The organism is Terrabacter terrigena, assembly GCF_042676085.1.
Taxonomy (GTDB): domain Bacteria; phylum Actinomycetota; class Actinomycetes; order Actinomycetales; family Dermatophilaceae; genus Terrabacter; species Terrabacter terrigena.
Genome location: NZ_JBHTKH010000001.1, coordinates 626502 through 681018 on the forward strand (window position 1 = coordinate 626502; position 54517 = coordinate 681018).

General features: G+C 70.5%; 62 protein-coding genes (2 of these 62 only partly in view). 11 read left to right on the plus strand and 51 right to left on the minus strand.

Translation table 11 applies throughout. The annotated features are described in order from the left end of the window. From ACFQ2V_RS02880 to rplM, 6 genes are all read right to left on the minus strand, one after another. Window positions 1-699 carry the 5' portion of a low temperature requirement protein A gene (locus tag ACFQ2V_RS02880; protein ID WP_386050560.1) on the minus strand. 507 nt of this gene lie to the left of the window's left edge, so only the first 699 of its 1206 coding nucleotides appear in the window; the start codon lies at window positions 697-699; its stop codon lies beyond the left edge, outside the window. 41 nt (window positions 700-740) lie between these two features. After that, complete coding sequence (locus tag ACFQ2V_RS02885) at window positions 741-2774, minus strand: M3 family metallopeptidase (RefSeq protein WP_386050562.1); 2034 nt, start codon at window positions 2772-2774, stop codon at window positions 741-743. 147 nt (window positions 2775-2921) lie between these two features. Continuing rightward, window positions 2922-4268 carry a phosphoglucosamine mutase gene (gene glmM, locus ACFQ2V_RS02890; RefSeq protein ID WP_386050564.1) on the minus strand — a complete coding sequence of 449 codons (1347 nt, stop codon included), beginning with the start codon at window positions 4266-4268 and terminating at the stop codon, window positions 2922-2924. Between the two features lie 182 nt (window positions 4269-4450). After that, window positions 4451-6859, minus strand: a complete 2409-nt coding sequence (locus tag ACFQ2V_RS02895; RefSeq protein WP_386050565.1) for a hypothetical protein — start codon at window positions 6857-6859, stop codon at window positions 4451-4453. A gap of 233 nt (window positions 6860-7092) precedes the next feature. Further along, complete coding sequence (rpsI, locus tag ACFQ2V_RS02900) at window positions 7093-7599, minus strand: 30S ribosomal protein S9 (RefSeq protein ID WP_386050567.1); 507 nt, start codon at window positions 7597-7599, stop codon at window positions 7093-7095. Window positions 7600-7633: 34 nt separating this feature from the next. Beyond that, the gene (gene rplM / locus ACFQ2V_RS02905) at window positions 7634-8077 is read right to left on the minus strand and encodes a 50S ribosomal protein L13 (protein ID WP_386050568.1); all 444 of its coding nucleotides are present in this window, start codon (window positions 8075-8077) and stop codon (window positions 7634-7636) included. A gap of 268 nt (window positions 8078-8345) precedes the next feature. Here rplM and ACFQ2V_RS02910 point away from each other — a divergent pair, with 268 nt between their 5' ends. Beyond that, window positions 8346-8975, plus strand: coding sequence for a winged helix-turn-helix domain-containing protein (locus ACFQ2V_RS02910; RefSeq protein WP_386050570.1), 630 nt, complete (start codon window positions 8346-8348; stop codon window positions 8973-8975). Then, window positions 8972-10306 (plus strand): MFS transporter, encoded by a 1335-nt coding sequence (locus tag ACFQ2V_RS02915; RefSeq protein WP_386050572.1) that lies wholly within the window; start codon window positions 8972-8974, stop codon window positions 10304-10306. Before ACFQ2V_RS02910 ends, ACFQ2V_RS02915 begins: the two co-directional genes overlap by 4 nt. Here ACFQ2V_RS02915 and ACFQ2V_RS02920 read toward each other — a convergent pair. The 8 genes from ACFQ2V_RS02920 to ACFQ2V_RS02955 all read right to left on the minus strand — a co-directional run bounded on the left by ACFQ2V_RS02920 (window position 10287) and on the right by ACFQ2V_RS02955 (window position 23132). Further along, entirely contained in the window at window positions 10287-11228 is a 942-nt protein-coding gene (locus ACFQ2V_RS02920; RefSeq protein WP_386051041.1) for an aldo/keto reductase, read from the minus strand. The genes ACFQ2V_RS02915 and ACFQ2V_RS02920 overlap by 20 nt on opposite strands. A gap of 129 nt (window positions 11229-11357) precedes the next feature. Further along, window positions 11358-17177 carry a pullulanase-type alpha-1,6-glucosidase gene (gene pulA / locus ACFQ2V_RS02925; protein ID WP_386050573.1) on the minus strand — a complete coding sequence of 1940 codons (5820 nt, stop codon included), beginning with the start codon at window positions 17175-17177 and terminating at the stop codon, window positions 11358-11360. A 219-nt stretch (window positions 17178-17396) separates the two neighbouring features. Next, entirely contained in the window at window positions 17397-17933 is a 537-nt protein-coding gene (locus ACFQ2V_RS02930) for a YbaK/EbsC family protein (RefSeq protein ID WP_386050574.1), read from the minus strand. A gap of 97 nt (window positions 17934-18030) precedes the next feature. Beyond that, window positions 18031-19083, minus strand: coding sequence for an NAD(P)H-dependent flavin oxidoreductase (locus ACFQ2V_RS02935; RefSeq protein ID WP_386050576.1), 1053 nt, complete (start codon window positions 19081-19083; stop codon window positions 18031-18033). A 19-nt stretch (window positions 19084-19102) separates the two neighbouring features. After that, on the minus strand, window positions 19103-20785 hold the full coding sequence (locus ACFQ2V_RS02940) for an ABC-F family ATP-binding cassette domain-containing protein (RefSeq protein ID WP_386050577.1): 1683 nt from the start codon (window positions 20783-20785) through the stop codon (window positions 19103-19105). An 85-nt stretch (window positions 20786-20870) separates the two neighbouring features. After that, window positions 20871-21509, minus strand: a complete 639-nt coding sequence (locus ACFQ2V_RS02945) for a hypothetical protein (protein WP_386050579.1) — start codon at window positions 21507-21509, stop codon at window positions 20871-20873. A 4-nt stretch (window positions 21510-21513) separates the two neighbouring features. After that, entirely contained in the window at window positions 21514-22173 is a 660-nt protein-coding gene (locus tag ACFQ2V_RS02950; RefSeq protein ID WP_386050581.1) for a hypothetical protein, read from the minus strand. A gap of 83 nt (window positions 22174-22256) precedes the next feature. Continuing rightward, window positions 22257-23132, minus strand: a complete 876-nt coding sequence (locus ACFQ2V_RS02955) for a tRNA pseudouridine synthase A (RefSeq protein ID WP_386050583.1) — start codon at window positions 23130-23132, stop codon at window positions 22257-22259. Window positions 23133-23256: 124 nt separating this feature from the next. Here ACFQ2V_RS02955 and ACFQ2V_RS02960 point away from each other — a divergent pair, with 124 nt between their 5' ends. Continuing rightward, window positions 23257-23793 (plus strand): AMIN-like domain-containing (lipo)protein, encoded by a 537-nt coding sequence (locus ACFQ2V_RS02960; protein ID WP_386050584.1) that lies wholly within the window; start codon window positions 23257-23259, stop codon window positions 23791-23793. 82 nt (window positions 23794-23875) lie between these two features. On the opposite strand, the gene rplQ is transcribed toward ACFQ2V_RS02960, so the two are convergent. The 7 genes from rplQ to infA all read right to left on the minus strand — a co-directional run bounded on the left by rplQ (window position 23876) and on the right by infA (window position 27931). Beyond that, on the minus strand, window positions 23876-24607 hold the full coding sequence (rplQ, locus tag ACFQ2V_RS02965; RefSeq protein ID WP_386050586.1) for a 50S ribosomal protein L17, sunset domain variant: 732 nt from the start codon (window positions 24605-24607) through the stop codon (window positions 23876-23878). Between the two features lie 72 nt (window positions 24608-24679). Further along, complete coding sequence (locus tag ACFQ2V_RS02970; protein WP_045191880.1) at window positions 24680-25711, minus strand: DNA-directed RNA polymerase subunit alpha; 1032 nt, start codon at window positions 25709-25711, stop codon at window positions 24680-24682. A gap of 158 nt (window positions 25712-25869) precedes the next feature. Further along, the gene (rpsD, locus tag ACFQ2V_RS02975; RefSeq protein WP_026864123.1) at window positions 25870-26478 is read right to left on the minus strand and encodes a 30S ribosomal protein S4; all 609 of its coding nucleotides are present in this window, start codon (window positions 26476-26478) and stop codon (window positions 25870-25872) included. Between the two features lie 32 nt (window positions 26479-26510). Then, window positions 26511-26906, minus strand: coding sequence for a 30S ribosomal protein S11 (gene rpsK / locus ACFQ2V_RS02980; RefSeq protein ID WP_020143208.1), 396 nt, complete (start codon window positions 26904-26906; stop codon window positions 26511-26513). A 56-nt stretch (window positions 26907-26962) separates the two neighbouring features. Beyond that, complete coding sequence (gene rpsM / locus ACFQ2V_RS02985; RefSeq protein ID WP_045191882.1) at window positions 26963-27337, minus strand: 30S ribosomal protein S13; 375 nt, start codon at window positions 27335-27337, stop codon at window positions 26963-26965. Between the two features lie 223 nt (window positions 27338-27560). Continuing rightward, window positions 27561-27674: a 50S ribosomal protein L36 gene (rpmJ, locus tag ACFQ2V_RS02990; protein WP_006592630.1), complete on the minus strand. Its 114-nt coding sequence runs from the start codon at window positions 27672-27674 to the stop codon at window positions 27561-27563. A 35-nt stretch (window positions 27675-27709) separates the two neighbouring features. Continuing rightward, window positions 27710-27931: a translation initiation factor IF-1 gene (gene infA, locus ACFQ2V_RS02995; protein ID WP_013493543.1), complete on the minus strand. Its 222-nt coding sequence runs from the start codon at window positions 27929-27931 to the stop codon at window positions 27710-27712. Window positions 27932-28197: 266 nt separating this feature from the next. Between infA and ACFQ2V_RS03000 the strand changes: the two genes are divergently transcribed. The 6 genes from ACFQ2V_RS03000 (at window position 28198) to ACFQ2V_RS03025 (ending at window position 33252) form a co-directional block, all read left to right on the plus strand. Continuing rightward, window positions 28198-29076, plus strand: a complete 879-nt coding sequence (locus ACFQ2V_RS03000; RefSeq protein WP_386050589.1) for a histidine kinase dimerization/phosphoacceptor domain-containing protein — start codon at window positions 28198-28200, stop codon at window positions 29074-29076. 57 nt (window positions 29077-29133) lie between these two features. After that, window positions 29134-29526 (plus strand): ATP-binding protein, encoded by a 393-nt coding sequence (locus ACFQ2V_RS03005; protein WP_386050591.1) that lies wholly within the window; start codon window positions 29134-29136, stop codon window positions 29524-29526. Then, complete coding sequence (locus ACFQ2V_RS03010; protein ID WP_386050593.1) at window positions 29523-30176, plus strand: response regulator; 654 nt, start codon at window positions 29523-29525, stop codon at window positions 30174-30176. Before ACFQ2V_RS03005 ends, ACFQ2V_RS03010 begins: the two co-directional genes overlap by 4 nt. 105 nt (window positions 30177-30281) lie before the next feature. Beyond that, the gene (alr, locus tag ACFQ2V_RS03015) at window positions 30282-31481 is read left to right on the plus strand and encodes an alanine racemase (protein WP_386050595.1); all 1200 of its coding nucleotides are present in this window, start codon (window positions 30282-30284) and stop codon (window positions 31479-31481) included. Next, window positions 31478-32506, plus strand: a complete 1029-nt coding sequence (locus ACFQ2V_RS03020; protein WP_386050597.1) for a D-alanine--D-alanine ligase family protein — start codon at window positions 31478-31480, stop codon at window positions 32504-32506. Before alr ends, ACFQ2V_RS03020 begins: the two co-directional genes overlap by 4 nt. Beyond that, complete coding sequence (locus ACFQ2V_RS03025; RefSeq protein ID WP_386050599.1) at window positions 32503-33252, plus strand: M15 family metallopeptidase; 750 nt, start codon at window positions 32503-32505, stop codon at window positions 33250-33252. The genes ACFQ2V_RS03020 and ACFQ2V_RS03025 overlap by 4 nt, the downstream gene beginning before the upstream one ends. 10 nt (window positions 33253-33262) lie before the next feature. Here ACFQ2V_RS03025 and ACFQ2V_RS03030 read toward each other — a convergent pair whose 3' ends face one another. Further along, complete coding sequence (locus tag ACFQ2V_RS03030) at window positions 33263-33607, minus strand: iron chaperone (protein WP_386050601.1); 345 nt, start codon at window positions 33605-33607, stop codon at window positions 33263-33265. A gap of 110 nt (window positions 33608-33717) precedes the next feature. On the opposite strand from ACFQ2V_RS03030, the gene ACFQ2V_RS03035 reads away from it, so the two are divergent. Continuing rightward, a complete protein-coding gene (locus ACFQ2V_RS03035; RefSeq protein WP_386050603.1) occupies window positions 33718-34473 on the plus strand; it encodes a hypothetical protein in 756 nt (251 codons plus the stop codon). A 152-nt stretch (window positions 34474-34625) separates the two neighbouring features. Here the strand turns inward: ACFQ2V_RS03035 and ACFQ2V_RS03040 are convergent, their stop codons facing one another. From ACFQ2V_RS03040 to ACFQ2V_RS03175, 28 genes are all read right to left on the minus strand, one after another. Continuing rightward, window positions 34626-36044: a DHA2 family efflux MFS transporter permease subunit gene (locus tag ACFQ2V_RS03040; protein ID WP_386051042.1), complete on the minus strand. Its 1419-nt coding sequence runs from the start codon at window positions 36042-36044 to the stop codon at window positions 34626-34628. Between the two features lie 327 nt (window positions 36045-36371). Next, window positions 36372-37802 (minus strand): serine hydrolase domain-containing protein, encoded by a 1431-nt coding sequence (locus tag ACFQ2V_RS03045; RefSeq protein WP_386050604.1) that lies wholly within the window; start codon window positions 37800-37802, stop codon window positions 36372-36374. Window positions 37803-37879: 77 nt separating this feature from the next. Further along, on the minus strand, window positions 37880-38734 hold the full coding sequence (map, locus tag ACFQ2V_RS03050; protein WP_386050606.1) for a type I methionyl aminopeptidase: 855 nt from the start codon (window positions 38732-38734) through the stop codon (window positions 37880-37882). Then, window positions 38734-39303, minus strand: coding sequence for an adenylate kinase (locus tag ACFQ2V_RS03055; RefSeq protein WP_386050608.1), 570 nt, complete (start codon window positions 39301-39303; stop codon window positions 38734-38736). Before ACFQ2V_RS03055 ends, map begins: the two co-directional genes overlap by 1 nt. Continuing rightward, on the minus strand, window positions 39304-40626 hold the full coding sequence (secY, locus tag ACFQ2V_RS03060) for a preprotein translocase subunit SecY (protein WP_386050610.1): 1323 nt from the start codon (window positions 40624-40626) through the stop codon (window positions 39304-39306). 178 nt (window positions 40627-40804) lie between these two features. Further along, on the minus strand, window positions 40805-41281 hold the full coding sequence (rplO, locus tag ACFQ2V_RS03065; RefSeq protein WP_386050612.1) for a 50S ribosomal protein L15: 477 nt from the start codon (window positions 41279-41281) through the stop codon (window positions 40805-40807). 2 nt (window positions 41282-41283) lie between these two features. After that, window positions 41284-41466, minus strand: a complete 183-nt coding sequence (rpmD, locus tag ACFQ2V_RS03070; protein WP_045191891.1) for a 50S ribosomal protein L30 — start codon at window positions 41464-41466, stop codon at window positions 41284-41286. Then, a complete protein-coding gene (gene rpsE / locus ACFQ2V_RS03075; protein ID WP_386050614.1) occupies window positions 41466-42122 on the minus strand; it encodes a 30S ribosomal protein S5 in 657 nt (218 codons plus the stop codon). The genes rpmD and rpsE overlap by 1 nt, the downstream gene beginning before the upstream one ends. Window positions 42123-42165: 43 nt before the next feature. Next, window positions 42166-42540, minus strand: coding sequence for a 50S ribosomal protein L18 (rplR, locus tag ACFQ2V_RS03080; protein WP_386050616.1), 375 nt, complete (start codon window positions 42538-42540; stop codon window positions 42166-42168). A gap of 3 nt (window positions 42541-42543) precedes the next feature. Beyond that, a complete protein-coding gene (gene rplF, locus ACFQ2V_RS03085; RefSeq protein ID WP_386050618.1) occupies window positions 42544-43080 on the minus strand; it encodes a 50S ribosomal protein L6 in 537 nt (178 codons plus the stop codon). Window positions 43081-43092: 12 nt separating this feature from the next. Beyond that, window positions 43093-43491 (minus strand): 30S ribosomal protein S8, encoded by a 399-nt coding sequence (gene rpsH / locus ACFQ2V_RS03090; RefSeq protein ID WP_045191896.1) that lies wholly within the window; start codon window positions 43489-43491, stop codon window positions 43093-43095. 126 nt (window positions 43492-43617) lie between these two features. After that, complete coding sequence (locus tag ACFQ2V_RS03095) at window positions 43618-43803, minus strand: type Z 30S ribosomal protein S14 (protein WP_020143231.1); 186 nt, start codon at window positions 43801-43803, stop codon at window positions 43618-43620. Window position 43804: 1 nt separating this feature from the next. Further along, a complete protein-coding gene (rplE, locus tag ACFQ2V_RS03100; RefSeq protein ID WP_386050620.1) occupies window positions 43805-44365 on the minus strand; it encodes a 50S ribosomal protein L5 in 561 nt (186 codons plus the stop codon). 2 nt (window positions 44366-44367) lie between these two features. Further along, window positions 44368-44745, minus strand: a complete 378-nt coding sequence (gene rplX, locus ACFQ2V_RS03105) for a 50S ribosomal protein L24 (protein ID WP_386050622.1) — start codon at window positions 44743-44745, stop codon at window positions 44368-44370. Window positions 44746-44747: 2 nt separating this feature from the next. Next, complete coding sequence (rplN, locus tag ACFQ2V_RS03110; protein WP_045191900.1) at window positions 44748-45116, minus strand: 50S ribosomal protein L14; 369 nt, start codon at window positions 45114-45116, stop codon at window positions 44748-44750. A 100-nt stretch (window positions 45117-45216) separates the two neighbouring features. Continuing rightward, on the minus strand, window positions 45217-45507 hold the full coding sequence (gene rpsQ, locus ACFQ2V_RS03115; RefSeq protein WP_386050624.1) for a 30S ribosomal protein S17: 291 nt from the start codon (window positions 45505-45507) through the stop codon (window positions 45217-45219). Next, a complete protein-coding gene (rpmC, locus tag ACFQ2V_RS03120) occupies window positions 45504-45869 on the minus strand; it encodes a 50S ribosomal protein L29 (RefSeq protein WP_386050626.1) in 366 nt (121 codons plus the stop codon). The genes rpsQ and rpmC overlap by 4 nt, the downstream gene beginning before the upstream one ends. Further along, on the minus strand, window positions 45869-46288 hold the full coding sequence (gene rplP / locus ACFQ2V_RS03125; RefSeq protein WP_188032309.1) for a 50S ribosomal protein L16: 420 nt from the start codon (window positions 46286-46288) through the stop codon (window positions 45869-45871). Before rplP ends, rpmC begins: the two co-directional genes overlap by 1 nt. A gap of 3 nt (window positions 46289-46291) precedes the next feature. Further along, a complete protein-coding gene (gene rpsC / locus ACFQ2V_RS03130) occupies window positions 46292-47116 on the minus strand; it encodes a 30S ribosomal protein S3 (RefSeq protein ID WP_030194229.1) in 825 nt (274 codons plus the stop codon). After that, window positions 47116-47484 carry a 50S ribosomal protein L22 gene (rplV, locus tag ACFQ2V_RS03135; protein ID WP_386050627.1) on the minus strand — a complete coding sequence of 123 codons (369 nt, stop codon included), beginning with the start codon at window positions 47482-47484 and terminating at the stop codon, window positions 47116-47118. Before rplV ends, rpsC begins: the two co-directional genes overlap by 1 nt. A 26-nt stretch (window positions 47485-47510) precedes the next feature. Beyond that, on the minus strand, window positions 47511-47792 hold the full coding sequence (rpsS, locus tag ACFQ2V_RS03140) for a 30S ribosomal protein S19 (RefSeq protein WP_141823434.1): 282 nt from the start codon (window positions 47790-47792) through the stop codon (window positions 47511-47513). Between the two features lie 15 nt (window positions 47793-47807). Beyond that, the gene (rplB, locus tag ACFQ2V_RS03145) at window positions 47808-48644 is read right to left on the minus strand and encodes a 50S ribosomal protein L2 (RefSeq protein ID WP_147066110.1); all 837 of its coding nucleotides are present in this window, start codon (window positions 48642-48644) and stop codon (window positions 47808-47810) included. 26 nt (window positions 48645-48670) lie between these two features. After that, window positions 48671-48970: a 50S ribosomal protein L23 gene (gene rplW / locus ACFQ2V_RS03150; protein ID WP_020143242.1), complete on the minus strand. Its 300-nt coding sequence runs from the start codon at window positions 48968-48970 to the stop codon at window positions 48671-48673. After that, window positions 48967-49602, minus strand: a complete 636-nt coding sequence (gene rplD / locus ACFQ2V_RS03155; RefSeq protein WP_386050629.1) for a 50S ribosomal protein L4 — start codon at window positions 49600-49602, stop codon at window positions 48967-48969. The genes rplW and rplD overlap by 4 nt, the downstream gene beginning before the upstream one ends. Further along, complete coding sequence (rplC, locus tag ACFQ2V_RS03160) at window positions 49599-50252, minus strand: 50S ribosomal protein L3 (RefSeq protein WP_386050631.1); 654 nt, start codon at window positions 50250-50252, stop codon at window positions 49599-49601. The genes rplD and rplC overlap by 4 nt, the downstream gene beginning before the upstream one ends. A 13-nt stretch (window positions 50253-50265) precedes the next feature. Then, a complete protein-coding gene (gene rpsJ, locus ACFQ2V_RS03165; RefSeq protein ID WP_019146773.1) occupies window positions 50266-50574 on the minus strand; it encodes a 30S ribosomal protein S10 in 309 nt (102 codons plus the stop codon). 357 nt (window positions 50575-50931) lie between these two features. Continuing rightward, complete coding sequence (locus tag ACFQ2V_RS03170) at window positions 50932-51345, minus strand: thiol-disulfide oxidoreductase DCC family protein (RefSeq protein WP_386050634.1); 414 nt, start codon at window positions 51343-51345, stop codon at window positions 50932-50934. Window positions 51346-51422: 77 nt separating this feature from the next. Next, the gene (locus tag ACFQ2V_RS03175) at window positions 51423-52727 is read right to left on the minus strand and encodes a M18 family aminopeptidase (protein WP_386050635.1); all 1305 of its coding nucleotides are present in this window, start codon (window positions 52725-52727) and stop codon (window positions 51423-51425) included. Between the two features lie 222 nt (window positions 52728-52949). Here ACFQ2V_RS03175 and ACFQ2V_RS03180 point away from each other — a divergent pair, with 222 nt between their 5' ends. After that, entirely contained in the window at window positions 52950-53171 is a 222-nt protein-coding gene (locus ACFQ2V_RS03180) for a hypothetical protein (protein ID WP_386050637.1), read from the plus strand. Between the two features lie 184 nt (window positions 53172-53355). Here ACFQ2V_RS03180 and tuf read toward each other — a convergent pair whose 3' ends face one another. After that, a protein-coding gene (gene tuf, locus ACFQ2V_RS03185) for an elongation factor Tu (RefSeq protein ID WP_386050639.1) crosses the window boundary here: on the minus strand, window positions 53356-54517 show its 3' portion. Its footprint extends 35 nt past the window's final position; the window shows 1162 of its 1197 coding nt (coding positions 36-1197); the start codon falls outside the window, past its right edge; its stop codon occupies window positions 53356-53358.

A 54517-nucleotide genomic window follows, 5' to 3' on the forward strand; every position in this document is an offset into this window, starting at 1 on the left:
CAGCGCTCCCTGGACCGCCTGCACCGACGCGAGCACCACCTCACCGAGCACGATGAGGGTCAGCAGCGCGTACCGCTCGGCGATGTGGTGCGGGTGGAACGGCGTGAACCCGCGCCGCTCGGCGACGACGGGCACCAGCAGCTCGAGGACGACGAGCGCGAAGAAGGACACCATGAGCACGCTGCTCCCGTCGAGCAGCAGCCGCGCGATCCAGAGAACCTGAACGGCCGAGATCCCGACGGCATACGTCAGGGCGGTGCGCCGCCCCTCCGGGTGACCCCGGGCAGCACGCAGCCACATCGCGACCATGGCGAAGCGCATCAGCGCGTACCCGCCGACGACCAGGCCCGACTGCCCGTCGTCGAAGAGGTCGGGGATGCCTGCAGCCAGCATGAGCGAGCCGGCCATGATCGCGAAGGTCAGCAGGCGGTAGGGCACGTCGTCGGAGTCGTAGGACGAGGCGAACCACGTGTAGTTCATCCACGCCCACCAGATGGCGAAGAAGACCATGACGAAGCGCACGAGGTCGCCCAGGTGCCCCCCGGCGAGCCCGTGGTGCCACTCACCCGCCGCGCTCGCGATGGCGACGACGAAGACGAGGTCGAAGAAGAGCTCGAGCGGCGTCGCGACGCGATGCTCCTCGTGGGGGTCACGGGGCTGCATGCGTCGCGAGAGCGGCACGGCGTCGGCGTGGCTCACGACACCGAGTCTGCCAGCATCCGCGCGCGTCGATCGGTCCGTCAGTCGAGGCCGCGGCGCTGCAGGAGGTGCGTGATGTCGGCGTCGCCGCCACGGAACTCGCGGTACGACTCGAGCGGGTCGGCCGCGCCCCCGATGCCCACGACGTACGTGCGGTAGCGGTCGCCGTTCGCGCGGGTGAGGCCGCCGTTCTCGCGGAACCACGCGACCGTGTCCGCGTCGAGCACCTCGCTCCAGATGTACGCGTAGTACTGCGCGTCGTAGGAGTAGGAGAAGGTGTGGGCGAAGTAGGTCGAGCGGTAGCGCGGCGGCACGAGCGTGTTGGCCAGACCGACCTCCTCCAGCGCCGCGGCCTCGAACGCCTGGACGTCGCCCACGGCGGCGGCCTCCTCGACGTCGAGAGCGTGCCAGGCCTGGTCGAGCAGCGACGCCGCGAGGTACTCCCCCGTGCCGAACCCCTCGCCCCAGGCCTGCGCCGAGACGAGGCGTTGGACGAGCTCGTCCGGCAGCCGCTCCCCCGTCTCGTGGTGCACCGCGTAGCTCGAGAGCACCTCGGGCCACAGCATCCACATCTCGTTGACCTGGCTCGGGTACTCCACGAAGTCGCGGAAGACGCGGGTGCCGGCGAAGTGCGGGTAGGTGACGTGCGCGAGCAGCCCGTGGAGGGCGTGCCCGAACTCGTGGAAGAAGGTCCGGGTCTCGTCGTAGGTGAGCAGCGTGGGCTGACCGCCCCCGGGCTTCGGCACGTTGAGGTTGTTCACGACCACGGCGTGCGGCTGCTCGAGCAGCGTGTTCTGGCTGACGAGGCTGTTCATCCACGCCCCGCCCTTCTTCGTGTCGCGGGTGTGGAGGTCGAGCAGGTAGAGGCCGATCGGCGACCCGTCGGCGTCGTGCACCTCGAAGACGCGGACGTCCGGGTGGTAGCCGACGAGGTCGTCGCGCTCGTGGAAGGTGAGGCCGAAGAGCTTCTCGGCCGCGAAGAAGATGCCGTCCCGCAGCACCCGCTCGGCCTCGAAGTAGGGCCTCATCGCAGCGAGGTCGACGGCATACCTCGACGTACGCACGCGCTCGGCCCAGAAGGCCCAGTCGTGGGCCTCGATCGGCTCGCCGGCCTCCTCCTCGAGGAGGGCACGCTCGGTCTCGATGTTGCGCGCTGCCGCCGGCGCCAGCCGGCCGAGCAGCTCCATGACCCGCTCGGGCGTGCGGGCCGTGGAGTCGGCGAGGGCCGCGCCGGCATGGGTCGGGTAGCCGAGCAGGCGGGCCCGCTGCGCGCGCAGCCGCACTATCTCGAGCACGAGCGCCTTGGTGTCATGGGCGTTGTCGCGGTTGCCGCGTGCGCTCTGCGCCTCGTGGACGCGACGGCGCAGGTCGCGGTTCGTCAGCGACGCGAGGTGCGGGTGCCCGGTCGGCAGGACGAGGGTGATGAGCCACTTGCCGTCGTGGCCGTGCTCGCGGGCGGCCTCGGCTGCGGCGGAGATCTCTCCGGCGGTGAGGCCGTCGAGGTCGGCCACGTCGTCGACGAGGACCGCGAGGTCGTTGGAGTCTGCGAGCAGCTGCTTCTCGAAGCGGGTGCTCAGGGTGGCCAGGCGGCCGTTGAGCACGCGCAGCTCGGTCTTGGCGTCGTCGTCGAGACCTGCGCCGGCCACCGTCATCTCGGTCAGGTGCCGCTCCACGAGCCGGCGCGACTCTGGGTCGAGGGCGGCCATGGCCTCCGCGTCGTCGTGCACCGCCTTGATCCGCGCGTAGAGGCGCGGGTCGAGCCGGACGGCGTCGCCGTGGGCGGTCAGCTTCGGCGCGTACTCCTCCTCGATCGCCTGCACCGCGTCGGTCGCGAGCGAGCTCGACGTGCCGAAGAACGTGAGGCTGACGCGGCTCAGGGTGCGCCCCGACCGCTCGAGGGCCGCGAGCGTGTTGTCGAACGTCGGCGGCTGCGGGTCGGTGACGATGGCCTCGACCTCGGCGAGGTGCTCGGCCATTCCGCGGTCGAACCCCTCGGGGTAGTGCTCGTCGCGCAGCAGCGCGAAGGGCGGGAGCGAGAACGGCAGCGGACTCGGGCTGAGCAGCGGGTTGGGCATGGCGAAACCCTACGCAGCGCGGCCCGCGACCTCCACGGAGCTCGGGCCGCGGGTCCGATGGCGACGAAAGCCGCCACGGGGCAGTTCCACCCCAGCGCGTACGCGTGCGCCGACCCGGAAGCGCGCCACGGCGCGCTTCCTCCGGCGTCAGAGGCTCAGCTCGGCCTTGACGACTCCGACGAGGCGGTCGGCGAGCGCGCGGGCCTGCTCGCCGTCGGCGGCCTCGACCATGACGCGTACGACGGGCTCGGTGCCGGACTTGCGCAGCAGCACGCGCCCCGACTCGCCCAGCTCGCCCTCGGCGGCGCGCACGGCGTCGGCGACGGCGGCGTTGGCCTCGAGGGCCGACTTGTCGACGTCCTTGACGTTGACGAGCACCTGCGGGAAGTGGGTCATGATCGCGGCCAGGTCGGTCAGCGTGCGGCCCGTCGCGGCGACTCGTGAGGCGAGCATGAGCCCGGTCAGCGTGCCGTCGCCGGTGGTTCCGTGGTCGAGCATCACGACGTGGCCGGACTGCTCGCCACCGAGGGAGTAGCCGCCGTCCTTCATCCCCTCGAGGACGTAGCGGTCGCCGACGGCCGTCTGGAGCACCTTGATGCCCGCACTGCCGAGGGCCTGGATCATGCCGAGGTTGGACATGACGGTCGCAACGAGCGTGTCACCCCGGAGCACGCCCTGCTCCTTCATGGCGAGCGCGAGGATCGCCATGATCTGGTCGCCGTCGACCTCGCGGCCCGCCGCGTCGACGGCCAGGCAGCGGTCGGCGTCGCCGTCGAGCGCGATCCCGAGGTCGGCGCCGACCTCGACGACAGTCTGCTTGAGGTGGTCGAGGTGCGTGGACCCGTAGCCGTCGTTGATGTTGAGGCCGTCGGGCTCGCCGCCGATGAGCGTGACCCGGGCCCCCGCCTCACGGAAGGCTCGCGGCGCGACCTCGGACGCGGCTCCGTGGGCTGCGTCGACCACGACGTGCAGGCCGTCGAGGCGGTGCGGCAGCACCGACAGCAGGTGCGCGACGTAGCGGTCGGCGCCGTCGACGAGGGGCGTGATGCGACCCACGGCGCCGCCCGTGGGTCGCTCCCGGTCGGCGCGCAGCCGCTCCTCGATGCGGTCCTCGAGGTCGTCGGCGAGCTTGTGCCCGCCCCGGGCGAAGAACTTGATGCCGTTGTCGGGCATCGGGTTGTGCGAGGCCGAGAGCATCGCCCCGAGGTCGGCGTCCTGCTCGGCCACGAGGTAGGCGATGGCCGGGGTGGGGAGCACACCGGCGTCGCGGACGTCGACGCCGGCCGAGGCGAGGCCGGCCGTCGTCGCGGCGGCGAGGAACTCGCCGGAGGCCCGAGGGTCACGCCCGACGACTGCAACCGGCCGGTGCCCGTTGAAGGCCCCCACCTCGGCGAGCACGTGCGCTGCTGCGACCGAGAGGTCGAGCGCGAGCTCGGCGGTGATGTCCTTGTTCGCCACACCACGGACGCCGTCCGTGCCGAAGAGTCGAGCCACGCTGTGTGCCTTCCGAGCGGGGTGGCCCCTGGCCTCCCGAGTTCATGTGGTGACCATGTGCTGATCACGTGCTCGGACGACGATACCGCCCGGGCCGCGGTGCGCCCGCCGAGGCTCATCGATCGCGCAGCGTGGGACGAACAGGACCCCTCGTACCAGGGCGACCGGACGGGTCGGCCGGGTCAGCTGCCCGGCGTGCGCAGACGGGCCAGCCACACGCCGTCGGTGCGGCTCACGAGGTCGGTCAGCGTGGCGAGGTCGGGCGAGACCGGGCCGGACCGCTCGTCGGCCACGATCCAGCGCACCCCTCGGGTGCGGTAGGCGGCAGCGAGGTTCTCGGCGGTCGGCTTCTCGATGAGGGCCTGCTCGGCGTCGAGTCGGGGTTGGTCCCAGAACGGCGCGAGGATGTAGCTCTCACCCGGCTTGACGTCCTGGAGCATGCGCGGGGCGTAGCCGAAGCCGGCGACGTCGTTGCGCAGGCCCGAGAAGGCGGCGACCGAGAAGTCACGGTTGTCGCCGACGCCCGACTTGAAGCGGCCGTTGTAGACCCGGTTCGTCGCCACGATGTCCGTCGGGTCAGCATGCTGACGGAGGTACTGGCCGGCGTCGAAGAGCGCCGGCGGCACCACCGGGCGCGGCGGCCGGTCGGTGGGCCGCGGCTGGCTGCGCGCGGGTCCGGGGTTGCTCGACAGCGACAGGTCCGGGGCGAGGATCCTGGCCCCGCCGGCGAAGACGGCCAGCACGAGCAGGGCAGCCCACGTTCCGCGCAGCAGGGGGCGGGCGGAGCGGCGCCGCACGAGCCAGGCCACGGTGATGACCACCACGAGGCCCACCAGGAAGGCCAGCGTCGGCTCGAACCACGCCCAGATCGCCATGGCGTCGGTGTGCGGGCCGGCGAGCTCTGCGGGATGGCGACCGGTCGAGCGCGCGAGACGGCGCACGGCGAGGACGAGGAGCAGCCCCGCCAGCGCGATCGTCACGAGGAGCACGAGCGGCCCACGCAGGTGCGCCCACCGGCCCGGCGCCGGGCCGTCCACGGCCCCGTCGACGTCGCGCTCGACGCGGCGCGCCGCCAGCTCGTCACGCACGTAGCCGGCCACTCCCGCACCGGAGAGCGCCATGGCGAGCGGCTGGGCGGCGATCGCGAAGTAGTACTCGCTACCGCTCGGGTGACGCAGCAGCATGACCGCGAGGAGACCACCGACCAGGGCACCGACCCCCATCCACCCGCTGGGGTCGGTCGGGCGGCGCCGGATGAGGACGAGCAGGCCGAGCGCCAGCAGCAGCACGGGCCCCCAACGCCGCAGGAAGGCCACGACGATCGCTCCCACCGCTGCCCCGGTCTCTGCGGTCGACCGACCGAGGATGAGCGACTTCTGGAAGTCCGGCCAGTTGGACGGGTTGAAGCGCAGGCCGTACGAGCCGGGGTAGATGAAGAGGACGGCGAGCAGGGTGATCACGACCAGGGCGCCCAGGCAGGCGGCATACCTGATGGCCACGGGCCGCAGCTCGCTGCCGGGCGCGCGGCGTCGCCGCCACTCGAGCGGCACCACCACGACGGCGGCGAGCCCGAGCCCGCACAGGATGACGGGCAGCTGCGCCGACTTGGCTCCGGCAGCCGCGATGGAGAAGGCCGGGAGCAGCATCGCGGGGGCCAGGCGGTCGGCCGGGGCGCGACGCAGCACCGCCACGAGGGTCCCGACGACGGCCAGGCCGAAGACCCAGCCCAGGGCCGCCGTCGGGCTCAGCTGCCAGTAGTTCGGGACGGCGTCGACAGGGGTCTGCACCCAGACGTCGACCGAGACCGGGCGCAGGACGGCGATGGCGGCTGCGGCGCCGATGCCGCCGGCCCAGTGGCCCACCACCTGGTGACCGACGGCGGCCGCCAGCAGCACGAGCAGGACGACGAGCGTCGACGGGAGCAGGCGCGTCACGATGTCGAGGTCGTCGATGCCGGTGCCACTCAGCTGCGCCGCCAGGGCGTGGAAGAACCAGTGGTAGCCGAGGGGCTCACCGTCGACCATGGGGTAGCCGGGCACGAGGTTGCGCCGCAGCTCTCCGGTGAGGGCCGTCTGGTAGAGCAGGTCCTGGTACCAGATCTGGAACCGGGGCGTCGGCTTCGACGGGACCAGCGCGAGGCCGCCCACCCAGAGCCAACGCACCGTGGCCAGCACGAGAGCGGTCAGGGCCGCCCACGCCGGCGCCGGCCAGGAGCCGCTCGGACCGTCGTCGGGGGCGGCGGCGCGACCGGTCACGCGGCGACGCGTCAGAGGCACGAGCAGCAGCGCCGCCGCGACGACCGGACCCACGACGAGCGACGGCAGTCGCTGGCCCACGAGGTGCGCGACGAGCCAGGTCGCGAGAGCCAGCGCGAGGCCCGTCGGGCCTGCCCAGCCGAGGTCGGTGGCCCCGACGCTGCCGCCTCGGACGGCGCGCACGACGACCCAGCCGGGCAGCAGCACGCCGACGAGGACGACGGCCAGCCACCACAGCGTCAGTCCGAGGTCCGAGCTCGTCTGGGTCCAGGCGAGCACGAGGCCGGCCCCGGACACGACGAGCAGCCCGACCTCACCGAGCCCCCTGTAGCGCATGGCAACGAGGGTGCCATGCCCGGCCGCCCGATTGTCCCAAGGGGTCGTGCGCGTCGCACTTTGGAAGCAATCTGGCAGGGCGCGCTCGGGCTCGTCTCAGGAAACGACACGGCGCGCGGCGGCTGGGCTCCGGGGTCGGCAAACACCCCGGAGCCCGGGCGCCGGGTACGGCACAGGCCCCCGAGCGGTGCTCGGGGGCCTGTGCGGGGCTGGGTCGGCGCTGGGCCGGGCCGTCAGCGCTTGGAGTACTGCGGAGCCTTGCGGGCCTTCTTGAGACCGGCCTTCTTGCGCTCCGGGACGCGGGCGTCACGGGAGAGGAAGCCGGCCTTCTTGAGGGCGGGACGGTTCAGCTCGGTGTCGACCTCGTTGAGGGAGCGGGCGACGCCGAGACGGACGGCGCCGGCCTGGCCGGAGGGGCCACCACCGTGGACGCGCACGAGCACGTCGTAGGAGCCGTCGAGCTCGAGCAGGGTCAGGGGCTCCTTGACGATCTGCTGGTGCACCTTGTTGGGGAAGTACGCGTCGAGGGTGCGGCCGTTGATCTTCCACTCACCCGTGCCGGGCACGATGCGCACGCGGGCGATGGCCTGCTTGCGACGGCCGGTGGCGGCACCGGGGGTCGAGACCTGGCGGGCGCGCTTCGGCTCGCCGAGGGCGTCGGTGGCGGAGGACTCGCTGGTGTACTCGGTCAGCTCCGGCTCGTCGGTGTCGAGGACGTCCTCGTTAACGATGTCAGTCACGTGTCTTGTCGCTTTCTACACAGCAAGCCGGGGCTTACTGCGCAACCTGGGTGATCTCGAAGGGGACGGGCTTCTGCGCCGCGTGGGGGTGCTCGGCGCCGCGGTAGACCTTGAGCTTGGACAGCTGCTGGCGGGCCAGCGAGTTCTTCGGGAGCATGCCGCGGATGGCCTTCTCGATGGCCTTCTCGGGGCTCTTGGCGAGCAGCTCGGTGTAGGAGGTGGCCCGCAGACCGCCCGGGAAGCCGGAGTGGCGGTAGGCCTTCTTCTGCTCGGCCTTGGCGCCGGTGAGGGCGACCTTGTCGGCGTTGATGATGATGACGAAGTCACCGGTGTCGACGTGCGGCGCGAACTGCGGCTTGTGCTTGCCCCGGAGGAGCACAGCGGCCTGGCTCGCGAGGCGGCCGAGGACGACGTCGGACGCGTCGATGACGTGCCACGTGCGAGTGACCTCGCCGGGCTTCGGGGTGTAGGTGCGCAATGGAGTCTGCCTTCGCTTCTGAAATGGTGGAGCCACTGGTGTGACGCTGGGCTCGGTCCGCGTCGCCTGCTCCGCGCCCGTGATGGTGCGGAACGTGGTTCGCCTGACGGCCCGGTGCACAACCTCACCAATGTTACGGGCAGGGGCTGCGCCGCCCAAATCGATCCGCGGGACCCCCGAAACCGTGGTTGACCTGCGACGACGTCGGCCGAAAGAACTCGTGCACAGTTATTGTGCAAAGGAACTGTGCAAAGGTATTGTGCACACTATGGCTGCACGCGACCGCACGACCTCCGCCTCCCCCACCCCCGAGCGGGGCGACGACGACAACCTCTGGCTCACGCCGGAGAGCCTGCGGGTGCTCGCGCATCCGCTGCGCTCACGCCTGCTCGGCGCCCTGCGTCGGCAGGGTCCTTCCACCGCCACCGACCTGGCCACGTTGCTCGGCACCAACTCGGGAGCCACCAGCTACCACCTGCGCAAGCTCGAGTCGGTCGGCCTCGTGCACGACACCGAGGAGGGTGAGGGCAAGCGTCGGCTCTGGCAGGCCAGCTCCGAGTACCACTCCTGGCATCCCAGCGACTTCGAGGGCGACGAGGACGCCGAGACCGCCCTCAACTGGCTGACGCGCGACTACGCGCGTCACTTCAGCGAGCAGTACGACAGGTGGCTAGACGTCTCGACGACGTGGCCCACCGCGTGGCAGGACGCCTGCGGCTCGAGCGACGCCTCGGTGCTCGTCACCGCCGAGTCCCTCGAGGCCATGCGCGAGGAGATGTGGGACCTCATCGAGCGCTACCGCCGCGTCGGCCAGGGCAACCCGCAGGCCCGCCGCATCGCCGTCTACGCCTTCGCCTACCCCCTCGACCTCGACCGGCCCCCGACAGGAGCACGATGAGCCACCAGACCGGGCGCGACGCCGCACCGCAGCCGTATGCCGTCCTCTCCCCCGCCGCGGCCCGCCGCGTCTTCCTGGCGCTGACCTTCACCCGCTGGTTCCCGGTGGGTCTCGTGATCGGGCTGCTCACGCTGTGGCAGCTCGAACGGGGACTGACCGTCGCCCAGGCGATGACCGTGTCGTCGGCCGCGGGCCTGACGATCTTCGCGCTCGAGCTTCCGACGAGCGGGTTCGCCGACGCCTTCGGACGCCGCCCGGTCTTCGTCGTGTCGGCTGTCGTCAACGTCGTGGCGAGCGTCGTGCTGCTCCTCGCGCACGCGTTCTGGATGTTCCTCGCGGCTGCGGTGCTCACCGGCATCTTCCGCGCACTCGACTCGGGGCCGCTCGAGGCGTGGTTCGTCGACACGGTGCACGCGACCGACCCCGGGGCAGACGTCGATGCCTCTCTTGCCGCGCAGGGCACGGTGCTCGGGGTCGGCATCGCTGCCGGAGCTCTCGTGTCGGGTGCCCTCGTCTGGTGGCACCCGTTCACCGGCGCGTCGGCCCTCGTGCTGCCCGTCGCCGTCTTCGTCGCCCTCAACGTCGTGCATCTGCTCGCGGTGCTCGTCCTGCTGCGCGAGCCCCGGTCGGCCGAGCACGTCGACTCCTCCGGCGCCCGCCGGGCCCTCGCCTCGGCCAAGGAGTCACCCGCAGTGGTGCGCGAGGGGCTCGGGCTGCTGCGCACCAACGCCGCGCTGCGCGGCATCGTGTGCGTCGAGATCTTCTGGGCGGTGGGCATGCTCGTGTTCGAGACCTTCCAGCCGATCCGCCTCGCCGAGCTCGTCGGCGGCGAGGAGCGTGCAGGCGCCATCATGGGCCCGGTCGCCGCGGCCGGCTGGGGCATCTTCGCGCTCGGGGCCGCCGTCTCCGGCTGGACGAGCCGCCGCGTCGGAGTGGCCCGCACGGCGATCCTCGCGCGCGTCCTCAACGGGCTCGGCGCCGTCGTCATGGGCCTCGTGGCCGGACCGGCCGCACTCATCGCGGCCTACAGCGTGACCTATCTGCTCCACGGGTCTGCCGGCCCGGCCCACTCGGCGCTGCTGCACCGCGAGGCCCGGGCCCGCAACCGCGCCACCGTCCTGTCGATCAACTCGATGGTGGCATCGGTGGCCTTCGGGGTGTCCGCCCCGCTCTTCGGCCTGCTCGCCGAGCAGGTGTCGACTCAGGCCGCGATGGTGTGCGCCGGCGCGTTCAGCGTGCTGGGCGCCTGGTTCTACCGCAGCGCCCGCCGCGCCGAGACGGCACGGCTCGGCGCACCGGTGGCGCCCGAGGTCACACCGGCGGCGACGTGATCTCGTCGAGCTCTGCGAGGTCCTGGGCCGTCGGCTGCCAGAGCGCGGCCCGCACGTTCTCGACGACCTGCTCGGGACGCGTCGCGCCTGCGATGACGGAGGCGACGGCCGGCTGGGCAGCGAGGCCGCCGATCGCGACGTCGATGGGGCGCAGGTCGCGCTGGACGGCATACGCCTCGATGCGCTCGATGGTGTCCCAGTCGGCGGCCGCGAGCCGGTCGGGCAGACCCGCGAGCCGCGTACCCGTCGGCGCCGACTCCCCGCGGCGGTACTTGCCGGTCAGCAGCCCCGAGGCGAGCGGGAAGAACGGCAGCAGGCCGACGCCGACGTGCTCGCAGGCGGGCACGAGCTCCTCCTCGACGTCGCGCTCCAGCAGGGAGTACTCGTTCTGCGCGGACACGAACCGGGCCGCTCCCGCGGCGCGCGCCGTCCAGTCGGCGTCGACGACCTGCCAGCCGGTGAAGTTGCTGCTGCCGATGTAGCGGACCTTGCCCTCCCTGACGAGCTCGTCGAGGGCTGTGAGGGTCTCGTCGATGGGCGTTCGCGGGTCGGGACGGTGCAGCTGGTAGAGGTCGATCCAGTCGGTGCCCAGACGGCGCAGGCTCGCCTCGACGGCCTTCCGGATGTAGCGCCGGGAGCCGCGCACACCCCAGTCCGGTCCGTTGCTGCCCTGCATGTCCATGCCGAACTTCGTTGCCACCACGACGTTCTCGCGTTCCGACCCGAGAGCCAGGCCGAGCATCTCCTCGCTCGCACCCAGACCGTAGATGTCGGCGGTGTCGAACAGCGTGACGCCGCTCTCGATCGCCTGCCGGACGACGGCGTTGGTGCCGTCCTGGTCGACGCGCCGTCCGAAGTTGTTGCAGCCGATGCCGACGGTGGAGACGGTCAGCCCGCTGTCGCCGAGCTGCCGGTAGGTCATGTCAGGAGTCGTCACCCGCCCAACCTATGCCTCGGCCACCGGCCCGGGCGCTGGCCCTGGCACTGCGCCCGCACGAGCGAGCGCCGGCCCCGGCGGTGTCGGGGACCGGCGCTCGCGTCGTCGGACGGGTCAGCTCGGCTGCACGAAGACGGCAACCGTGCGTGCCGGCACCGAGAACGTGCCGGTGCCGGCGTCGTATGCCGCCTGCTTGACGACGCTGTCGGCGCCGCCTGCCTGCACGGGGCTCAGGGCCACCGGCCCAGTGAGCCCGGGCACCTTCTGGGTGACGGTGCTCGGCGTGGCGTTGAACACGACGACGAGGCCGCGTAGCGTCGGGTCGACGTCGGCGCCCTTGGTGTCGTCGACCCGCATGACGATGACGCCCTGCTTGGCGTCCGCGGAGCCCGAGACGGGGAAGCTGACCTTGGCGTTGATCGCGTCAGCACTCCCGAGCCGGAACAGCTTGGTGCTGAAGCGGAGTCGCAGCAGGTCCTGGGCCATCGCGTCGGACCTGCGCACGTCGGCCGCGGTGGGCTTGAGGGCGCGGTCGGCGAGCAGCGGCTTCATGAAAGGCCACTTCGCGGAGTTCTGCTCCTGCGGGGGCAGGCCGTGGCCGAAGCCGTTGTCGGCACCGGTCCAGTCGAGCCGGTTGAACCAGTCACCGCTGTCGTAGGAGTCACGGTTGAGCGACTTGCTCCGGAGCAGGTCGGCGCCCGCGTGCCAGAACGACGGGGTCTGCGCCAGAGCGGTCGTCGCGAGCGACAGGGTGTTCATGCGCACCCGGTCCTGCATCGACGTCGCGACGGGCAGCTTGTAGGTGAGCGAGTCGAAGAGCGTCTCGTTGTCGTGGGCGTCGACGTAGGTGACGACCTCGTCGGGCTGGTCGGCGTAGCCAGCCGGCGAGCCGTTGTAGTCGACCTGGGTGCCGTTGACGACCTGGCCGCTCTTCTGGCTGCGGAACGTGAACGTCCTGAGGTTGCCGGCGAGCCCGAGCTGGACGAGGTCCGTGTCGCTCGCGAGCCGTGCGGCGGCGTCGGCGTTGACGGGCTTGCCGTCCTTGTCGACCGCGCCGTTGTCGTCGGTGGCCTCGCCTGATCCGAAGCCCTGCTTGCGGGGGTCCTCGTCGAACGGTCCGCCGCCGCGGACCGCGTCACGGAGCCGGTCGGAGAAGGTGCCGATTCCGGTGCCACCGAGCTGGCCCTGCGTCGCCTGGACGAAGAGCTTGTTGTTCGCGACCTCGCCGAAGTTCCAGCCCTCGCCGTAGAGGTAGATCGCCTTGCCGTCCACGCCGTCCTGGGACGGCGTGAGGGCGTCGAGGGCGGCCCGCACGGCGAGCATGTTCGCCTTGCTGTGGTGGCCCATGAGGTCGAAACGGAAGCCGTCGACCCGGTAGTTGCGGGCCCAGGACACCACCGAGTCGACCATGAGCTTCTCGGCCATCGCGTGCTCGGTGGCGACGTTCTGGCAGCAGGTCGAGGTCTCGACCGCGCCGCTCGCGTCGAGGCGCTGGTAGTAGCCCGGGACGACCTTGTCGAGCACCGACCTGTCGGCCTGGCCCGAGGCGTTCGTGTGGTTGAACACCTGGTCGAGCACGACCCTCAGGCCGTCCTGGTGCAGCGCCCCGACCATGGTGCGGAACTCGGCCACGCGGGCGCCACCGTCAGCAGCTCTGGTGCTCGAGGCGTACGACCCGTCGGGCACGTTGTAGTGGAACGGGTCGTAGCCCCAGTTGAACGCGTCCTTCGATGCGACGGCGCTGGTGCACTTCTGCTGCTCCTCGCTGTCGGGCGCGTAGGAGGAGAGGTCGCACTTCGGGCTCTCCTGCTTCGCGGGGTCCTCCTCGATCGAGGCGATGTCGAAGGTCGGCAGCAGGTGCACCGTGTTGAGCCCCGCCTTCGCGAGCGCCTTGAGGTGTGCGCGCCCGTCACCGTCGGCAGCGAACGCGAGGTAGCTGCCGCGTATGCCGGCCGGGACCTTCGCGTCGGAGGCCGAGTAGTCGCGAACGTGCAGCTCGTAGATCGTCGAGTCGACGGCCTGCTGGAGAGGCGGGGCGCTCGTCGTGCGCCACGCCGTGGGCATGAACGCGGGGTCGCGCAGGTCGACCGCGACGGAACGGGTCGAGCTCGGCGTCAGGGCGACCGAGCTGGGGTCGGTGACGATGTTGGTCTCGACCTTGCCGGTTGTCGGCGCGAACACCTTGACCTCGTAGAGGTAGCGGGCGTTGCGGGCAGCCTTGTCGAGCGAGGCCGACCACGAGCCGTCCGTGGCGCGGGCCATCGCGGTGCGCGTGGCCGTGCTCACGGGCTGGTCGGCGCTGCCGGCCCGCCAGGTCAGCAGGGTGACGGACTGCGCGGTGGGCGCCCAGAGGGTGAAGCGCACGCGGCCGGCGCCCGGGAAGCTCGGTCCGTAGGTGCGGCCACGCGCCGATGCGGCATACAGCGCGTCGATGGCGATGGCCGTCTGGGCGCCGGTGGCGTCGAGCAGGCGACCCGTCGTGTCGTAGAGGCCGACGGCGACCTGGTCCTCGAGGATCTCGGGGAGCCGGCGCGACGTGGCCTTGTCCATGCGCAGTGCGACGGCGCCCTTGAGCTCCGGGTGGGCCGCGACGAGCGAGGCCGGAAGGCCTGCGGGGTCACGGGTCAGGGTCGCGACCGAGCCGCCGGTGACGGCCTCGGCGTCGACTGCGAGCCCGCCGTCGGCGGACCAGTGCAGTCGCCAGCGCAGCGTCGCCGGGTCGGTGCCGGCCGGCAGGGCCGAGGCCGGCCAGGCCACGAGGTCGGGGCCGACGACGAAGGCCTTGGCCTTCCTGAGGTCGGGGACCGCGCCCGCCCTGGACGTCTTGACCGAGACCTCGTGGGTCGAGGCCTTGTAGGTGATGGTCGTGACGACCCCGTCGCTCGGCACCGTGAAGGCGACGTTCCCGGCCGGGTACGACTCGTCCCACGTGCGGTCGACGGCGACCTTGAACTCGTAGCTGCCGGCCGGGATGCGGTCGGTGCTGAAGGTGTAGGTGCCGTCACCGTCGGGGTCCTGCAGCCACGAGCGCATGCAGTCGGGCGCCCAGTCGCCGGGGCAGCCGAGCTCGGTCTGGAAGCTGCCGGGTGCCGTGAGGATGGACCCCTGCGCGGAGCTCGTCACCCAGTGCGTGCGGTGGTCGTAGAAGAAGTCGACCGACCCGCCGGGGGCCTTGTAGCCGATGTTGCCGCCGCCGGGTGCGCCACCGACGCCGTAGTTCTCGTCCCACGCCTTGTTGATCGCGGCCTTGTACTCGTAGTCACCGGCGGGCACGGTCGCCGAGCCCTTCCAGATGTCGTCCTTGGGGTCGAGCGTCAGCTGCGCCTGCGGGCAGTCGGGCTGCCAGTCACCGGGGCAGCCCATCTCGGAGTTGTGGCTCCCGGGCACGCTGACGGCGTTCGGCTGCGTGACCGGACCGACGCCGCCGCTGTCGCCACCGCCGGAGGACTGCGGCTCACCCACGTCGCCATAGGTCGAGGTCGCAGAGACCTTGCCGTTCAGGTCCCTGGCCACCATCCGGTACTCGACGAGGGTGCCCTTGGCCAGCCCGGAGACGTCGTGGAAGACGCGGTAGGGCGCGTTGTCGTCGGTGCCGATCGGCGTCCACTGCGTCGCGCCGACCGGACGCTGGAGGAAGGTCACCTCGGCGAACGTGCTGCCGTCGAGGGCAGCGCCGATCTCTGCCCGGCCACCCACGACACCACCCGCACCGGGCGACGTCGGGATGATCGTCGGCGCGCTCGGCGAGGAGGCCATCGCCCCGTTCGCACGGTAGACCGCGACCGACAGCGGTGGCACGGTCACGGTGATGCGGCCCGACGCGTCGGCGCGCAGGTCGGACGTCGCGCCGAGCAGCGCGACGAACTTGCTTCCGGCGGAGTAGGTCTCGAAGGTCGCGGTCTTGGCGGTCGTCGCGTTGTTGGTCGCCACCACGTACTCGCGCTTGGCAGCCTTGTCGATGCGGCTGAAGGCGTAGATGCCGGCGGCGTCGGACGCGTAGCGGTGCACCTGGGCGCCGTCGGCGAGGGCCGGGTTTGCCCGGCGCAGCGCGGCGAGCTGCTTGATGTGGCGGTAGAGCGGCACCGACGTCGAGTAGTGGTCGCTCGTGCCTTGCGGCTGCGAGCTGCCGACGATGACGTCGTCCTTGTAGATGTCGGTGCTGGTGCCGAACATGTCCTGGCGGGCGCGCTTGTCGTCGAAGCCGCTCGTCGGGCCGGTGAAGCCCTGCTCGTCGCCGTAGTAGACGACGGGGTTGCCCCGCGAGAGGAACATCAGCGAGTTGGCCAGCTCGGTGCGGGCGAGCAGCGCGTCGCCGGTGTAGCCGGCCGAGAGCAGCATGGCGCCGGAGCGGCCCATGTCGTGGTTGCCGAGGAAGGTCGGCAGCTCGTACGCGTTGGAGTCGGTGTCGGTGTAGTAGTCGTCGCCGGCGAAGAGGTCACGGACGCCGGTGGTCGCCTTGCCCTGCGCGAAGCCGAGGGCCGCACCCTGGAAGCCGAAGTCGAGCGTCGCGGGGAGCTTGCCCCTGGTGGTGAACTGGCTCGTGTAGGCGGGGTTGCCGTCGAAGACCTCGCCGAACATGTTGAAGTCGGGGTTGCCGATCTCCTTGGCGTGCTCGAGGATCGCCGGCGAGAAGGCCTGCCAGAACTCCATGTTCACGTGCTTGACGGTGTCGATGCGGAAACCGTCGATGCCGAAGTCGACCCACGACTTGTAGATGTCGGCCATGCCCGAGACGACGTCGGAGCGCTCGGTGAAGAGGTCGTCGAGACCGACGAAGTCGCCGTAGGTGGAGGACTCGCCGGCGAAGGTCGAGTCGCCGCGGTTGTGGTACATCGTCGGGTCGTTGAGCCAGGCAGGCACCTTGGCGGTCTTGTCGGCGTCGGTGCGGAAGACCGGCTTGTACGGGAACGACGACGCGGCCGACAGGGCGGGGAAGCAGTCGGGGTAGGCCTTGTCGGTGCCGGCGCACATGGGCTTGCCGGCCACCGCAGCGTCGTCGAACGCGGCACCGCTCGCGTCCTTGTAGGAGCCGGCGTCCTTGGAGACGTAGCCGTGCTGCCCGCCGTCGTAGTCGACGACGTCGGCGGTGTGGTTGGTGATGATGTCGAAGTAGACCTTCATGCCCTTGGCGTGGGCCGCGGAGATGAGCGCCTTCATGTCGGCGTTCGTGCCGAGGTGCGGGTCGATGCGGGTGAAGTCGGTGACCCAGTAGCCGTGGTAGCCGGCGCTGGCGTCGGAGCCCGACCCCTGCACGGGGCGGTTCTTGAACGACGGGGTCAGCCAGATCGCGGTCGTACCCAGGCCCTTGATGTAGTCGAGCCGCTGGGAGATGCCCTTGAGGTCGCCGCCGTGGAAGAAGCCGGCGTCGGTCGGGTCGAAGCCGGTCTCGAGCCGTGACCCCGTCAGCCCGCCGCGGTCGTTGGCCGGGTCGCCGTTGGCGAAACGGTCGGCCATGACGAAGTAGAAGCGCTCGCGCGTCGCCAGCTCGCGCAGGGAGGCGCGAGCGAGCGTCGCGTCGGCATCCGTGGCGTTGCCCGGCAGGTCGGTGGGCGCGACGCCCACGGCGTGCGTGGTGTCGTCGTAGGTGAAGCGCAGCTTCGCAGCGTGCTGGAGCACGAGCGGGACGTTGCCGCCACCCTGCCCGTAGCTCTCGGCCCAGTCGTGGTTGATCGCGACCTTGAGCTCCCAGGAGCCGGCCGGCACGGTGAAGTCGGCGGCATACGTCGTGGTGCCGGGCTGCAGCACCAGGTCGGTGGCCGTGCAACCGGGCGTCCAGTCGGCGTCGCAGCCGAGCTCGCTCTGCAGCGAGCCGACGAGCGTCGCGGTGCGCGGCGTCTCGGCCCGGGCGACGGGAGCCCCCGTCAGCGGGACGGCGAGTCCGGCGATGACGAGGGCCGAGATGCTGGCGACGGACAGGGCCGGGCGACGGCGCATGCGCACTCCTTCGTGGGCTTGGGTCGCTCGCGCCCGCGTCTGGACGCTCGACCACCGTCGGAGAACCTAGCGCCCAATTCGGACACCGCGCCAGACCAGAACTGCAAAATTTTGCATCTGTGCTCAGGATGTTGCGAGATCTTGCCTCATGCCGTCACTCTGGCCCCCGACGCAGGCAGGAGTCTGGGCCTCGTGGCCACGGGCGCGCCCGAGCCGGTGTCAGCCCTCTCTGATGGCGAGCTCGACGACCTCGGCGGTCGGCAGCGCCGCGAGCGCGGCGCCGTCGAGCAGCAGCTTGGCACCACGCACGCCGGCTCCGACGACGACCGGCCCCGCCTCGGCGACAGCCTTGTCGACGAGCACCGGCCAGTCGGAGGGCAGCCCGACGGGGGTGATCCCGCCCTGCTGCATCCCGGTCAGCTCCTGCGCCTTGGCCTGGTCGGCGAACGAGATCTTGCGGGCGCCGAGATGCCGTCGCACGACCCGGTTGATGTCGGCGCGGTCGGTCGCGAGCACCATCACCGCCGCGAGGGTCGTCGTCTCACCTCGCCTCGCCTCGACGACGACGCAGTTGGCGGACGCCTCCGGCGCGACGTCATAGGCCTCGCAGAACGCGGCGGTGTCGGCGAGGCCCGCGTCGATGGCGGCCACCCGCACCTCGGGCACCTGGCCCAGGGCCGCGGCGACCGGCGGCGCCAGCAGGTCGGGCCGCCCGGCGGCAGGTTCCCAGGTCAGGTTTCCCTCGGCGCTCGGCATGACGTCACCGTATGCCGTCTCCCGGCCGGGGGGCGTCGCGCCCCACCGGTGTCCGCATGCCGTCTCCCCGCCTGACGGCATACGTCGGACCGGGCTCTCAGGCGCGCGCGAGCTCGGCGACGACGGTCGCCGCCGGCACCGCGCGGGCCGAGCGCCACCCGGTGCCTGCCCACAGCGCGAGCAGGTCGGGACGCTCGGCCCTGGCCGACGCCCGCCGCAGCGGCACGGTGAGGTGGTGCACCTCGGGGTAGGCGGCCGGGGCCTCGCCGTCGTGCCGGCGCACGAAGTCGGTCTCGAGGCCGCGGGCCCACCGCCCCGAGTAGGCGCGGGTGACGGCGGTGCCGGTGAAGGCCGCATCGCCGAGAGCTCGCCGGTAGGCGAGGCCGGTGCCTGCTTCGGGCGTGAGCAGCAGGGCGGTGCCGACCTGCACGGCGTCCGCCCCCGCCGCGCGCACCTGCTCCGCACGCTCACGGGTGGAGATGCCCCCCGCGGCGACGAGCGGCACCTCGGTCTCGGCGCGCACGGCCGTCACCAGCTCGGCGAGGTCGAGGGGCGACGGGTCCTTGGTGGGGTCGAGCGTGCCGCGGTGGCCGCCCCCGTCGGGACCCTGGAGGCAGAGGGCGTCGACACCCGCCTCGAGCGCGGCTCGGGCCTCATCGAGGTCGGTGACGGTGGCGACCGTCTCGGTGCCCGACCGGCGCAGCGCCCCGAGCACTGCAGCGTCGGGCAGCCCGAACGTGAACGACACGACCGGCACCTTCTCGCGCACGACGAGGTCGACCTTGCGCTCCCAGTCGTCGTCGTCACCGGGTCGTGCCTCGCCGGGCTCGGCCCCGACCGCCTCCGCGTCGGCCGCGAGTCGTTCGCGATAGGCGGCGACGGCCGTCGCGCGCTCGGTGCCGGTCAGCGCACCCGGGCCGACGGCGTACGCGTTGGCCTGCTCGGGCACGAAGAGGTTGACGCCGAACGGGCGCGACGTGGCGTCCCAGACCTCGGCGATGGCCGCTGCCAGGCCGGGCGCGGTGAGGTAGCCGCCGGCGAGGAAGCCGAGGCCCCCGGCGTCTCCCACGGCTGCGACGAGCTCAGGCGTGGTCGGCCCGCCGGCCATCGGGGCTCCGACGACACCGGTCTCGAGCTCGCGCAGCAGCATGGCCTCGACGCTACTCCGGTCAGCGTGGGCGGACGACCCGGCCTTCGTCCCACACCGGCTCGGTCGACTCGTAGACGCGACCGTCGGACCCGAACACGAGGAACCGGTCGAAGCCGCGGGCGAACCACCGGTCGTGGGTGACCGCGACGACGGTTCCCTCGAACCGGTCGAGCCCCTCCTCCAGGGCCTCGGCCGACTGCAGGTCGAGGTTGTCGGTCGGCTCGTCGAGGAGCAGCATCGTGGCACCGGACAGCTCGAGCAGCAGGATCTGGAAACGCGCCTGCTGCCCCCCGGAGAGCGAGTCGAAGCGCTGCTCGCCCGACCTCGCGAGCTCGTAGCGGTCCAGCGCTCGCGCCGCCTCCTCACGGGGCTTGCCGGCGCGGTGCTCGTCGCCACGGTGCAGGATCTCGAGCAGCGTGCGCCCGAGCAGCGACGGGTGCTGGTGGGTCTGGGCGAACCATCCCGGACGCACTCGCGACCCGAGCCGGACGACGCCGCTGTGCGCGACGGGGTCGGGCTGCACGTCGCCGACCGGCTGGTGCTCGCGCTCGGGGTCGGTGCCGCCGCTCGCGAGCAGCCGGAGGAAGTGCGACTTGCCAGAGCCGTTGCTGCCGAGGATCGCGACGCGCTCGCCGTACCAGACCTCGAGGTCGAAGGGCCTCATCAGCCCGGTCAGCTCGAGGTCCGTCGCGACGACGGCCCGCTTGGCCGTGCGCCCGCCGGTGAGCCGCATCTTGACCGACTGGGTCATCGGCGTCTTCTCGGGCGGGCCCGCCTGCTCGAACTTCGCGAGGCGAGTCTGCGCCGCCTGGTAGCGCGAGGCCATCCCGTCGTTGTACTTCGCCTTGACCTTCAGCGTCTGCACGAGGGTCTTGAGCTTGACGTGCTCCTCGTCCCAGCGGCGGCGCAGCTCCTCGAGGCGCGCGTTGCGGTCGGCCCGCGCGGCGGCATACGTCGAGAACCGCCCCGGGTGCACCCACAGGGTCGCACCAGCCGCGCCCGGCTCGAGCGTCGCGATGCGGGTCGCGACCCGGTCGAGCAGCTCGCGGTCGTGGCTGATGAAGAGCACCGTCTTGGGGCTCGCGACGAGCGCCTCCTCGAGCCAGCGCTTCGTCGGAACGTCGAGGTAGTTGTCCGGCTCGTCGAGGAGCAGCACCTCCTCCGGACCGCGGAGCAGCGCCTCGAGGACGAGCCGCTTCTGCTCACCGCCCGAGAGCGTGTTGACCTTGCGCCACTGCGCCTTCTCGTAGGGCACGCCCAGGGCCGCCATGGTGCACTGGTCCCACAGCGTCTCCTGCTCGTAGCCATGGGCCTCGCCCCACTCCACGAGCGCGTGCGCGTAGGCCATCTGGTCGGCCTCGGAGTCGCGCTCCATCATGGCCAGCTCGGTGCGGTCGATCTCCTCGGCAGCCCTGCGGATGCGGTCGGGCGCGACGGAGACGAGCAGGTCGCGAACGGTCGTGTCGTCGCGGACCTTGCCGATGAACTGGCGCATGACGCCGAGTCCTCCGGAGCGTGTGACGGCTCCCTCGTGCGCGGCGAGGTCGCCGGCGACGATGCGCGTCAGCGTCGTCTTGCCGGTGCCGTTGGGCCCGATCAACGCGATCTTGGCCCCCTCACCGACCCGCACCGAGACGTCGTTGAGCAGCGGCCTGCCGTCGGGCAGGCTGAAGGAGACGGAGTTGACGTCGACGTGGCCCACGGGGGTCAAGCCTGACGTATGCCGGCCGGTCGCGTCACGCGGATAACGCGGACGACGCGCACCCGCGGCCGGCCTCGGTCGGCCGTCAGCCCCATGACCACGAGTCGAGCACCGCGCGGTAGACGTCGAGCGCCTCGGGCCGGTTCGGGTCGTAGGTGAGGCGGATCGCGAAGGCCTGCTCGGCGTAGGCAACGACGTAGTAGACGTGACGCAGCTCGTCGGACTGGTCGACGACGATACCCATCGCGGAGTAGCCACCGACCTGGCGCTCGGGCGCGGCCATGGGCCGGAACCCCTTCTCCTCGAAGCCGCTGCGGAGCCGGTCGACGGCCTCCTTGAGCGAGCTCGAGCCGATCCTGATGGGACGCTCGACGGCGATGAAGGCAGGCACGTCGGTGTCGTCGGGCTGCACCACGGTGTCGGGCGGTGGGTCGAGGTCGCGCTCGCCCTGCGACCAGCCGACGGGCTGGCGGTAGCTGTAGTCGAAACCGCGCACGCGCTCGTCGGTCAGCGCCGGCCGGCTCGCCTGGGCGGGCAGCGCCTGGATGCGGTGGCCTGCGCTGTCGGTCGTGGGCGCGACCGACGTCGGCAGGTGCACCACGCCCGTGTCGGTGGGCTGGGCCTGCACCGGGGGCGGGGCGTCGTCGGAGCACCCCGCCAGGGCCGAAGCCATGACGAGGCCGATCGTCGGGAGCAGGGCCGCCGACGGTGTCAGTCGTGGCATCGGGCTACGTCCACGCCCAGGTCGAGAGCAGGTCGTCGAACTCGGCGAGGGCGTGCTCGGCGTCGCCTTGGGACGAGCTCAGCGTGAGCAGGTAGATCCTGCCGTCGCGCTGGACGCCGTACGACCGGGCCAGCACCTTGATGCCGTCACGGTCGAACGTGGTCGAGAAGCCGACGGCCGGGGCCCCCGCCACCGACCGTGTCGGCGCGGCGGTGACCACGCGGCCGGCGGCGGTCATCTGGTCGCGGCCCTTGGCCATCTCGTCGTCGAGCACCGCCTGGTCCCCCGCCGACGACAGCACGACGAGGTTGTTCGCGAAGGAGCCGACCTTCTTCGACGACAGGAGCACCAGGTCGATGTTCGCGACACCGTCGGCCTTGTCGGTGGCCTCGGCCCAGCCCTCGGGCGGCACGACGGTGAACGTGCCCGAACGGCTCCTGACCTCGTCGCCCTCGGCTGTCGCCGTGGCGGAGCCCGACGGCTCCGTCCCGGTCGGGGAGGACGGGGAGGACGGGGAGGACGGCGAGGTCGGCGCTGCGGACGAGGCCGGACCCGCGTCGGACGGGGTCGTCGGGTCGGCGGCCGGACCCTTCGAGCAGCCGGTCAGCACCAGCGCACACGTCAGCAGGCCGACCGAGACGGCACGGGTCGGGCGGGCAGTCATGACGAGGATCCAATCACAGGGCTCCACTCGGCGCCGGGTCGAGTCTCGTCGCCGAGACGTCTTGTCTCGTCGCCGAGACGTGCTCAGGCGGGCCCTCGCCGGGCCCGGGTCAGCGAGGAGCGGGCCGCGAGGTCCTCGTCCGCCGGGTAGCGGACCTCCTCGAGGCTGAGCCCGTGGGCAGGCATGACGTGGATGCCCGGGGCACGGTCGTGGCGCTCCTGCAGGGCCCGGGGCCAGCCACGGTCGCGCCGCCCCTCCCCCACCGGCACCACCGCTCCGACGAGCGAACGCACCATCGAGTGGCAGAACGCGTCAGCGCGCACGGTGGCGGCGAGCACCCCGTCGTCGAGGCGCGTCCACGAGAAGGCGAGCAGGGTGCGCACGGTGGTGGCACCCTCGCGCTGCTTGCAGAAGGCGGCGAAGTCGCGCAGTCCGACGAGTGATCGCGCCGCGTCGTCCATCGCGCCCGCGTCGAGGGGCTTGCGCCACCAGACCGTGTCATACCTGCGCAACGGATCGCGCACGGCTCCGGCATCGGCGATGCGGTACACGTAGCGCCGCTCGAGCGCCGCGAAGCGAGCGTCGAAACCCTTGGGCGCCAATGCCGCCCGACGCACCACGATGTCACGGGGCAGGATGCCGCCGAGCCGGCTCACGAGGGACGGACCGGGCTCCCGGTCGGACCGCCCGGGCAGGGCCGCCCAGGCCTCCGGATCGAGGTCGGTGTGCACGACCTGCCCGCGGGCGTGCACGCCAGCGTCGGTACGGCCGGCCACGGTCACGCGTGCGGGCTCGGGGCTGCGCAGCACCGTGCCGAGCGCTGCGGTCAGCTCGCCCTGGACGGTGCGCAAACCTGGTTGCGCGGCCCAGCCGGAGAAGTGCGTCCCGTCGTAGGCGAGGTCGATGCGCACCCTCAGCAGGGCGGCGTCCGCCTCGCCCGACCCGTTCTCCTCGCTCATCGCGACCGAGCCTAACCGGGCGCTGACGCGATGTACCACGAGGGCGTCAACCACCTCTGACCTTCACACGTCTTGTGTGTGGAGCCTCGGGCAACAGGGCTCGGGGTCGCGGAAGGGGAACCTCATGCACACCATCTCTCGCCGGCTCGCGGGCGCAGCGCTCGCCGCCGCCCTCGCCGTCCCGGCGGCGGTCGCGGCCACCACGTCGGCCTCCGCCGCACCGTTCTGCGGCATCACGTGGGGCTCGAGCACGAAGGCGACGAGCCCGAGCCTGCTCTGGACCGGCCGGGTCACCTCGGCGAGGGCAGGGCAGCACGCGTGCTTCGACCGGGTCGTCTTCGACCTCAACCCGGGCCGGGGCACGCTGGGCTACCGCGTGCGCTACGTCAGCGCGGTCACCAGCCCGGGCAGCGGCTTCCCGGTGCCCGTCACCGGTGGCGCCAAGATCCAGGTCACGGTCAACGCTCCCTCGACGCTGTCCCCGAGCACCACGACGTTCTCCGGCTGGCGGACCTTCCGGCAGCTGAAGAACATCGGCAGCTTCGAGGGCTACACCGACTACGGCCTCGGTGTGCGCACCCGGCTGCCGATGCGCGCCTTCGTCGTCGCCGACGCCGACGGCGGCCGACGGCTGGTCGTCGACGTCGCCCACGCGTGGTGATCGAACGAGCACTCCGCCTGAAAATCGAGAAAGCAGTCCGTCCGGTCGGACGAACTGCTTTCTCGATGGGGTGGTGCGTGGCTCAGGAGCCGGAACCGGCCTTGACGAAGCCGGCCTTCTCGGCGTCCTCGGCCGACTTGAACCAGAACTCGGCGATCGTCTGGTCGTACCACTGGCCGTCGGGCTCGTGGTACTTGCCGGAGTCGGCGTTGCCCTTGACGGTGTAGCCCTCGGGGGCCGAGCCGTCCTCGTTCGCGGCGACGGCGCCCTCGGGCAGCTCGAGGGCAGCGGTCTCGGTGGCGTCGGTCTCAGTGGCGTCGGTGGTCTCGGTGGCCTCGACCTTGTCGGCGTCCTCGGCAGCCTTCGTCTCGGCGGCGGCCTTCTTCGACTCGCTCTGCTTCGCAGCGCGCTTCGTGGCGGCCTCGGCCTCCTTGACCGTCGCCTTCTTGGCCGACAGCGGCTCGCGGACGAGCTCGATGACGACCATGGGCGCGTTGTCACCCTTGCGGGCGCCGATCTTCGTGATGCGGGTGTAGCCGCCCTCGCGAGCCGCCATGTCGGGGGCGATCTCGGCGAAGAGACGGTGGACGACACCCTTGTCGCGCACGACCGTGAGGACGCGGCGGCGGGCGTGCAGGTCGCCGCGCTTGGCGAACGTGATGAGACGCTCGGCGAGCGGGCGCAGGCGCTTGGCCTTGGCCTCCGTCGTCGTGATCTTGTCGTGCTCGAAGAGCGACGTCGCGAGGTTGGCCAGGATCAGCCGCTCGTGGGCGGGGCCGCCACCGACGCGGGGACCCTTGGTGGGGGTGGGCATTTCGTTTCTCCTAGAAGTCCGACCAGGCCGTTCTCGAGCAGGGCGTCGAGGGCTCGGTCAAGAAGCGGTTGGTCAGAGACGCTCGTCCTCGACGAACGACTGGTCGTCGTCGTCGCTGTAGTCATCGTCGCCGTAGCCGTCGACCAGGGCCGACGGGTCGAACCCGGGCGGGCTGTCCTTGAGGGCCAGACCCATGCCGACGAGCTTGGCCTTGACCTCGTCGATCGACTTCGCACCGAAGTTGCGGATGTCGAGCAGGTCGGCCTCGCTGCGGCCCACGAGCTCACCCACGGTGTGGATGCCCTCGCGCTTGAGGCAGTTGTAGGAACGAACGGTGAGGTCGAGGTCCTCGATCGGCAGGGCGAGGTCCGCGGCGAGCGCGGCGTCCGTCGGCGACGGGCCCATGTCGATGCCCTCCGCCTCGACGTTGAGCTCGCGGGCCAGGCCGAAGAGCTCGACGAGCGTCTTGCCGGCCGAGGCCATGGCGTCACGCGGGGTCATCGAGTTCTTCGTCTCGACGTCGACGATGAGCTTGTCGAAGTCGGTGCGCTGCTCGACACGGGTCGCCTCGACCTTGTAGGTCACGGTGAGCACCGGGCTGTAGATCGAGTCGACCGGGATGCGGCCGATCTCCTGGTCACCGGACTTGTTCTGCTGCGCCGAGACGTAGCCACGGCCACGCTCCACGGTCAGCTCCATCTCGAGCTTGCCCTTGTCGTTCAGCGTCGCGATGTGCAGGTCGGGGTTGTGCACCTCGACACCCGCCGGGGGCGTGATGTCGGCGGCCGTGACCGCACCCGGGCCCTGCTTGCGCAGGTACATCACGACCGGCTCGTCGTGCTCCGAGGAGACGACGAGGCCCTTGATGTTGAGGATCATCTCGGTGACGTCCTCCTTCACGCCCGGCACGGTCGTGAACTCGTGGAGCACGCCGTCGATGCGGATGGAGGTGACCGCCGCGCCGGGGATGCTCGAGAGCAGGGTGCGACGGAGGGAGTTGCCGAGCGTGTAGCCGAAGCCGGGCTCGAGCGGCTCGATGGTGAAGCGGCTGCGGGCCTCGACCACGACCTCTTCGGAGAGCACGGGACGCTGTGCGATGAGCACTGTTCAGTTCCTTCCCACGGGCGACCGCCATATGACGCCTCGTGAAACTGCCCGGTCGTGATCCGGGCGGGCCGGCACGGCTCTGTCTGCGAGCCGGCCCCAGGGACAAGGGATCCCGTATGCCGTGAAGCTGGCTTCACGGCATACGGGGCCTTGAGTCAGTTCTTCGAGTAGAGCTCGACGATCAGCTGCTCGGTGAGCTGCGAGTCGATCTGCGCGCGCACCGGGAGCTGGTGGATGAGGATCTGCAGCGAGCCGTCGACGACCTGCATCCAGGCCGGGACGGGACGCTCGCCGAACGTCTGGCGGGCCAGCTCGAACGGGAAGCTCTCGACGGACTGCTTGCGGACCGTGATGATGTCGTACTGCTCGACGCGGTAGCTCGGGACGTCGACGCGCACGCCGTTGACCTCGAAGTGACCGTGGGTCACGAGCTGACGGGCGTGGCGACGCGTGCGGGCCAGGCCCGCGCGGTAGACCACGTTGTCGAGGCGCGACTCGAGGATCTGGAGAAGGTTCTCACCGGTCTTGCCGGGGCGCTTCGCCGCTTCCTTGTAGTAGCGGACGAACTGCTTCTCCATGACGCCGTAGGTGAAGCGGGCACGCTGCTTCTCCTGGAGCTGGGTCAGGTACTCCTTCTCCTGGATCCGGCGACGGCCGTGCTGGCCGGGCGGGAACGGGCGGAGCTCGAAGTTCTTGTCGCCGCCGACGAGGTCCATCTTCAGGCGGCGGGACTTCTTGGTGATCGGGCCGGTGTAACGAGCCATGACTTATCTACTCTTCCTGGTCTCTGGCCGGATCAGACGCGACGGCGCTTGGGCGGGCGGACACCGTTGTGCGGCGTGGGCGTGACGTCGCTGATCGCGCCGACCTCGAGGCCGGTGGCGGTGAGCGAGCGGATCGCCGTCTCGCGGCCCGAGCCCGGGCCCTTCACGAAGACGTCGACCTTGCGCATGCCGTGCTCCATGGCGCGGCGGGCAGCAGCCTCGGCAGCCATCTGGGCGGCGAACGGCGTCGACTTGCGCGAGCCCTTGAAGCCGACCTGGCCGGCGGAGGCCCAGGCGATCACGGCGCCGGTGGGGTCGGTGATCGAGATGATCGTGTTGTTGAACGTGCTCTTGATGTGAGCGTGCCCGTGGGCGACGTTCTTCTTCTCCTTGCGACGAACCTTCGTCACGCGAGCCTTGGGAGGCATGTTTCTCCTACGTCAGAACTGAATGTCGGTGAGACGTGATCGCGAGGCGATCAGCGTCACTTGGCCTTCTTCTTGCCGGCCACGGTGCGCTTCGGGCCCTTGCGAGTGCGCGCGTTGGTCTTGGTGCGCTGGCCGCGCACGGGGAGACCACGACGGTGACGAAGACCTTCGTAGGAGCCGATCTCGACCTTGCGGCGGATGTCGGCCTGCACCTCACGGCGAAGGTCACCCTCGAGGCGGTAGTTGCCCTCGAGGAAGTCACGAAGCGCAACGAGCTCGGTCTCACCGAGGTCCTTGACGCGGGTGTTGGGGTCGACGCCGGTCGCAACCAGCGCCTGCTTGGAACGGGTGCGACCGACACCGAAGATGTAGGTCAGCGCAACCTCGACGCGCTTCTCGCGCGGAAGGTCGACTCCAACAAGACGAGCCATGTTGGGTTTTCTCCTGGATTCTTTTCGCGGAGGTCTGGAGCAGGTCACCGATCCGGGGTCTCGGCCCGCCACACAGAAGGACGGGCCACCGGTCCCCGGCCTCCGTGCCGGGGGTGACGTCCTGCGCCGACACGACGGTCGGTCATCAGGGGCCGGGTGCTGCTTTCATTCACTTGTCTTGCGTGCTGTCGAAGTCTGTCGACGGCGAGGTGGTGGGTTCTGCTCAGCCCTGGCGCTGCTTGTGGCGCAGGTTCTCGCAGATCACCATGACCCGACCGTTGCGGCGGATCACCTTGCACTTGTCGCAGATCTTCTTGACGCTCGGCTGAACCTTCATCTGCCTGCTGTCTCTCGAGATCTCAACGGGGAACTTCAGCGATACCGGAAGACGATCCGACCGCGGGTCAGGTCATAGGGAGAGAGCTCCACCACCACACGGTCCTCCGGGAGGATCCTGATGTAGTGCTGTCGCATCTTGCCCGAGATGTGTGCGAGCACCTTGTGACCGTTGGAGAGCTCCACCCGGAACATCGCGTTCGGGAGAGCCTCGACGATCGTGCCCTCGATCTCGATGACACCGTCCTTCTTGGCCATATCCTCCGTCTATCTGTTGGTGGCCGACCCGGACTGGGCCGACCTTGGGACGTGCCTGGTTGCCGTGCTCCGGATCGCTCCTGGGACACAGGCGTGATTCGGGCGCCGAGGCACACGACACCCAACGCACAAGACTACGCCACGCCGGCGATTACCCGAAATCGGCGAGGTGGTCGGCCCAGGGCGTGCCGGGGTCCTCCCGACATCCTCCCGACGTCCTCCCGCGGGAGGATCCCGTACGCCGTCGGCTTGGGTAGCGTGCTCGCGTGACCGCCCGGCCCGACGTCCCCGCCCCGGCCATGCCCGTCGGCGGCCGCGCCCTCGTCGACCGCGTCGGTGCGATCATCGCGCTGCTCTACTTCGTCGGGTCGATCACCGTCGTCGCCGTCGTGGGCAGGCAGGCGTGGTGGGTCAACCTCGGCGAGCAGCCCACCGTGCTCGGCTATGTCGGTATCGGGCTCGGCGCGGTCGCCCTGCTCTTCCTGCCGCGCTTCCCCGGCGCCACCTTCGCCGCCTGCGGGCTCCTCGCGTTCCTGCTGTACGCCCTGGGTGCGGTGCTCGGCCTGCCGACCGTTCTCATGGCGCTCGTCGCACTGTTCGGGGTGACCCTGTGGACCGACCGGCGCAGTGGCCTGTGGGCCCTCACGGCCGCCCTCGGCTCCCTCGGCCTCGCGACTGCGATGCTCTTCGTCCGCTACGGCTACTTCCTGCCGCCGCTCGAGACGTTCCTCGGCGACCGGGTGGCCGTCTTCCTGTTCAACAGCGGTGCCGTCGTGGTGCTGACCTGGGCGGTGGCCGACCAGGTGCGCGCTGCCGGCGAGCGACGGACCCTCCAGCGCGAGGCGCAGACCCACGCCGCCGAGGCCGCCGCCCACCAGCTCGCCGAGCGCGCGGCCGTGAGCCGCGCCGACACGCTCGCCGACCGGCAGCGGATCGCGCGTGAGATGCACGACGTCGTGGCTCACGGGCTGTCGGTGATGATCGTGCAGGCCGACGGCGCCCGGTTCGCCGCGGCCGCCGACCCCGACGTCGCCACCAACGCGCTCGAGACCATCGCGGCGACCGGACGGTCGTCGCTGGCCGAGATGCGCCGGCTGCTCGGCGTGCTGCGCGACGAGGAGTCCCTGGCCCCCGAAGCGCCCTAGCCGGGGCTCGCGGACCTCGAGCCCCTCGTCGCCAGGCTCACCGACGGTGGGCGCCGGGTGCACCTGCGCTTCGCCGGGGACCCCCTGCCGGACCACGAGGGCGAGCACGGCTCGGCGACCGGCCTCACGGCGTACCGGATCGTGCAGGAGGCACTGACGAACGTCATGAAGCACGCGGGCGACGACGCCACGGCCTGGGTCACGCTGACCGTCCACCCGGCGAGCGTGGTCGTCGAGGTCGTCGACGACGGTGGTGGGGCCGCTGCGGGCACCCGGGCCCCCGGGAGCGCGGTCGAGCAGGGCCACGGGCTGCGAGGTATGGCAGAGCGGGTCGACATGCTCGGAGGATCGCTCGTCACCGGCCCCGACCCGCGAGGCGGGTTCCGCGTCGTGGCCACGCTCCCCCGGCTCGGCCCTGAGGCGACGCGACCGATCGAGGTGTCCCGGTGATCCGCGTGATGATCGTCGACGACCAGGCTCTCGTGCGGGCCGGTTTCGCCATGCTCGTGCGCTCACAGCCGGACCTCACCGTGGTCGCCGAGTGCGCCGACGGGCAGCAGTGCGTCGACACCCTCGCCAGGGTCGAGGCCGATGTCGTGCTCATGGACGTGCGCATGCCGCGCATGGACGGCATCGAGGCGACCCGGATCATCGCCGAGCACGACTGCGCGACAAGGGTCCTCGTCCTGACGACCTTCGACCTCGACGAGTACGCCTTCACGGCCCTCCGTGCCGGCGCCTCGGGCTTCCTGCTCAAGGACGCACCGCCGGAAGACCTCCTCGCCGCGATTCGCACGGTCCACGCGGGTGATGCCGTCATCGCGCCCTCGACCACGCGGCGGCTCGTCGAGACGTATGTGCGCAGCGCACCCGTCGTCGGTGCCCTGCTGGATCGCACGGCCGCGCTGACCGACCGCGAGCGCGAGGTCTGGGTCGCGATCGCGCGCGGGCTGACCAACTCCGAGATCGCCGAGGCGCTCTTCGTCTCCGAGACGACCGTCAAGACTCACGTCGGGCACATCCTCGCCAAGACGGGCGTCCGCGACCGCGTCGCCCTGGTCGTGCTCGCCTACCAGACGGGCGCGGTCGCACTGCCCTGACCAGAGGTCTCCGACCATCCCGCCGTCGCCTCCTCCCACGGGAGGAGGGAGATGTCGGTCCACGGCTCGATGCGCCGACTGCAGGTGCGCTCATAGCGTCGAGGCATGATCGAGACACGCGAGTCTGGCACGGCCGCAATGGAACTGGGCGGCACACAGCCGATGACGTTGCCCGAGTCCGCGGGCGAGCTCGCCGAGGCCGTCGTCGATCACGCCGCCCTGGCAGCCAACGTTCGCACACTGCGCTCGGCCGCAGGGACGCAGCTCATGGCCGTCGTGAAGGCCGACGCGTTCGGCCACGGGGCGGCGCCGGTGGCGCGCACGTGCCTCGCAGCCGGGGCGACCTGGCTCGGCGTGACCCGCGTGAGCGAGGCCCTGGAGCTGCGCCGGTCGGGCGTCGGCGCGCCCATTCTCGCGTGGCTCTTCGACCCGGCCCGGTCCGCGGAGGCAGTGGCGGCCGGAGTCGACCTCTCGGTGAGCAGTCCCGCCGACCTCGCCGCCGTCGCCCGTGTCTCCGGGGCCCCGCGCATCCACCTCAAGCTCGACACCGGTCTGCACCGCAGCGGATGCCCCGGTGAGGACTGGTCGCGGCTGGTGTCCGTCGCAGCCTCCCTCGAGTCGGCAGGGCGGGTTCGGGTCGCCGGCATCTGGTCGCACCTGTCCCACGGGGGCCGACCGGACGCCGTCCCCACCCACCGCCAGCTGCTCATGTTCCGCGTCGGCCTCGACCTCGCCCGGGCAGCCGGGCTGCGGCCGGAGGTGGTTCATCTCGCGAACACCGCTGCGGTACAGGCGAACGCACGCGACACGGCATACGACCTCGTACGCGTCGGGGCAGGCGTCTACGGAATCGGTGAGGGGCTGCGGCCTGCCCTCACCCTGCGTACGCGGGTCGTCCAGGTGCGGCGCGTGGCGGCGGGCCGCGGCGTCGGCTACGACCACGTCGGCCGCACCACTCGTGACACGCACCTCGCGCTGGTCCCCGTCGGCTACGCCGACGGGCTCCCCCGCGCCGCGACCGGGCGAGCGAGCATCTGGGTCGGCGGCCGCCGCGCACCGCTGATCGGACGAGTCTGCATGGACCAGGTCGTCGCCGACCTCGGCCCCGAGCCCGTGGCCGTCGGCACCGAGGTGGTCGTGCTGGGGCCGGGCGACCACGGGGAGCCGACCGCGCGGGACTGGGCCGCCTGGTCGGGGACCAACGAGCACGAGATCTACACGGGGATCGGCAGTCGCGTGGGTCGCCGGCACGTCGGCGCCGACTGGGCGGTCGACCGGAGCAGCAACGGAAGGGAGCAGTCATGAGGGTGGCCGTCATCCACGGCGGGACGAGCAGCGAGCACGACGTCTCGGTCGCGAGCGGCGAGGGCATCGCCGACGGTTTGCGCCGGGCGGGGCACGACGTGGTCCCCGTCCTCGTCGACCGCGCTGGGGAGTGGCACACGCCCTACGGTGCGGGTCGGCTCGTCGCGGTGGACACGCTGCTCGGGTGCGATGTCGCGGTCCCGGCCCTGCACGGGGTTCTCGGCGAGGACGGGACGGTCCAGGGCTTCCTCGACGTGCTCGGCGTGCGCTACGTCGGCTCGCCCGTCGCCGCCAGCGCCGTGTGCCTCGACAAGCAGCTGACGAAGCTGGTCGTCGCCGGTGCGGGCGTGCCGGTCGCACCCGGTGTGCTCGTCCCCGTCGATCGGGCGCGGGCGGCGACGTGCTCGGCCGTGGAGCTCGACCGTGTCGCCGCGGACCTGGCTGCGGCCGGGCTCGTGGGCCCGGTCTTCGTCAAGCCCGTGCACGGCGGCTCCAGCATCGGGGTCACGCGGATCGCCACGACCGGGCCGCCCGACCTCGCCCGCGCGCTGGGCGCTGCCCTCGAGGCCGGCAGCGACTCCGTGCTCGTCGAGGCCGAGGTGTGTGGCCTCGAGGTGGACGTGCCGGTGCTCGAGCTGCCCGACGGTGAGGTGCGCTGTGGCCCTTCGTTGCTCGTCCAGAGCGACCCGGACGAGCCGTTCTTCACCGAGGCCGCCAAGTACGCGAGTGGTGCCACGCGGTTCGCGGTTCCGGCGCCGCTCGGCACGGAGCTCACCGAGCACCTCGAGCGGCTCGCCGCCACCGCCTACCGTGCCCTCGGCTGCCGGGGCCTGGCCCGTGTCGACTTCCTCGTCGGCAGCGAGGGCCCGGTGCTGAACGAGGTCAACACCTTTCCCGGGTTCACGCCGGCGTCGCAGTTCCCACGGATGTGGGCGGCCGCCGGGATCGGCTACCCGGCCCTCGTCGACCTGCTCGTTCGGACAGCGTCCACCGCGTCGGTGGGCGCCGTCGCAGCCCGGCCATGACCAGCCCTGCCATGACCGGCCCGGCCGCGAGCTCCCTGACCACGACGTCCGGCCCGCCCCTGCTGTCCGACCCGCGTGTCCGCGGGATCCGTGTCGTCGACGACGGCTCCCCGATGGTCGACGTGGCGAGCGCGGGGGTCCGGGTCGAGCCGGCCGCGCCGGCACCACCGCCCGGCCTCGGGCTCGAGTGGGTCGCGGCGCCGGCCCGGTCGCACCGTCTGGTGCGCCGGACGCTGGCCGACCGGCTCGGCGAGGCGCAGGCGACCCTCCCCGATGGGCTGCACCTGCTCGTCGTCGAGGGGCTGCGGCCGGCGGGGGCGCAGGGGGCGATCCATGCGGCATACCGCCGTCGCATCGCGGACGAGCAGCCCTGGCTCGGTGCCGACGAGATCGACCGTCTGACGAGCCGGTTCGTCGCGCCGCCGACGAACGCACCCCACGTGAGCGGTGCCGCCGTCGACATCACGCTCGTCGATCCGGGCGGCGAGCGGCTCGACCTCGGCACCCCCGTCGACGCAACCCCGGAGGAGAGCGCGGGGGCGTGCTACTTCGACTCCCAGGGCATCAGTTCTCAGGCCCGGCAGCTGCGCTCCGTGCTCGCGCTGGCGCTCGGCCGCGCCGGACTCGTCAACTACCCGACCGAGTGGTGGCACTGGTCGTTCGGCGACCGGTACTGGGCCCACGTCACGGGGGCGCCGTTCGCGATCCACGGGCCGGTCGACCGCGACCCGACGCCGGCACGCTGAGGTGACCGGCTCAGCGACCCAGCTCGGCCAGGCGCAGCGCGACGATCCTCTCGAGCACGGCATCGGGCACCGGGCGGTCGACGGAGAAGCGGATGGTGCCCTTGCTCAGCGAGAAGCCGTCGAGGTCGGTTGCCACCGCATCGACGACGGCCGGGCTGAAGGGGAAGACCGACAGGTGCTTCGCGGCAGCGGCGATGCCGACGAGCGGGCGTCCCTCGAGGCGCAGGGCCGGCATGCCGTAGCTCGTGCCCTCCTCCGCCTCGGGGACGACGCGCCGAGCGACGTCGACGACGTGCTGCAGGGCTGAGCGCTGGTCCGGCTCGAGCCCGGCCAGGTAGTCACCGATCGTTCCCACGTAGCCGATCGTGCCACCGTCGGCCTCGACCGGGGCACGATCCGCCGGGCCCGATCCGCCGGGCCGGCTCACGCCCGGCGCACGGGTGCGCCACCCGGCATACTGACGGGGTGACCGAGCCCGGCGCCGACCCCACCCACCCGCCCGCACCCGACGACCACACCGACACGGTGAGTGCGCCGCCCACGGAGGCGGAGTCCGTGGAGGACTACTACGCCCGCATCGCGGCCGCCGCCCGTGAGGACGGACGGCTGCCCGTGGCGGTCGAGGAGATGCCCGGGTGGGACATCTACCCGTACGAGCTGGAGGGCCTGCGGCTCAAGCCCGTGCGGCCCCCTGCCGACGAGGAGCCACCGCGCCGCGGTGAGCAGGCCGCGGACTGCCACTGCGCCCTGGGCTTCGACGACACCGACGAGCGGGTGGTCTGGACGAACTCCCGCTGGCGGCTGACGCTGTCACGCGACACCGGTCTGCCCGTGATGCTCATGCTCACACCGGTCGCGCACCACGACCTGCCCTCGCTGCCGGGCGAGCTCGCGGCGGAGATGGGCCAGCTCATCGTCGCGATCTCCGACGCCGTCGAGCACGTGCCCACGGTGGGCCGCGTGCAGCTCGCGAAGTACGGCGACGGTGGCGCACACCTGCACCTGTTCTTCCTCGGCAGGCCGGCGCGGATGCTGCAGTTCCGGGGGTCGCCGCTCATCGACTGGGAGGAGAACCTCCCGCGCGTGCCGCTCGAGGTGCTCCAGGCCAACGCGCGCGTCGTCGCCGAGCGCATGGTCGTGCACGTCGGAGGACGCGCGGGCGCCCTCGGCCGCCAGAGCGCCGGACGCCGCCACCACGACGTCGTGCCCGGATCCGCATGAAGGCTCGCCGCCTCGCCTGCACGTAGGTGCAGTGGTCACCCTCACACGGGCCGACGACCCATCGTGGTCCCCCCTTCGACGGTCCGCTGTCCCCCTGCACGGCTCCCGGCAGCCGGATCCGGTTCCGTCGCCCCGACCGGCAGCGGGCGGGCTCAGCCGCTGTGGTGCGTGGGCCGCTCGAAGAAGAGCACGGCCACGACGCCGACGAGCAGCACCGCCGCCGGGAGCAGCATCGACTGCGCCATGGCGTCCGAGAAGCCGTCGGCGATGCGGGCCGGCATCGCGCCCCCGCCGGCCTGCTGCACCGACCCGGACGACAGCTCCAGCCCGGGCAGGTTGGCGGCCATGCGTGCCTCGATCACCGCGGCGATGGCGGCGCTGCCGAGCACGGCACCGACCTGGCGCGTCGTGTTGTAGACGCCGGCGCCGGCGCCGGCCGACGACATCGGCAGGTTGCGGGTGGCGGTGGCCGCGAGGGGACCCCACATGAACGCGCTGCCGACGCCCATGAGGGCCATCGGCAGCAGCAGCTGCCAGATCGCCGTCTCGGGGTGCATGACCGCGGCCACCCAGAAGAGCGAGGCCGAGGTGAGCCCGAGCCCCACGGGAGCCAGCAGCTTCGGGTGAACCTTGTCGGTCAGGCGGCCGCCCACCGGGGCGAGCGCGCCCGAGATGACCGCCATCGGCGCCAGCAGCAGCGCCGACGCCGTCGGGCTCAGGCCACGGACCGCCTGCGCGTAGAGCATGAAGGGGAAGGCCATCGCGGTGATCGCGAAACCGACCGTCGTGATGCCGATGTTGGAGACGGAGAAGTTGCGGTCGCGGAAGAGGCCCAGCGGGACGAGCGGCTCGTTCGTGTTGCGGGACTGCCAGACCAGGAAGAGGCCGAAGACCACGATGCCCACGCCGATGAGGAGCGGCACCGACACGAACCCGGAGATCGCGCCCCAGTCGTAGGTCTCGCCCTCCTGCACCCCGAAGACGATGAGGAACATGCCGACCGCCGACAGCGCGACCCCCACCCAGTCGAAGGCGTGGCTGCGGGTGTCGAGCCGGGGCACGAGCCGTGCGGCGAGGACGAAGGCGATGATGCCGACCGGCACGTTGATGAAGAAGATCCACTCCCAGCCCGGGCCGTCGACGAGCAGACCGCCGACCACGGGGCCGACGAGGATCGCGACACCGGCGGTCGCGCCCCACAACGCCATGGCCTGCCCGCGCGAGGCGGCTGGGAAGGTGCGGGTGATGACGGCCATGGTCTGGGGCGTCAGCATCGAGGCACCGAGGCCCTGCACGACCCGCGCGACGATGAGGCCGGTTATGGTGTCCGTCAGTCCGCACCAGAGCGAGGCCAGGGTGAAGATGGCCAGGCCGGCGAGGTAGACGTTCTTCGGGCCGAAGCGGTCGCCGAGCCGCCCGGTGATGAGCAGAGGCGTGGCGTACGCGAGCAGGTAGGCGCTGGTCACCCAGATGACGCTGTTGACGTCGGTGTCGAGCCCACGCAGGATCGCCGGCGTCGCCACCGAGACGATCGTCGAGTCGACGAGGATCATGAAGAAGCCGATGACCATGGCCCACAGCGCCGGCCACGGGTTGTGGTCGGCGGGCACGCCACCGGGGGGCACCGTCGCCGCCGCTGCGGCCGGCCGGGAGGATCCCCGGGGGCCGGTCACCCTCGTGTCTCCCGTCGTTCCGGTCGCCCCTGTCGTGCTCTCGTCACCGGCCACGACTGCCTCCTTCTGCTGGTCCTGCACGCCACCGTCGATTCTTCACCCGGGCACCGACAGCCGTCACGCCACAGCGCGACCACGCCACACGCGCCGGCCCACCGGCGACCCACCGATGAGCCACCGACGACCCTCGGACGGCCCGGGACCACGACGGCGGGGGCCGCCGCCTCAGGTCCAGCGGGTCGAGAGCCACATCGGGTCGTGGCCCGTCAGCGGCACCATCCGCCACGTCAGGTCGGCGTCGGCGCTGCGCAGCCGGGCCTCGACGCGGAAGCGGTGGGGCGTCTCGATCGCGATGACCTCGGCGCGAAAGGTGTCCTCGTCGACCCAGCCCCCGCTGGCGACGACGGGGAGCGTCGCCCCGGCGGCGACGAGCTCGCTCTCGCGCCAGGCTCCCACCCCCACGGGGACCCGCAGCCACTCGCCCCGGCGGGCCAGGCCCAGGACGAGCTCGGCGCCCTCGCGGGTGACCGAGACGGCCGCGTAGTCGGGAGCCAGGTCGGAGGAGCTCGAACGGTTGAACTCGGCGTGGTCGGGCCCCAGGGCCTCGCCCGTCATGGCCGGGATCTCGAGGCCGGCCAGGCGCTCGGCGAGCGCGGCCTCCGCAGCCGCGGAACCGGGCGCACCGATCGCGGGCACGAGGTGTTCCCACAGTGCGTCGAGCGTCGACTGCATGCGCTGCTGCTCGGCCGTGACGGCCACGACGGTGTCGTGCTCGGGAAGCACCACGAGGAACTGCCCGTAGGCGCCGTCGCCACGGAAACCGAAGCGCTGCATCCAGAACGAGTAGCCGTAGCCGCGCCGCCAGTCCTCGTCGGCGCCGGGGTCCTCGTTGAGCGGCCCGAACGCGCGGGTGGCCTCGTCGACCCACGCCTCCGACAGCAGCTGTCGACCGTTCCAGCGACCCCGGTCGAGATAGAGCTGGGCGACCGAGGCGATCGTCTCGGTCGTCAGGTGCGACCCCGTGAACCCGAGCTCGCGTCCGAGAGGGTCGCGGTGCCACGGGATGCTCTCCTGCACCCCGAGCGGCACGAGCAGGCGCGGATGGAGGACGTCGGCGACTCCGCCGCCGGTCAGCTGCCGCACGATGACGGCGAGCACGTACGTCGCAACCTGGTTGTAGGCGAAGACGGTGCCGGGGTCACGCGTCGGAGTCGTCGCGAAGACGCGAGGCACCCAGTCGCCGGCGGCGTCGAAGTCGTAGCCGTTCATCCGGTCGAACACGTGCGTCCACGCGTCCTCCTCGTGACCGACGGTCATCGACAGGCAGTGCCGCACGCGCACGTCGTCCCAGCCGGGGGCGACCGCGTTCGGGTCGAGCTCCGGGAAGTGGTCGAGGACGCGGTCGTCGAGCGACAGGCGGCCCTCCTGCGCGAGGAAGCCGACAGCCGTGGCCGTCAGCGTCTTCGAGAGGGAGTACGCGAGGTGGACGCGGTCGGCGGCATACGGCCGCCACCACCCCTCCGCGACGACGTGCCCGTGGCGTACGACCATCAGGCTGTGCAGACCGAGGTGCTCTCGTTCCACGGCGTCGACGAGGTCGAGGATTCCTGAGGCGTCGACGCCCTGGGCCGACGGGGTGCTGCGGGGAAGGGTCACGAGCGTGAGGCTACGCGTCGCCGTCGCCGGATGGGGAGAGCGGCCGTGGCGCCGTTCGGCGCGTCAGCAGGCCGGTGTCAGACCGAGACGTCGAGGGGGGCGTATGCCGCCCCGACCGCCTCGAGGGCGGCCTTGCCACCGTCGATGGCGGTGAGGATCCACAGGCCGTCCTCGCGGACGGCGACCGAGTGCTCCGAGTGCGCCGCGCGCGACCCGTCGGCGGTGACGACGGTCCACTCGTCGCCGAGCACCTTGGTGTCGGTCGAGCCGAGCGTGATCATCGGCTCGATCGCACCCGTGAAGCCGTCGACGAGCTTCGGGCCTGTCTCGCGCACCGCGTAGTTCGGGATCTGGGGGTCCATGTGCATCTGGGTGCCGATGCCGTGGCCGACGTACTCGTCGATGACGCCGTACGCGTTGCCGTCGCGCGCCGCAGCCGCCTCGATACTCGCCTCCACCGCGTCGCCCACGGCGTAGAGCCGGCCGCCGACCTGCATGGCCGCGATGCCGGCGTAGAGGCTCGCCTCGGTGGCGTCGATGAGCGCGAGGTCCTCGGGGCGCCCGGCCTCGGGCCCGCCGACGACGGCGGTGAAGGCCGCGTCGCCGTTCCAGCCCTTGACCTCGGCGCCGCAGTCGATGGAGACGATGTCGCCCGCCTCGAGCACGCGCGAACGGGGGATGCCGTGGACGACCTCGTCGTTGACGCTCGTGCAGAGCGTGTGGCTGTAGCCGGGCACGAGCTGGAAGTTCGGGATGCCGCCGTGGCTGCGGATGAACTCCTCGGCGAGGCGGTCGAGCTCGAGCGTGGTGACGCCGGGGCGCACCTCGCCCGCGAGCATCTCGAGGGTGCGCCCGACGAGCAGCCCCGCCTCACGCATGAGGAGGAGCTGCTCGTCGGTGCGGCCCTGGAGCCGGCCTCGGCGTCCGAACATCAGGCGTGCTGGGGCAGGGCGGCGATGACGCGGTCGGTGACCTCGTCGACCTCACCCATGCCGTCGACCTTCACGAGGAGGCCGACCTGGTCGTAGTGGTGTGCCAGTGGAGCGGTCTCCTTGCGGTAGATCGCCTGGCGCTCGCGGATGACGTCTTCGGTGTCGTCGGCACGGCCCTCGGTCTCGGCCCGCCTGAGCAGGCGCTCGACGATGGCGTCCTCGTCGACCTCGAGCTCGAGGACGGCGTCGAGGGCGTGACCGTGGCGCGCGAGCATCGCGTCGAGCGCGTCGACCTGGCCCGAGGTGCGCGGGTAGCCGTCGAGGAGGAAGCCGTGGGTGGCGTCGTCCCAGGAGAGGCGGTCCTCGACGATCTCGTTGGTGATGTCGTCGGAGACGTAGCCACCGGACTTGATGATCTCGTCGACCTTGACGCCCAGCGGGGTCTGGTCCTTGATGTTGGCGCGGAAGATGTCGCCGGTCGAGATGGCCGGGATGCCGAGCCGGTCGGCGATCCGCGCCGCCTGGGTGCCCTTACCGGCACCGGGCGGGCCGAGGATGATCAGTCGCATTTAACGGAGGAACCCTTCGTAGTGACGCTGCTGCAGCTGCGCCTCGATCTGCTTGACCGTCTCGAGACCCACACCCACGACAATGAGGATCGACGTGCCACCGAACGGGAAGTTCTGGTTGGCGCCGACGAGCACGAGGGCGACGAGCGGGATCAGCGAGACGATCGCGAGGTAGATGGCACCCGGCACGGTGATTCGGGTCAGGACGTAGTTGAGGTACTCGGCCGTGGGTCGCCCGGCCCGGATACCCGGGATGAAGCCGCCGTACTTCTTCATGTTCTCGGCGACCTCGGTCGGGTTGAACGTGATCGAGACGTAGAAGAAGGTGAAGAAGAGGATGAGGGCGACGTAGATCGCCATGTAGATGGGGTGGTCACCGCGGACCAGGTTCGACTGCACCCACGTCACCCAGTCGGGGTTGTTGCCGTCGGCGCGCGTGTTGAACTGCGCGATGAGGCCGGGGAGGGCGAGCAGCGAGCTGGCGAAGATGACCGGGATGACGCCGGCCATGTTGACCTTGAGCGGGATGTACGTCGACGTGCCGCCGTACATGCGCCGGCCGACCATGCGCTTGGCGTACTGGACCGGGATGCGGCGCTGCGACTGCTCGACGAAGACGACCGCGGCGATGACGAAGATGCCGAGGACGATGATGCCGAGGAAGGTGCCCCAGCCCTTGTTCTCGCGGATGCCCCAGAGCGAGGCCGGGAAGCCGGCGGCGATCGAGGTGAAGATCATCAGCGACATGCCGTTGCCGACACCCTTGTCGGTGATGAGCTCACCGAACCACATGATCAGGCCGGTGCCGGCCGTCATGGTGAGCACCATGATCAGGATGGTGACCATCGACTGGTCGTTCATGATCGAGGTGCAGGACCCGCCGAACAGGCTGGACGGGTTGCGCGCGAAGGTGACGAGCGTGGCCGACTGGAGGATCGCGAGGCCGATCGTCAGGTAGCGGGTGTACTGGGTCAGCTTGCTCTGACCCGACTGGCCCTCCTCCTTGAGCGCCTCGAAGCGCGGGATGACCACCGTGAGCAGCTGGATGATGATGCTCGCGGTGATGTAGGGCATGATCCCGAGCGCGAACACCGACAGCTGGAGCAGTGCCCCGCCGCTGAACAGGTTGGCGAGGTTGAGGAACCCGCTCTGGTCACCCGACCGGCCCTTGTTGGCCTCGAGACAGTTCTGCACGAGGCTGTAGCTGATGCCGGGCGTCGGGACGTGCGACCCGAGCCGGAACAGCACGATGATGCCGAGCGTGAAAAGCAGCTTCTTGCGCAGGTCCGGGGTACGGAACGCGCGTGCGAAGGCGGCGAGCACTGGGTCCTCCTGGGGGCCGCACCGTGGCGCGGCGTCATTCATGCAATCCGTGGAAGGTTAACGCAAAGGCACAGCGCCCCGAGCCTCCCTCCGCGGTAACCGACGTCACGTCGGCCCGCGGCTGGTGCTCGGGGCGCTGCTCACACGAGGTGTGTGGGGGTCACGCTGGACCAGTCACTCAGCCTGCGATGGCAGTGACCGTGCCGCCGGCGGCCTCGATCTTCTCCTTGGCGGACGCCGAGAACTTGTGAGCCTCGACCTCGACCTTGACGGAGATCTCGCCCGTCCCGAGCACCTTCACCGGGAAGCCGTCACGGACGGCACCCTTGGCGACGAGGTCCTCGACCGACACCTGGCCACCCTCGGGGAAGAGGACCTGCAGGCGGTCCAGGTTCACGACCTGGTACTCGGTGCGGAACGGGTTCTTGAAGCCACGGAGCTTCGGAAGGCGCATGTGCATCGGCATGGAGCCGCCCTCGAAACGCTCCGGGACCTGGTAACGGGCCTTGGTGCCCTTGGTGCCACGACCGGCGGTCTTGCCCTTGGAGCCCTCACCACGACCGACGCGGGTCTTGGGGGTCTTGGCTCCGGGGGCCGGACGCAGGTGGTGGACCTTGAGGGCGGACTCGCCCGACTTCTTGGCGTTGTCGGCCATGGTCAGTCAACCTCCTCGACGGTCACGAGGTGCGTGACCGTCTTGACCATCCCGCGGATCTCGGGACGGTCCTCCTTGACGACGACGTCGCCAATGCGCTTCAGACCGAGGCTGCGCAGCGTGTCACGCTGGTTCTGCTTGCCGCCGATCTCGGAACGGGTCTGGGTCACCTTGAGACGAGCCATCACGCACCAGCCTTCGCGGCCTGGGCCTCGGCGATGCCGGCGGCGCGGGCCTTGAGCATGGCCGCCGGAGCGACCTCCTCGAGGGTCTTGCCACGGCGGGCAGCGACCGACTCGGGGCGCTCGAGGTCACGCAGGGCCTGGGCCGTGGCGTGCACGATGTTGATGGCGTTGTCGGAGCCCAGCGACTTGCTGAGGACGTCGTGGATGCCGGCGCACTCGAGCACCGCACGCACCGGGCCACCGGCGATGACACCGGTACCGGGGGCGGCGGGGCGGAGCATGACGACACCAGCGGCCGCCTCACCCTGGACGGGGTGCGGGATGGTGCCCTGGATGCGCGGGACCTTGAAGAAGTTCTTCTTGGCCTCCTCGACACCCTTGGCGATGGCCGCGGGAACTTCCTTGGCCTTGCCGTAGCCGACACCAACCGTGCCGTCACCGTCACCGACCACGACGAGAGCGGTGAAGCTGAAGCGACGACCACCCTTGACGACCTTGGCCACACGGTTGATGGTCACGACGCGCTCGACGTACTGGTTCTTGTCGTCACGGCTGTCGCGGTTGTCGCGGCCACCGCGGTTGTCGCGGCGGTCTCCGCGCTCGGTGCGCTCGCCGCCACCGGCGGGGCCGGTGCCTCGACGCTGCTGTCCGGGCATCAGATGTTCCTCATCTCAACAATTGCGGTCACGAAGTGCTTGGTCACAGGGACAGCCCACCTTCACGGGCGCCCTCGGCGATCGCCGCCACGCGGCCGTGGTACTTGTTGCCACCACGGTCGAACACGACGGCCTCGATGCCGGCGTCCTTGGCACGCGAGGCGACGAGCTCGCCGACCTTCTTGGCCTTGGCGGTCTTGTCACCCTCGAACGCACGCAGGTCGGCCTCCATCGTCGAGGCCGAGGCGACGGTCTTGCCGACCGTGTCGTCGACGACCTGGACGAAGAGGTGACGGCTGGAGCGCGACACGACGAGGCGGGGACGGGCGGCGGTGCCGCTGATCTTCTTGCGACCGCGGACCTGGCGACGGATGCGGGCGGCAGCCTTGGACTTGCCGCGCTTGATGATCATTGCCATGGCTTACTTACCGGCCTTTCCGACCTTGCGACGGATCTGCTCGCCCGCGTAGCGAACGCCCTTGCCCTTGTACGGGTCGGGCTTGCGCAGCTTGCGGATGTTGGCCGCGACCTCACCGACGAGCTGCTTGTCGATGCCCTGCACCGAGAAGCGGGTCGGGTTCTCGACGGCGAAGCTGATGCCGGCGGGAGCCTGGATGAGGATCGGGTGCGAGTATCCGAGCGAGAACTCGAGGTCCGAGCCCTTCGCCGCGACACGGTAACCCGTGCCGTGGATCTCCATCTTCTTCTCGTAGCCCTCGGTGACACCGAGGACCATGTTGTTGATGAGCGAGCGGGTCAGGCCGTGGCGCGAGCGCGAGTCACGCTCGTCGTCGGGGCGCTTGACCTCGAGGTTTCCCTCGCCCAGCTCGACCGTGATCGGCTGCACGACGGTCAGGGAGAGCTCACCCTTGGGGCCCTTGACCGTGACGTCCTGGCCGGTGACGTTGACGTCCACACCCGAGGGGATGGAGACGGGGAGTCGTCCGATTCGCGACATGTCTTCGTCTCCTTACCAGACGTAGGCGAGGACTTCCCCACCCACGCCCTTCTCGTGTGCCTGCTTGTCGGTCAGGAGGCCCGTCGAGGTCGACAGGATCGCGACACCGAGCCCGCCGAGAACCTTGGGCAGGTTCGTCGACTTGGCGTAGACGCGCAGACCGGGCTTGCTCACGCGACGCACGCCGGCGATGGAGCGCTCGCGGTTCGGGCCGTACTTGAGGTCGATGGTCAGCGTCTGGCCGACCTCGGCCTCCTCGATCTTCCAGGAGGCGATGTAGCCCTCGGCCTGGAGGATCTCGGCGATGTTCTTCTTCAGCTTCGAGTACGGCATGGAGACGACGTCGTGGTGCGCCGAGTTGGCGTTACGCACGCGGGTCAGCATGTCCGCAATCGGGTCAGTCATGGTCATGGTGGGCTCTCCGCCCTTCCTCACCGGGGTTTCGACCTCGGCATTCGCCGCCGGCATGTGCCGGGTGGTCGACCTACGGTGTCAGAGGTGTGTTGGTCTGGGTTGTGCTCTGGGCTCGGGAACCGGTTACCAGGAGCTCTTGGTCACGCCCGGCAGCTCGCCCGCGTGAGCCATCTCGCGAAGGCAGATGCGGCAGAGGCCGAACTTGCGGTACACCGAGTGCGGGCGACCGCACTTCTGGCAGCGGGTGTACGCGCGGACCTTGAACTTCGGCTTCCGGTTCGCCTTGTTAACGAGCGCGGTCTTGGCCATGTCAGTTCTCCTTGAAGGGGAAGCCGAGCTGCTTGAGCAGCGCGCGACCCTCGTCATCGTTGGTCGCCGTGGTGACCACGGTGATGTCCATGCCTCGCACGCGGTCGATCTTGTCCTGGTCGATCTCGTGGAACATCGACTGCTCGGTCAGACCGAACGTGTAGTTGCCGTTGCCGTCGAACTGCTTCGGCGAGAGGCCACGGAAGTCACGGATGCGCGGGAGGGCGATCGTGACGAGACGGTCGAGGAACTCCCACATGCGGTCGCCGCGGAGCGTGGTGTGGGCGCCGATCGGCATGCCCTCACGCAGCTTGAACTGGGCGATGGACTTGCGAGCCTTGGTCACGACCGGCTTCTGCCCGGTGATGGCCGTGAGGTCGCGGACGGCGCCCTCGATCAGCTTGCTGTCCTTGGCCGCGTCGCCGACACCCATGTTGACGACGACCTTGACGACACCGGGGACCTGCATGACGTTGGCGTGGCCGAACTGCTCCTGCAGGGAGCCCTTGATCTCGTCGTGGTAGCGCTGCTTGAGGCGCGGCTTGGTGCTGGTCTCAGTCATTCTCAGAGGTCCTTGTCCGACTTGACCGCGACACGGACGCGAGCGGCCTTCTGGCGACCGCCCCGCTCGACGGTCTCGACACGCGTCTTGACGCGGGTCGGCTTCTTCGACTCGGGGTCGACGATCGCGACGTTGCTCACGTGGATCGCGGCCTCGGTGTGCGTCAGGCCACCGTTGCGCGTGCCACGGGCGGTTGCGCCCGCCTTGACGTGCTTGGTGACGCGGTTGATGCCCTCGACCAGCACGCGCTGGTTCTCCGGGAACACCGCGATGACCTTGCCCTGCTTGCCCCGGTCGCCGCCGTTCTTCTGGCTGCGGCCCGAGATGACCTGGACGAGGTCACCCTTCTTGATCTTCATCTTCGACGGCTTGTTCGCCATGTTCACAGCACCTCCGGCGCGAGCGAGATGATCTTCATGAACTTCTTCTCGCGAAGCTCGCGGCCCACCGGGCCGAAGATGCGGGTACCACGGGGGTCACCGTCGGTCTTGAGGATCACCGCAGCGTTCTCGTCGAACTTGATGTAGGAACCGTCGGCACGGCGACGCTCCTTGACGGTGCGGACGATGACGGCCTTGACGACGTCACCCTTCTTCACGTTGCCGCCAGGGATCGCGTCCTTGACGGTGGCGACGATCGTGTCGCCGATGCCGGCGTACCGACGGCCCGAGCCACCGAGAACACGGATGCAAAGGAGCTCCTTGGCACCGGTGTTGTCGGCGACGCGCAGCCGCGACTCCTGCTGAATCACTTCTAACTCCTGTCGTCGTGCTGGTTCTCACCGGTTGCCCGGATGAGCCTTGCCGAACGGAATGGGGGGCACACGGGGGCGGAGCCCCCAGTGGGTTGGCCTACTTGGCCTTCTCGAGGATCTCGACGATGCGCCAGCGCTTCGTCGCGGAGAGCGGACGCGTCTCCATGATCAGCACGCGGTCGCCGATGCCGGCCTCGTTCTGCTCGTCGTGCACCTTGACCTTGCTGGTGCGACGGATGACCTTGCTGTAGAGGGCGTGCTTGACGCGGTCCTCGACCTCGACGACGACGGTCTTGTCCATCTTGTCGCTCACCACGTAGCCCTGGCGGGTCTTGCGGTACTTGCGCTCACTCGCCTGGTCGCTCACGACCTTCTCCTGCTCGCTCATGCGTCAGCCTCCTGCGCCTTGTCAGCCTTCTTGGCCTTCTTCTCGGCCTTGTCAGCCTTCTCGGTCTTGTCGGCCTTCTTGTCCGCCTTGGCCTTCTTCTCGACCGGCTCCGACTTCTCCGGCGCCTTGGGGGCGGCGGGGGCCGAGCCGATGCCGAGCTCGCGCTCACGCATCTCGGTGTAGATCCGTGCGATGTCCTTCTTGACGGCGCGCAGACGACCGTGGTTGTCCAGCTGGCCGGTGGCCGACTGGAAACGCAGGTTGAACAGCTCTTCCTTGGCCTTCTTCAGCTCGTCCGCCAGCTTGGTGTCGTCGAGACCACGCAGCTGCTCGGGAGCCAGGTCCTTGGTTCCGACTGCCATCAGATGTCACCACCCTCACGCTGAACGAAGCGGCACTTCATGGGGAGCTTGTGCATCGCGAGACGCATGGCCTCGCGCGCCACCGGCTCGGTCACGCCCGAGATCTCGAACATGACGCGGCCCGGCTTGACGTTGGCGATCCACCACTCCGGCGAACCCTTGCCGGAACCCATGCGGGTCTCGGCGGGCTTCTTGGTGAGCGGACGGTCGGGGTAGATGTTGATCCACACCTTTCCGCCACGCTTCATGTAACGGGTCATCGCGATACGAGCGGACTCGATCTGCCGGTTGGTGACGTAGGCGGGCTCGAGGGCCTGGATGCCGTAGTCGCCGAAGGCGATCGTCGTGCCACCCTTGGCCGCACCGTGGCGGTTCGGGTGGTGCTGCTTGCGGTGCTTGACTCGACGGGGAATCAACATGGGTCAGGCCTGCTCATTCTCGGTGCTCGCCGCGGCGGGGGCCTCGGCAGCAGCGGTCTCGTTCACTGCCGGAGCAGCGGCGGTCTCGTTGCGGTCACCACGACGGGCGCGGTTCGGGCGGTCGCCGCCGTCACGACGCGGGCCACGCGACGGGCGCGGGGCGGCAGCCTGCTGCGCCGCGAGCTCCTTCGCCGTCATGTCGCCCTTGTAGATCCAGACCTTGACGCCGATACGGCCGAAGGTCGTGCGGGCCTCGTAGAAGCCGTAGTCGATCTGCGCACGCAGCGTGTGCAGCGGGACGCGACCCTCGCGGTAGAACTCGGTGCGGCTCATCTCGGCGCCGTTGAGGCGGCCCGAGACCTGCACGCGGATGCCCTTGGCGCCGGCGCGCTGGGCGGACTGCATGCCCTTGCGCATGGCGCGACGGAAGGCGACACGGGCCGAGAGCTGCTCGGCGATGCCCTGGGCGACCAGCTGGGAGACGATCTCGGGGTTCTTGACCTCGAGGATGTTCAGCTGGACCTGCTTGCCCGTGAGCTTCTCGAGCTCGCCACGGATGCGGTCGGCCTCGGCGCCGCGGCGGCCGATGACGATGCCCGGGCGGGCCGTGTGGATGTCGACGCGGACGCGGTCACGGGTGCGCTCGATCTCGACCGAGGCGATACCGGCGCGCTCCATGCCCTTCTCCATCAGGCGACGGATGGCGACATCTTCCTTGACGTAGTCGCGGTAGCGCTGACCCGACTTCGTCGAGTCGGCGAACCAACGGCTCTTGTGGTCCGTCGTGATGCCGAGACGGAAGCCGTGGGGGTTGACCTTCTGACCCATCAGCGGGCTCCCTTCTTGTTCTCCGGCTGCGTGACGACCACGGTGATGTGGCTCGTCCGCTTGTTGATGCGACCGGCGCGGCCCTGGGCACGCGGACGGAATCGCTTCATCGTCGGGCCCTCGTCGACGAACGCGGCCGTGATGACGAGGTTGCGCTCGTCGAAGGCGACCGACTCGCGGTCAGCCTTGACGCGGGCGTTGGCGATGGCGCTCTCGAGCACCTTCTTGACCGGGTCGGAGGCCGACTGCGGGGCGAACGTCAGCGTCGTGACGGCGTCGGTGGCCGCCTTGCCGCGGATGAGGTCCACGACACGGCGAGCCTTCTGCGGGCTGACACGGACGTGCCGCGCCGAGGCCTTGGCTTCCATGACTTCTTCCTTGGATTCGGTGGCCATCAGCGACGACGACCCTTCTTGTCGTCCTTCACGTGACCCTTGAACGTGCGGGTCGGTGCGAACTCGCCGAGCTTGTGGCCGACCATCGACTCGGTGACGAACACCGGGACGTGCTTGCGGCCGTCGTGGACGGCGAAGGTGTGACCGAGCATGTCCGGGCTGATGACCGAACGACGCGACCAGGTCTTGATGACAGTCTTCGTGCCCGCTTCGTTCTGGGCGTCCACCTTCTTCTGAAGGTGGTCGTCGATGAAGGGGCCCTTCTTCAGGCTACGAGGCATTCCAAAGGCTCCTTATCAGCGCTTCTTGCCAGTACGACGGCGACGCACGATGAGCTTGTCGCTTTCCTTGTGTCCCTTGCGGGTGCGGCCCTCGGCCTGACCCCACGGGGAGACGGGGTGACGTCCACCGGACGTCTTGCCCTCACCACCACCGTGCGGGTGGTCGACCGGGTTCATCGCGACACCACGGACGGTCGGGCGCTTGCCCTTCCAGCGCATGCGGCCGGCCTTGCCCCAGTTGATGTTGCTCTGCTCGGCGTTGCCCACCTCGCCGACGGTGGCGCGGCAGCGCGCGTCGACGTTGCGGATCTCACCGGACGGCATACGCAGCTGGGCGTAGGGGCCGTCCTTGGCGACGAGCTGCACGCGAGCACCCGCCGAGCGGGCGATCTTCGCGCCGCCACCCGGCTTGAGCTCGATCGCGTGGACGACCGTGCCGACCGGGATGTTGCGCAGCGGGAGCGAGTTGCCCGGCTTGATGTCGGCCGCGGGGCCGTTCTCGATCGGGTCGCCCTGCTTGAGCTTGTTCGGGGCCAGGATGTAGCGCTTCTCGCCGTCGACGTACTGGACGAGCGCGATGCGCGCGGTGCGGTTGGGGTCGTACTCGATGTGAGCGACCTTGGCCGGCACGCCGTCCTTGTCGTGGCGACGGAAGTCGATGACGCGGTAGGCGCGCTTGTGACCGCCACCGATGTGACGCGTCGTGATGCGGCCGGCGTTGTTACGGCCACCCGTCTTCGACAGGGGGCGGACCAGCGACTTCTCGGGCGTGGTGCGCGTGATCTCGACGAAGTCGGCGACCGACGAGCCACGACGGCCCGGCGTGGTCGGCTTGTACTTGCGGATACCCATGTTCGTTAAGTCTCTCTTCGTCTATCTCAGGCGCCCGCACCGAAGATGTCGATCGAGCCCTCGCGGAGGGAGACGATCGCACGCTTGGTGTCCTTGCGCTTGCCGAGGCCGAAACGGGTTCGACGGGTCTTGCCCTGGCGGTTCAGGGTGTGGACCTTGTCGACCTTGACGTTGAAGATCTGCTCGATGGCGATCTTGATCTCCGTCTTGTTCGCACGCGGGTCGACGATGAAGGTGTACTTGCCCTCGTCGAGCAGACCGTACGACTTCTCCGAGACGACCGGCGCGATCAGGATGTCGCGGGGGTCCTTGGTGTGGATGCTCACTTGGCGGCCTCCTTGTCGGCCTTGTCAGCCTTCACGGGGCCGGCCACGAACGCGTCGAGCGCAGCCTGGGTGAAGACGATGTCGTCGGCGCACAGGACGTCGTACGTGTTGAGCTGGTCGGCGACCAGGACGTGGACGTTCTGCAGGTTGCGGACCGACTTGAACGACACCTCGTCGCTGCGCTCGAGCACGACGAGCAGGTTGGGGCGCTCCGTCAGGCCGGCGAGCAGCGCGGCGGCGTCCTTCGCCGAGGGCAGGTCGCCCGAGACGATGGAGTCGACGACGTGGATGCGGTCGAAGCGGGCCCGGTCGGAGAGGGCGCCACGCAGGGCGGCGGCCTTCATCTTCTTGGGGGTGCGCTGCGAGTAGTCACGCGGCTGCGGGCCGTGGACGACGCCACCGCCGGCGAACTGCGGCGCGCGGGTCGAGCCCTGACGCGCACGGCCGGTGCCCTTCTGGCGGTACGGCTTGCGCCCACCGCCGCGGACCTCGCCGCGGGTCTTGGTCGAGTGCGTGCCCTGACGAGCCGCCGCGAGCTGGGCCACCACGACCTGGTGGATCAGCGGGACGTTCGTCTGCACGTCGAAGATCTCGGCGGGCAGGTTCGGGGTCTTGGTTGCCATGTCGATCATGCACCCTTCGCAGCCGTGCGGATCAGGACGATGCCACCGCGGGGACCGGGAACGGCACCCTTGATGAGCAGCAGGCCCTTCTCGGCGTCAACGGCGTGGATCTGGAGGTTCTGGGTCGTCTGGCGAACGCCACCCATGCGACCGGCCATGCGCATGCCCTTGAAGACACGGCCCGGGGTCGAGCAGCCGCCGATGGAGCCCGGCTTGCGGTGGTTGCGGTGGGCACCGTGAGAGGACGAGACGCCGGCGAAGCCGTGGCGCTTCATGACACCCGCGAAGCCCTTGCCCTTGGTCGTGCCCGTGGCGTCGACGCGCTGTCCGGCCTCGAAGGACTCGGCCGTGATCTCCTGGCCGAGCTCGTAGTCGGCGGCGTCGCTCGTGCGGAGCTCGACGAGGTGACGGCGCGGCGTGACGCCGGCCTTCTCGAAGTGGCCCGACATCGGCTTGTTCACCTTGCGCGGGTCGATCGCACCGAAGGCGATCTGGACCGCGGAGTAGCCGTCGGTCTCGTCGGCGCGCACCTGCGTGACGACGCAGGGGCCGGCCTTGACGACGGTCACGGGGACGAGCTTGTTGTCGGCGTCCCACACCTGGGTCATGCCGAGCTTCTCGCCGAGCACGCCCTTGACGTTCTTCTGAGCAACAGTCATGTCAGCAACCGCCTCAGAGCTTGATCTCGATGTTGACGTCCGCCGGCAGGTCGAGACGCATCAGCGAGTCGACGGCCTTGGGCGTCGGGTCGATGATGTCGATGAGGCGCTTGTGGGTGCGCATCTCGAAGTGCTCGCGGCTGTCCTTGTACTTGTGCGGCGACCGGATGACGACGAAGACGTTCTTCTCCGTCGGCAGCGGGACGGGGCCCACCACGGTCGCGCCGGCGCGCGTCACTGTGTCAACGATCTTCCGGGCCGAGCTGTCGATGACCTCGTGGTCGTACGACTTCAGCCGGATGCGGATCTTCTGTCCCGCCATCTGATGAACGTCTCTCTCTCGCTTCTGACTTCCGGTTCCCTTGGCATCCGACCCCCGAGGTCGGGCGTGTCGCGCCCGCTTCGCGGCGGAAGTGACGCACTTTCGTGCTACTTCCGGTGTGGATTGCCCGGCCGAACCGGGTGGCTTGCGCTTCCCTAGGGCCTCCGAGAGGAGTCCGGGCGAGTCCCCGTCAGGAGGCTCTCAAGGGGCGGCGGCACCGACATGGGTCAGCGACGCGCGTCAAGCAACCTGAACAGTGTGCCAGAGGCGGCGACGCACTATCAAATCGAGCACAGGCGTCCTCGCAGGCCAGGAGTCCGTGGCGCGTCGAGCGCGCCCGCCCCTCGCCGGTCGAGGTCACTCCCCCGCCGGCGACGAGGGACGCGCGCACGCCGCAGTGCCGCCCGGGAGCTGGTAGCGGTGCTCGGCCACCCACCCGTAGGCACGGGAGGCCACGCGCGAGACACCCGGCGCCATGAGCAGGTAGCCGACCGGTCGCCAGGCCGGCGCCCCGTGGGTGGCTGCACTCGCGATGGCCCGGTGACCGGAGCGGATCGAGCCGTCCGCCGTCACGAACTGGGCCGCCTCGTCGCAGTCGGCAGCGGACAGACCGACGGCCGCGAGGTCGAGCTCCTGCCACGGTCGCACCGCGAAGCGGTCCCGACGGTCGACCCACCGCTTGGCGAAGAGCGCACTGCGCGTGCAGAAGCCGCAGTCCGCGTCGTAGACGAGCGTCGGCCGGTCGGGCACGTCGAGCGCTGGGGCCTCCACGGCCCCATCCTCCCACGCCCCGGCCGTATGCCGCTCGGCCGCCTCCGGCGAGAACGCGCGGGTGCGCGGCCCGACGCTCAGGCCGGGGCGAGGAAGGCGCTCAGCGCTCCGGCATACATGGCGGGGTCCTCGGCGCCCATCAGCTCGCGGGTGCTGTGCATCGAGAGCGTGGCCGCCCCGAAGTCCACCGTCGTGGCGCCCGTCAACGACGACGTGACCGGCCCGACGGTCGAGCCGCAGGGCAGGTCGCTACGCGTGACGAACGTCTGCATGGGCACCCCGGCCTGCTCGCACGCCAGCCGGAACGCGGCCGCCCCGACCGAGTCGGTGGCGTAGCGCAGGTTGCTGTTGACCTTGAGCACCGGACCCCCGTTGACCCTGATGGTGTGCATCGGCTCGTGACGGTCGGCGTAGTTGGGGTGCGTCGCGTGCCCCATGTCACCGGAGGCGATGACGGTGGACGCGAGCGCGCGCCAGTAGTCGTCGCGCGTGCCTCCCCCGGCCGCCACGATGCGCTCGAGAACCGACGGCAGCAGGGTCGAGGTGGCGCCGCGCTCGGACGTGCTGCCGATCTCCTCGTGGTCGAACAGGACGAGGACGGGGACGTGGGTGGGCTCGGTCGCCACGGCGTCGAGCAGCGCCCGCACACCGGCATACGACGTCGCCAGGTTGTCGAGGCGGGGTGCCGCGATGAGCTCGCGGGAACGGCCGAGGCGCGCCGACGGCTGCACCGGGTGGGTCATGACGTCCCACGACAGGACGTCCTCCCGGTCGACACCGACCTGCTCGGCGAGGTAGCCGACGAAGTCGCCGGGCTCATCGCCGACACCCCAGAGCGGCTCCAGGTGCGCCTGCTTGTTGAGGCTGAGGGCCTCGTTCTGGGTGCGGTCGAGGTGGATCGCGAGCTGCGCGACGCGGAGCAGCGCGTCACGTCCGTGGAAGGTGCGCGACTCGACGCCCTCGCGGCCCCGGATGGCGACCCGGCCCGCGAGACCGAGGTCGCGGTCGAGCCACGAGCTGAGGATGAGGCCGCCGTAGGGCTCGACCCCCAGCAGCTGCCAGCCGGCCCGGCTGTGGTCGGGGTTGGGCTTGATGCGCAGGTTGGGGCTGTCGGTGTGCGCCCCCACGACGCGGAAGCCGGCCGCCGGGCCGGCGCCGGCGCCGTGCGCGCCCGTGGTGTCCCAGGCGATGAGGGAGCCGCCACGCACGAGGTAGTGGCGACCGGGACCGCTCGGCCATGCCGCGCGCTCGTCGACCTCGGTGAAGCCCTCCGCCTCGAGCCGGCGAGCGGCCTGCTCGCACGCGTGGAACGGGGTGGGGCTGGCGTCGACGTAGTCGATGAGCCCCTGGGCTTCGGTGTCGGTGTCGAACGAGTGCGCCATGGCCCCGACCCTATCCACCGGCGTGGTCCGCCCAGCGCGGCCCCACGGCCCGGAGGATCGCGGGTTCTACCCCGACCAGTCCGACACCGGCGAGGTCCGCACCGACCTCGAGCCGGTGCCCAGGAGATTCAGCGCCCTGGGCCGACCGGTCTCGGAGACCTGGATGTCCGGCACTCTCGGCGGCGACGCACCCGGCCCTCGACGTACTGGATCGACGCCGTCGTGGAGGTGACACCCGAGACCGTCGCGACGCTGCGCGACGCGTCGCCCGAGGCGACGACCGAGACCCCCGCCGTCGAGGACGGCGTGCGCTCCCAGCTGCCCTCCGGCCGGCTGCTCACCTCGAAGGCGCTCGACGCGCTCTTCGCGCAGGGATCCTTCCGCGCCAGGGCCCACCTCGCGGCAGACTCCGACACCGTCGTCCTCGTCGCCCTCGGCCAGTAGGTCAGGTCGCCGAGACCGCGACGTCACCGCGGCCCTGAACCGTCGGGCTGGGGTCGTGAACCGGACTCGAACCAGGCGGGACGCGACGCCAAACGCGCGAGCAAGGGGTAGGGCCCGCCCCGCCGAAGCGGAACGGGCCCTACGCGTACTGCTGTGAAGCTGGTGCTGCAGGTGCAGCGTCAGGTCACTTGTTGATCTTGGTGACCTTGCCGGCGCCAACCGTGCGGCCACCCTCGCGGATGGCGAAGTTGAGGCCCTCCTCCATGGCGATCGGCTGGATGAGCTCGACCGTCATGTCGGTGTTGTCGCCGGGCATGACCATCTCGGTGCCCTCGGGCAGGTGCACGACACCCGTGACGTCCGTCGTACGGAAGTAGAACTGCGGACGGTAGTTGTCGTAGAACGGCGTGTGACGGCCACCCTCGTCCTTGCCCAGGATGTAGACCTGAGCCTCGAACTCGGTGTGCGGCGTGATCGAGCCGGGCTTGACGACGACCTGGCCACGCTCGACGTCCTCGCGCTTCGTGCCACGAAGAAGGAGGCCGACGTTCTCACCGGCGCGACCCTCGTCGAGCAGCTTGCGGAACATCTCGACACCGGTGACGGTGGTCTTGGCCGGCGGGCCGGTGTGGATGCCGACGATCTCGACCTCCTCGTTGACCTTGAGGATGCCGCGCTCGATACGACCGGTGACGACGGTGCCACGACCGGTGATCGTGAAGACGTCCTCGACGGGCATGAGGAACGGCTTGTCGATGTCGCGCTCGGGCTCCGGGATGTAGGTGTCCACCGCGTCCATGAGGTCGAGGACCGACTGGCCCCACTCGGCGTCGCCCTCGAGGGCCTTGAGCGCCGAGACCTTGACGACCGGGAGGTCGTCGCCGGGGAACTCGTAGCCCGAGAGGAGCTCACGGACCTCCATCTCGACGAGCTCGAGGATCTCCTCGTCGTCGACCATGTCGGCCTTGTTGAGCGCCACGACGATGTAGGGGACGCCGACCTGCTTGGCGAGCAGGACGTGCTCCTTCGTCTGCGGCATGGGGCCGTCGGTGGCGGCGACCACCAGGATGGCACCGTCCATCTGGGCCGCACCCGTGATCATGTTCTTCACGTAGTCAGCGTGGCCGGGGCAGTCGACGTGGGCGTAGTGACGGCCCTCCGTCTGGTACTCGATGTGCGCGATCGAGATCGTGATACCGCGCTGGCGCTCCTCGGGAGCCTTGTCGATGTCCTCGAACGCGAACTGGGGGTTCAGGTCGGGGTACTTGTCGTGCAGAACCTTGGAAATCGCAGCCGTCAGCGTCGTCTTGCCGTGGTCGATGTGACCGATGGTGCCGATGTTGACG

What these genes read in the sequence shown, in the direction of transcription:
- rplE (WP_386050620.1), bottom strand. Translation starts at nt 44,365, where the DNA reads ATGACTGAGACCAGCACCAAGCCGCGCCTCAAGCAGCGCTACCACGAC.
- rpsJ (WP_019146773.1), bottom strand. Translation starts at nt 50,574, where the DNA reads ATGGCGGGACAGAAGATCCGCATCCGGCTGAAGTCGTACGACCACGAG.
- ACFQ2V_RS02920 (WP_386051041.1), bottom strand. Translation starts at nt 11,228, where the DNA reads ATGACCTACCGGCAGCTCGGCGACAGCGGGCTGACCGTCTCCACCGTC.
- infA (WP_013493543.1), bottom strand. Translation starts at nt 27,931, where the DNA reads ATGGCCAAGAAGGACGGTGTCATCGAGATCGAGGGCACGATCGTCGAG.
- rplB (WP_147066110.1), bottom strand. Translation starts at nt 48,644, where the DNA reads ATGGGTATCCGCAAGTACAAGCCGACCACGCCGGGCCGTCGTGGCTCG.
- ACFQ2V_RS02910 (WP_386050570.1), top strand. Translation starts at nt 8,346, where the DNA reads ATGGCTGCACGCGACCGCACGACCTCCGCCTCCCCCACCCCCGAGCGG.
- rplC (WP_386050631.1), bottom strand. Translation starts at nt 50,252, where the DNA reads ATGACTGTTGCTCAGAAGAACGTCAAGGGCGTGCTCGGCGAGAAGCTC.
- rplF (WP_386050618.1), bottom strand. Translation starts at nt 43,080, where the DNA reads ATGTCGCGAATCGGACGACTCCCCGTCTCCATCCCCTCGGGTGTGGAC.
- rplD (WP_386050629.1), bottom strand. Translation starts at nt 49,602, where the DNA reads ATGATCGACATGGCAACCAAGACCCCGAACCTGCCCGCCGAGATCTTC.
- rpsD (WP_026864123.1), bottom strand. Translation starts at nt 26,478, where the DNA reads ATGGCTCGTTACACCGGCCCGATCACCAAGAAGTCCCGCCGCCTGAAG.
- ACFQ2V_RS03040 (WP_386051042.1), bottom strand. Translation starts at nt 36,044, where the DNA reads ATGGTCATCGGCTTCTTCATGATCCTCGTCGACTCGACGATCGTCTCG.
- rpsC (WP_030194229.1), bottom strand. Translation starts at nt 47,116, where the DNA reads ATGGGTCAGAAGGTCAACCCCCACGGCTTCCGTCTCGGCATCACGACG.
- rplX (WP_386050622.1), bottom strand. Translation starts at nt 44,745, where the DNA reads ATGGCGAACAAGCCGTCGAAGATGAAGATCAAGAAGGGTGACCTCGTC.
- ACFQ2V_RS03175 (WP_386050635.1), bottom strand. Translation starts at nt 52,727, where the DNA reads ATGGCGCACTCGTTCGACACCGACACCGAAGCCCAGGGGCTCATCGAC.
- rpsE (WP_386050614.1), bottom strand. Translation starts at nt 42,122, where the DNA reads ATGCCCGGACAGCAGCGTCGAGGCACCGGCCCCGCCGGTGGCGGCGAG.
- ACFQ2V_RS02955 (WP_386050583.1), bottom strand. Translation starts at nt 23,132, where the DNA reads ATGAGCGAGGAGAACGGGTCGGGCGAGGCGGACGCCGCCCTGCTGAGG.
- ACFQ2V_RS03055 (WP_386050608.1), bottom strand. Translation starts at nt 39,303, where the DNA reads ATGCGACTGATCATCCTCGGCCCGCCCGGTGCCGGTAAGGGCACCCAG.
- rpsK (WP_020143208.1), bottom strand. Translation starts at nt 26,906, where the DNA reads ATGCCTCCCAAGGCTCGCGTGACGAAGGTTCGTCGCAAGGAGAAGAAG.
- rpmC (WP_386050626.1), bottom strand. Translation starts at nt 45,869, where the DNA reads ATGGCAGTCGGAACCAAGGACCTGGCTCCCGAGCAGCTGCGTGGTCTC.
- pulA (WP_386050573.1), bottom strand. Translation starts at nt 17,177, where the DNA reads ATGCGCCGTCGCCCGGCCCTGTCCGTCGCCAGCATCTCGGCCCTCGTC.
- ACFQ2V_RS02950 (WP_386050581.1), bottom strand. Translation starts at nt 22,173, where the DNA reads ATGACTGCCCGCCCGACCCGTGCCGTCTCGGTCGGCCTGCTGACGTGT.
- rplP (WP_188032309.1), bottom strand. Translation starts at nt 46,288, where the DNA reads ATGTTGATTCCCCGTCGAGTCAAGCACCGCAAGCAGCACCACCCGAAC.
- ACFQ2V_RS02895 (WP_386050565.1), bottom strand. Translation starts at nt 6,859, where the DNA reads ATGCGCTACAGGGGGCTCGGTGAGGTCGGGCTGCTCGTCGTGTCCGGG.
- rplO (WP_386050612.1), bottom strand. Translation starts at nt 41,281, where the DNA reads ATGGCCGACAACGCCAAGAAGTCGGGCGAGTCCGCCCTCAAGGTCCAC.
- ACFQ2V_RS03025 (WP_386050599.1), top strand. Translation starts at nt 32,503, where the DNA reads ATGACCAGCCCTGCCATGACCGGCCCGGCCGCGAGCTCCCTGACCACG.
- ACFQ2V_RS02935 (WP_386050576.1), bottom strand. Translation starts at nt 19,083, where the DNA reads ATGCTGCTGCGCGAGCTCGAGACCGGTGTCGTCGGAGCCCCGATGGCC.
- ACFQ2V_RS02885 (WP_386050562.1), bottom strand. Translation starts at nt 2,774, where the DNA reads ATGCCCAACCCGCTGCTCAGCCCGAGTCCGCTGCCGTTCTCGCTCCCG.
- rpmD (WP_045191891.1), bottom strand. Translation starts at nt 41,466, where the DNA reads ATGGCTCGTCTCAAGGTGACCCAGACCCGTTCCGAGATCGGCGGCAAG.
- rpsS (WP_141823434.1), bottom strand. Translation starts at nt 47,792, where the DNA reads ATGCCTCGTAGCCTGAAGAAGGGCCCCTTCATCGACGACCACCTTCAG.
- map (WP_386050606.1), bottom strand. Translation starts at nt 38,734, where the DNA reads ATGTTCGGACGCCGAGGCCGGCTCCAGGGCCGCACCGACGAGCAGCTC.
- rpmJ (WP_006592630.1), bottom strand. Translation starts at nt 27,674, where the DNA reads ATGAAGGTTCAGCCGAGCGTCAAGAAGATCTGCGACAAGTGCAAGGTG.
- rpsH (WP_045191896.1), bottom strand. Translation starts at nt 43,491, where the DNA reads ATGACCATGACTGACCCGATTGCGGACATGCTGACCCGCGTGCGTAAC.
- rplR (WP_386050616.1), bottom strand. Translation starts at nt 42,540, where the DNA reads ATGGCAATGATCATCAAGCGCGGCAAGTCCAAGGCTGCCGCCCGCATC.
- alr (WP_386050595.1), top strand. Translation starts at nt 30,282, where the DNA reads ATGATCGAGACACGCGAGTCTGGCACGGCCGCAATGGAACTGGGCGGC.
- rpsM (WP_045191882.1), bottom strand. Translation starts at nt 27,337, where the DNA reads ATGGCTCGTCTTGTTGGAGTCGACCTTCCGCGCGAGAAGCGCGTCGAG.
- rplV (WP_386050627.1), bottom strand. Translation starts at nt 47,484, where the DNA reads ATGGAAGCCAAGGCCTCGGCGCGGCACGTCCGTGTCAGCCCGCAGAAG.
- rpsQ (WP_386050624.1), bottom strand. Translation starts at nt 45,507, where the DNA reads ATGAGCGAGCAGGAGAAGGTCGTGAGCGACCAGGCGAGTGAGCGCAAG.
- ACFQ2V_RS02930 (WP_386050574.1), bottom strand. Translation starts at nt 17,933, where the DNA reads ATGCCGAGCGCCGAGGGAAACCTGACCTGGGAACCTGCCGCCGGGCGG.
- ACFQ2V_RS03020 (WP_386050597.1), top strand. Translation starts at nt 31,478, where the DNA reads ATGAGGGTGGCCGTCATCCACGGCGGGACGAGCAGCGAGCACGACGTC.
- ACFQ2V_RS02915 (WP_386050572.1), top strand. Translation starts at nt 8,972, where the DNA reads ATGAGCCACCAGACCGGGCGCGACGCCGCACCGCAGCCGTATGCCGTC.
- rplQ (WP_386050586.1), bottom strand. Translation starts at nt 24,607, where the DNA reads ATGCCCACCCCCACCAAGGGTCCCCGCGTCGGTGGCGGCCCCGCCCAC.
- ACFQ2V_RS02960 (WP_386050584.1), top strand. Translation starts at nt 23,257, where the DNA reads ATGCACACCATCTCTCGCCGGCTCGCGGGCGCAGCGCTCGCCGCCGCC.
- ACFQ2V_RS02945 (WP_386050579.1), bottom strand. Translation starts at nt 21,509, where the DNA reads ATGCCACGACTGACACCGTCGGCGGCCCTGCTCCCGACGATCGGCCTC.
- ACFQ2V_RS03095 (WP_020143231.1), bottom strand. Translation starts at nt 43,803, where the DNA reads ATGGCCAAGACCGCGCTCGTTAACAAGGCGAACCGGAAGCCGAAGTTC.